Below are 57,671 nucleotides of genomic sequence, written 5' to 3'. Positions count from 1 at the left end.
ACATCGCCGAAGAAGTTCACGTAATTCACCGTCGTGATACGTTTAGAAGTGAGAAGATCTTATCTGACCGTTTGCTTGAAAAAGCGAAAAATGGCAATGTCGTTCTACACTTAAATCGCACTTTAGATGAAGTACTAGGTGATGAAATGGGTGTGACGGGCATTCGCATCAAAGACACGGACTCTGAAAACACAGAACAGTTAGATTTGGCTGGTGTGTTCATTGCTATCGGCCACAAACCAAACACTGATATGTTTGCAGGTCAGCTAGAGATGAAAGACGGCTACCTCGTTGTACAATCAGGTCTTAATGGTAATGCAACGCAGACTAGTGTAGAAGGTGTTTTCGCTGCAGGTGACGTATCGGACCATATCTACCGCCAAGCAATCACCTCAGCCGGCACAGGCTGTATGGCAGCTTTAGATGCTGAGCGTTACTTAGATAATCTGAAATAAACCAAAAAATGGGAGCCAATGCTCCCATTTTATTTATCACTGTTTTACGCTATTTTAGCTATATCAGAAGCCATTACGTCTTTATATGACACAACAACTATTCCATCTGAACCTACACGACACTTTTTTTCCGCCATGTAAATATGCATTAAAAGACCCTGACGGATTGTTAGCGATTGGCGGGTGTTTGAACATTGCACGATTAAAAGTAGCCTATGCCAATGGTATATTTCCTTGGTTCAATGAAAACGAACCCATCATGTGGTGGTCACCTAGCAACAGAGGGATCATAGAACTTGACGATTTTCACATCAGTCGTTCTTTGAGAAAGGCTCAGCGCCAATTAAATCCCGTTGTTACTGTTAATACTGCGTTTCGTGACGTTATCAACGCATGTCGGATGCAACGTATACACAAAGAAGGAACTTGGATAAACAGTGATATGTTGTTGGCCTATCAAAACGCTCACGAGCATGGGTTGGCGCATAGTTTGGAGCTTTGGCAAGGTAACCACCTTATTGGCGGCCTGTACGGTGTAATGCAATCTGGGGTGTTTTGTGGCGAGTCAATGTTCTTTCATCAGCCCAATGCGTCTAAATTAGCTATGTGGGCATTAACCAACTGGCTGAAAAGGCATGATGCCCATTTCATTGACTGCCAATTAGAAAACCCTTATTTAACAAGTTTAGGTGCAAAAGTTATATCCCGTGACGAATTCTTGACTAGACTTAACATAGCGGCACAATTTAACGTGCCAAAAACAATGTGGCTTGCTCAAACATTGGACGACATTTATGACTGAACACTTCCCCTCTAAAATTGGTTTAAGTCAGCAATTTAGTTGCAGTTACCTACCTCAACAAAACGAACAGTTATTAGTTATTCTCGATCCGAGCTGTTACACCCCAGCACGTTTTGAAGCGCTGTTAGAGTTGGGTTTTAGAAGAAGTGGTGATCAGATTTACCGCCCACATTGTCCAAAGTGTAGCGCGTGTCAGTCTGTTCGTATTCCAGCCAAACTTTTCACCCCTTCCAAATCACAAAAACGTAAATTTCGTAAGATAACTGGGGATTACTCATTTACGGTCAGTCATAAAGAACGGAATGAGTATTATCCGTTATATGAAAAATACATTTCACTTCGACATAATGATGGCAGTATGTACCCTCCTAACAAACTGCAATACGAGAGCTTCTTGTTCTGCCAATGGTTGCCTATTTCCTTCATTGAGCTTTGGCATCATGACTCGCTCATTGCTGTTGCAGTGACCGATACCATGCCAAACGCATTATCAGCCATTTACACATTTTTTGACCCTGAATATGAACGTTTTAGCCTGGGTAATATCATGATAATGGCGCAGATTGAACACGCCAAAAAATTAGACAAAGAATTTGTCTATTTGGGCTACCAAATCGATAGCTGTAAAAAAATGCGCTATAAGTCCCAATTTTTACCTGCTCAAAGATTTGTAAACGATGTGTGGGTTGACCAAGATTCGCCTTCATAATTGGACGAACTGTGCCTCATAAAGGCAAAAGAGCCTAAATTGGCTATTTAAATAACAAATTTTTGACCCTTACCTTTACTTATTGCCAGCTTTTGGGCAAAATCTCCAGCGTTTAATTATTCAAAGAGGTGTTACGCTACACATGGCGAAAGAAGACGTAATTGAAATGCAAGGCACAGTCCTTGATACTTTACCAAATACAATGTTCCGCGTTGAGTTAGAAAATGGTCACGTGGTGGTTGCTCATATTTCTGGTAAAATGCGCAAAAACTATATCCGTATTCTTACTGGTGACAAAGTTACGGTCGAAATGACACCGTACGACTTAACCAAAGGACGCATTGTCTTCCGCGCTCGTTAATCGAACCGTGTAGAAACCTGCCGTAAATAAGCCTACAACTTTAGGTTGTATACGTCGCTTGCATTTGCCTACTGCATTTAAATGACAAGTTACAGTGATTATCGGTGAGTATTCGATATATAACAAAAAGCCTAGCATTTGCTAGGCTTTTTGACACTTAACGTTCTGACACTATGCCGATACTAAGTTAGACTCATATCTAAAATCTAACTCACCACCTTTAACACCAACTTTGACACTACCGCCTTCACTCAACTTGCCAAACAAAATTTCGTTTGCCAATGGCTTCTTAAGCTTGTCCTGAATGACTCTTGCCATAGGCCTTGCTCCCATCGCTTTATCATAGCCAAGGTCACCAAGCCACTCACGTGCCGCAGAAGTAAGCTCCAAGTTCACAGACTTTTTATCAAGCTGTGCTTGTAGCTCTACTACAAACTTATCAACAACTTGCAAAATAACTTCTTTTTCAAGGTGATTAAACCAAATGATGTTATCTAATCGGTTTCTAAACTCGGGAGTAAACACCTTATTGATCTCAACCATCGCGTCATGCGAATGGTCTTGCTCTTGAAAACCGATTGATTTGCGAATGGTTTCTTGTACACCTGCATTAGTAGTCATTACCACAACCACATTTCTGAAATCAGCCTTACGGCCGTTATTGTCAGTTAATGTTCCGTGATCCATTACTTGAAGTAAGATATTGTAAATATCTGGATGCGCTTTCTCAATTTCATCCAAAAGCACCACAGAGTGCGGATGTTTGATCACTGCATCTGTCAACAAACCACCTTGTTCAAAGCCAACATAGCCAGGAGGAGCACCGATCAATCGACTAATCGCATGGCGTTCTGAGTATTCCGACATATCAAAGCGAATAAACTCAACACCCATACATTTGGCAAGCTGTTTTGTTACTTCAGTTTTACCAACACCTGTAGGACCAGCAAATAAGAATGAACCTATTGGTTTATCTTCATTGGCAAGACCTGAACGAGATAAACGTATCGCTGACGTTAGCGCATCGATAGATTGATCTTGACCAAACACGAGCATTTTCAAATTGCGATCTAAGTTCTTCAAAGTTTCTTTATCACTGTTAGAAACACTTTGCTGAGGAATTCTCGCTATTTTTGAAACAATCATCTCAATATCAGAAACACCGATTGTTTTCTTGCGTCTTGATGCTGGTTGCAACCGCTGATTAGCACCAGCTTCATCAATTACATCGATTGCTTTATCTGGTAAATGACGTTCATTGATATATTTCGCACTGAGCTCAGCAGCAGCTCTCAGTGCCTTTTGTGTATAGCGAATACCATGATGCTCTTCATAGCGCTCTTTAAGGCCATACAAAATTTTTGTGGTGTCCGCCACACTCGGCTCAACCACATCAATTTTCTGGAATCGGCGAACTAAAGCCCGATCTTTTTCGAAGATATTCTTGAATTCAGTATAGGTGGTCGAACCCATACAACGGAGCTGACCGCTAGACAGAAGTGGTTTGATTAGGTTTGATGCATCCATCACCCCACCAGACGCGGCTCCCGCACCTATGATAGTGTGTATCTCATCAATAAATAATATTGCTTGAGGTTTAGACTGTAACTCTTTGAGCAGCGCCTTGAAGCGTTTCTCAAAATCTCCTCGGTATTTAGTCCCAGCGAGCAAGGCACCCATATCAAGCGAATAAACAACCGCATCCTCGATTACTTCTGGAACTTGCTTGTTGATAATACGATATGCAAGCCCTTCAGCGATGGCGGTCTTCCCTACCCCAGCTTCACCAACAAGCAATGGGTTGTTTTTCTTACGACGACACAAAACTTGAACTGTACGTTCAACTTCATCATCACGGCCCACCAACGGATCTACTTGTCCCGCTTGCGCTAGTGCATTGAGATTGGTTGTAAAGTTCTCAAGTTTAGTTTTCTCTTCGTTTTGAACATCGTTCGAATCTTCATGAATGTCTTCATGATCATCGTGGTCCGATTCCTCATCAACTTTTGAAATGCCATGGGAAATAAAATTAACAATATCGAGACGGCTAATATCACTCTTTTTCAGCAAGTAAACTGCTTGACTTTCTTGCTCTGAAAAAATTGCTACCAGCACGTTCACACCGGTAACTTCGCTCCGGCCTGATGATTGTACGTGGAACACTGCACGCTGTAACACGCGCTGGAAACCTAACGTTGGCTGTGTTTCTCTATCTTCTTCTAAATCGGGAATAACCGGCGTTGTTTCGTCAATAAATTCTGACAATTCCCGTTTCAAATTTTCTATGTCCACTCCACAGGCGCCTAACGCTTCTCCTGCGGATGGGTTATCGATTAGCGCCAATAATAAATGTTCAACTGTCATGAATTCATGGCGACGCGTACGCGCCTCGCGAAAAGCGGCGTTTAAGGTAACTTCTAGATCTTTATTTAGCATTGGCAACCCCCAAACGAGAATTAATAAGGTTATTCATGCTCACAACTACAAAGCAACGGATGCTCATGGTCGCGAGCGTAACGATTGACCTGCTCAGCCTTGGTGTGGGCAATATCTGCAGGATATATACCACATACAGCTTTTCCCTCATGATGCACTTTCAGCATCACCTCAGTTGCTCTTTCGCTATCCATATTAAAAAAAGTCATTAAAACTTCAATCACAAATTCCATTGGCGTGTAATCGTCGTTATTCAAAATGACCTTGTACTTACGCGGCGGGCTTAGCTTTTGCTTCGCACTTTCGCGTACCGTGTCTATCACACCTGATTCTTTCGTCCCACTCATAATTAAATATAGTCTTGTCTTGGTAACTCAAGCAAACTTGAATTAAAAAATAAATAAAATGTTAAAAAATACGTTAAAAAACTTGACTGACTGCTCATATAAACTACAGTCCTATTAGATTGCTTAATCTATGGGCAGTCTAGCAAATTATAAAGTTTAGATTAACTAAATTAGTCAACTTATAGAAGGATGTAGAAGTATGGCTTGCGGAAAAGTCAAATGGTTCAACAATGCCAAAGGGTTTGGTTTCATCGTAGAAGACGGCAGTGAGGAAGATATCTTCGCCCATTACTCAACGATTGTAATGGATGGATACAAAACGCTTAAAGCTGGTCAGGATGTAACATTCGAGCTACAAGAAGGTCCTAAAGGTCTCCACGCTACCAACATCGCGCCACGCGATGAAGAGTTAGCTTAGTTGTAGTTTTGGCTATCAGAAGCGGGCTGCAATTGCTGCTCGCTTCATATTCCTTATAATTTTTATCCCTTCCCCTTTAAAATTTCTAATTAGCCCTCATCTATTTTGCTTGCTACAATAGCGCTCGTTGTCGTTAGGTAGGTTAGATATTTTTATTTACGTGCAAAGTGAAAATATCTAACAAACTTGCTATAACCTGTTGCCTTAGGCAACATAGCATTCCCTTTGCATTGTTGAATGGCGAAAAGCCACAAATCTAGGAATGATGATGACATCAAAAATTATTTATACTAAAACCGATGAAGCTCCGGCTCTTGCCACTTACTCATTGCTTCCGATCATTCAAGCTTACACCAATGCCGCTGGCGTAGAAGTAGAGACTCGTGATATTTCTCTTGCTGGACGTATTATTGCTAACTTCCCTGAGTTTTTAACCGAAGAGCAGCGTATCAACGATGCACTTGCAGAACTTGGTGAATTAGCGAAGACACCTGAGGCCAACATCATAAAGTTGCCTAATATCAGTGCTTCTATTCCTCAGCTACGTGCGACCATTAAAGAGTTACAAGAAAAAGGTTACGCACTACCTGACTACCCTGCTGAACCAAAAAATGACAAAGAAGCTGAAATTAAAGCGACCTATGACAAAATCAAAGGTAGTGCAGTAAACCCAGTATTACGTGAAGGTAACTCTGATCGTCGTGCCCCTGCTTCGGTTAAAGCATATGCCCGTAAAAATCCACATTCAATGGGTGCATGGTCAGCGGACTCAAAATCATATGTAGCAAGTATGACGGACGGAGACTTTTTTGGCTCTGAACAATCTACGACTGTTGCCGAAGCAACAGATGTTCGTATTGAACATGTTGCAACTAATGGTGATATCACAGTTCTAAAAGCGAACACTCCGTTACTAGCGGGTGAAATCATTGACGCTTCGCGTATGAGCATTTCAGCGTTACAAGAGTTTTTAGCTGGTGAAATCGCCTCTTCTAAAGATAAAGGTGTGCTATTTTCATTGCATATGAAAGCGACCATGATGAAAGTGTCTGACCCAATTATCTTTGGCCATGCTGTTAAGGTGTTTTATAAAGATGTATTTACCAAGCATGCTGCTCTTTTCACAGAGTTAGGTGTAGACGTAAACAATGGTTTGGGTGATGTTTACTCAAAAATTCAACAGCTTGATGATGCAAAACGCCAAGAAGTTGAAGCTGATATCGCAGCGGTTTACGAATCAAGCCCTAGCATTGCAATGGTAGACTCTGATCGTGGTATCACTAACCTACATGTACCAAGTGACGTGATCATCGATGCGTCGATGCCTGCTGCAATTCGTACTAGCGGTCAAATGTGGAATGCTGAAGGTAAGCAACAGGACACTTGCTTTGTGATCCCTGACCGTTGTTATTCAGGCGTATATCAAGCAACGATTGATTTCTGTAAGAAAAATGGCGCGTTTGACCCTCGTACCATGGGTACTATCCCTAACGTGGGCTTGATGGCTCAAAAAGCTGAAGAATACGGTTCGCACGACAAAACATTTGAAGCGCCTGCTGCCGGTGTTATCCGCGTTGTAGACAACAACGACAATGTGTTGCTTCAACATGATGTTGAACAAGGCGACATCTGGCGCATGTGTCAGGTTAAAGATGCCCCTATCAAAGATTGGGTAAAATTGGCTGTAAACCGCGCTCGTGCTACTGGTGTACCTGCGGTATTCTGGTTAGATGAAAACCGTGCACACGATGCACAGTTAATCAAAAAAGTTCAAGCATACTTACCAGAACACGACACTGACGGCCTTGAAATTTTGATCAAAGCACCTGTAGATGCGACGTTATACTCTCTTGAGCGTATGAAGAATGGTCAGGACACAATTTCAGTAACAGGTAACGTATTGCGTGACTACCTAACTGACCTATTCCCAATTCTAGAGCTGGGCACCAGTGCTAAGATGCTGTCTATCGTACCACTGATGAATGGCGGTGGTCTGTTTGAAACAGGTGCAGGTGGCTCAGCACCAAAACACGTGCAACAGTTTGAAAAAGAAAACCACCTGCGTTGGGACTCTCTGGGTGAATTCCTTGCATTAGCTGCGTCTTTAGAGCATTTGAGCCAAGCGACTGGTAACGCAAAAGCACAAGTACTCGCTGATACACTTGACCAAGCGACGGGTAAATTCCTCGATGAAAACAAGTCCCCATCACGTAAAGTGAACGAGTTAGACAACCGTGGCAGTCACTTCTATCTGTCTCTTTACTGGGCTCAAGCACTTGCGGCCCAAACGACAGACACGCAATTACAATCGCAGTTCCAAGAAATCGCGCGAGATCTAGAAGCACAAGAGGCAACTATCGTGGCTGAGCTTAACGGTGCACAAGGTAAAGCGATGGATGTGGGTGGCTACTACCAGCCAAATGACGAGCTAGCATTCGCAGCAATGCGTCCTAGCAACACATTCAACGAAATCTTAGCTAAGTTAGTATAAGTATACCGTTCAACAAAATAAAAAAGCCTGCTCGTGCAGGCTTTTTTATTATTTAGATATGTTAAAACTGATATCGGTAAGACAGTGACACGTTACGCCCTCTAGCTTGGTATTCTCCAAAAGGTTGATTGCTCTTTTCGCCAAATGGAATAATAGCACTAGTGCTGTAATTTGAATCTAATGCGTTGTTCACATCCAGTGATAATGACATGTTGTCATTAAGTTGGTAATTAACAGCAGCCGATACTACCGTACTTGAGTCTTTATCGGACAATACTTCTACCGCCCCCCTACCATTTACTGACACTGACACACTCAAGTTCTGATTCGGATAATACACAAGAGAAGTCATGCTATACGTTCTGGGAACGAGTAAGTGCGATGGTGTTGTTTGTTGCTCAGCCTCGATTCGGGTTTGATTGCTAAACAAATGAGTAATAAACCCTTTTAACTGTACTTTAGCAAATAGCCTTAATTGCCAGTCAATTTCCACTCCTCTGGCAGAGTTGCTAGCAATATTATCTAAAAACACATTATCGCCATCTACACGAAAATCTATCAGGTCATCGATGTCGTTTCTAAACACACTGGTACTAATAGAAAAATCCTCACCTACGTATTGATGTACCAGCTCTAATGCCTTAAGCGTTGTTGGCTGTAGGTTTTGATTTCCAAAAGTTAAGCCACTTTCTTCGTCGTACAAGTCACCTAGTGATGGAACCCGATATGCCTCACCATAAATTACTTTAAAGGTATGCTGGTCATTGGGCGCATAGATTAACGCGGCTCGAGGATTAGTTCTATTCGCCACATCATTGTATGAGTCTCTGCGTAGCCCTATTGTTGAGCGCCAATTCTCGTTCCATATCGACTCCCATTGGACATACGCCATTTTAATACGACGTTCCTTATCTAAAATAATTCGCTGCTGTGGCTCGGTGAGTTCTACAACGTCACCAAAGTATTCAAGATCGCCAAAGATATTGTAATTACTTCGTAAATATCCACCTGGCACCTGAGAGCGAACCAACTCAAGACCCGATGAAACTCTATGATCATCAAATAATTGGTAACTGAAATCAACATTCGCACGGTAAGAGTCGTGAGTAAAATTTTCACCAAATAGAAAGTCGGCTGGTACAAAGGGACCCGTTCCTTGAAGTTCAAGCGCTGTGAGAGATTTGCGCTTTGCTTTTGAATACTCAAAACCGGTCTTGAGCATCCAGTCTTCATTTTGACTATTTTGATACTCTAGTCGAGATAACCAATGTTTAGTTTCCAGCTCCGCCGTTCCATCTCTCAAACGACGAAATAGGTAATGATTTTTTCGCTTTGAATTTAAATAGTGGTTTCTGAGCGTAAAACCTGCGAAAGAGATAAAAGCTTCAACTTGATTGGCCTGATGCGCGTCATTGGTAGTTGTTTGTAAGTTAAACCTATCAAATACGTTGCCTAAAGTATCACCATCATCCTCATAAAGGCGCGCATCAATACCAAATGATAGCTTCTCACCATGATAGCGATAACCACCATTGATTTCTCGCCTGTCAAAAGAACCAAGTGCAACTTCAATGTTATTTTCAATCTTAGTTACGATGTTAATTACACCATTGAAAGCATTTGAACCATATAAGGTTGACCCTGGTCCACGAATGACCTCAACTTTCTCGACGTTGTGTAAACTCACAAACCTGTCTATATAATTTATGCCGCCTGTGTAATCTTCATTCAACCGTTGACCGTTGATCAATACTAGCAGCGTGTTAGCGTACTTTTGGGGGTGCCCCCTTGTGATCAAGTAGGACTGGTTCCCTTCAACTGAGTTATACATTGAATAAAATCCGGGAATATGTGCAAATAACTCGCTCAGTGTTTCAATACCTAACTGTTGAATTTGCTGCTTCGAGAAATAACTTACTGTAGACGGTGTGTATCTAAGTTGAGTATCCGTCTTGGTTGCGATAGTCACGGAAACGTTTTGTAACTCTTCAAGTGACAAACCATATATATCTTCTTCTGCAACACAGTTAAGTACCGTCAACACACTCAACACAGAGATAAAATGAACGGCAGATGCATTAGTCATAGTCACATATCAAATTACTTTAAATTCATGTTTATAAGTTAGTTACATTATATTCATTTGTCACGCTAAACATTGTATCAGCAGGTTCTTTGTTGCTATGGCGGGGAGTGTTACAATTCGTAGCGTTACAATCAATCGGTGAAGAAATGAATAAAGCCCGTAAACAGTTCGATAAGAGTAATAAAACTAAGCCTGGGAGCAAGCTTCACAGAAAGCGCCCTGTCAAACCAGCTATACCTCCAGAACAAGTGAAAGTGATTTTGTTCAACAAACCCTATGACGTGTTATGTCAATTCACTGATGATGCTAACCGAGCAACGCTGGCCAATTACATTCAGGAAAAAAATGTCTATGCGGCTGGTCGCTTAGACAGAGACAGTGAAGGTTTATTGCTATTGACCAACTGTGGGAAGCTACAGCATAAATTAACCAATCCAAATCAGAAAACCACTAAAACTTACTGGGTGCAGGTTGAAGGCGTCCCTTCATTTGAGGCCATAAAAGCTCTCACTGACGGAGTGGAACTCAAAGATGGCATGACTCGACCCGCAACCGTCAAAGTGATCGATGAACCTGATATTTGGCCAAGAACTCCGCCAATTCGCGAACGTGCCAATATTCCCACAACATGGTTGAGTATTAGCATCAGTGAAGGGAAAAACCGTCAAGTGCGAAGAATGACAGCCCATGTTGGTCATCCAACTTTGCGACTAATTAGAGCGAAAATCGGAAAATACTCTCTTGAGGGGTTAAAAAATGGAGAATATAAGGTGCTAAGCGAGTATTGATAGAGATCTCGACTTTTAGCAGCGGGCTTTTGCGTGCTATAATCACGGCCTTTCCACATCAGGTAGATTTACAGCAAAAATTATGAGCGATAATAGTCACATTAAAGTCATCGTTGGCATGTCCGGCGGTGTAGATTCTTCTGTTTCAGCATATCTATTAAAAGAGCAAGGCTATCAGGTTGAAGGCCTGTTCATGAAAAACTGGGAAGAAGATGATAATGATGAATATTGCGCCGCCGCTGAAGACCTAAAAGATGCGCAAGCTGTCTGTGACAAACTAGGCATTGAACTTCATACAGTAAACTTCGCTGCTGAATATTGGGATAATGTATTCGAATACTTCCTAGCGGAGTACAAAGCAGGCCGCACGCCAAACCCCGATATCATGTGTAACAAAGAGATCAAGTTCAAAGCGTTTTTGGAGTTCGCTGCACAAGCCTTGGGTGCCGACTACATCGCTACGGGTCATTACGTACGTAGAGAAGAACGTGATGGTCAATTCGTGATGTGTCGAGGCCTTGACGATAACAAAGATCAAAGCTACTTCTTGTACACATTAAGCCACGAACATATCGCACAAACACTCTTCCCTGTTGGTGATATTGCTAAACCTGAAGTACGCCGTATCGCAGAAGAGCAAGACTTAATCACTCACGACAAAAAAGACAGCACTGGAATTTGTTTTATTGGTGAGCGCAAATTTAAAGACTTCCTACAAAAGTTTCTACCCGCACAACCTGGCAAGATAGAAGATACAGAAGGCAACGAGGTAGGTGAGCATGAAGGCCTTATGTATCACACCCTTGGTCAGCGCAAAGGTCTACTAATTGGTGGCATGAAAGAAGGCAATGGCGAACCTTGGTATGTTGTTGATAAAGACATTGAGCGTAACGTATTAGTTGTTGGACAAGGTAAAGATCACCCTCGTCTATTCAGCAACGGTCTGAATGCTAACCAGCTTCATTGGGTTGACCGAATTGGCCCCAAAGGAACTACACGCTGCACCGTAAAAACTCGATACCGTCAAACTGATATTCCATGTACTTTACTTGTCGGTGAAGACGGCATGGCGCGAGTGCTGTTTGATGAACCACAAAAAGCAGTAACGCCTGGCCAATCTGCCGTCTTCTACGCGAATGAAGTTTGTTTGGGCGGCGGCATTATTGACTCGGTGATTAAGTAATGACAGCAAGTTATGTAATGCCGCTTGCGGCAATGTGTCAAATAACAAATCTGGTTCAAAAGACAGCAAAGTTTGGCCAATTTAATGATCGCGAAGTAGAAAGTTTCTTGCAAAGTATTGTTAATTTAAGCCCAGATAAAACAGAAGACGTTTACCCAGATCACTTTGCGCTAAAGTCTGGGTATCGCACCTTGATTGCACAACTAACCCCGCAGGGTGAAAAAGACGTAGAAATGGTGAAATATGTGGGTAGTTTAATGCAGTTGGAAAGAGCCTTATCCAGTAATAAAAAAGCGCTCGATATGCTTGCTAAACGCCTAAAAGATGTTGAGCGCCAGTTGCAACATTTTAGTCTATGTGACGACACTATCATTGCTGCATTTGCTGATATTTATAGTGAAGTGATTAGCCCTCTTGGACAAAAGATCCAAGTATTTGGTCAACCTGAATTGTTAAAGCAAACTGCGATTCAGCAAAGAGTTAGAGCGCTACTACTTGCGGGTATTCGTAGTGCAGTGCTTTGGCGCCAATTAGGTGGTAAACGCCGCCAATTTTTCTTTGGTAAGAAGAAAATTATCGCCCAAGCACAAAAAAGTATTTAAAAAATCGTTCAAAACCAATTAGTTTAGGAGAAATTATGGAGCTTTCAGCGTTAACCGCTATCTCTCCAGTGGATGGTCGCTACGGCAGTAAAACTACCGAATTACGTGGCATCTTCAGTGAGTTTGGCTTAATTAAGTACCGTGTCACTGTTGAAGTACGTTGGTTACAAGCACTCGCCCAAGCCCCAGGCATTGCTGAGGTACCTGCATTTAGCGATGAAGCTAACGCGTTATTAGACAGCATAGTTGATAACTTTAGTGAAGCCGACGCTGCACGGGTAAAAGAGATAGAACGCACTACAAACCATGATGTTAAGGCTGTTGAATACCTATTAAAAGAAAAGGTTGCTGACAATGCTGAACTCAATGCTATTAATGAGTTTATTCATTTCGCTTGTACGTCTGAGGACATTAATAACCTATCTCACGGTTTAATGCTAAGCGAAGCGCGTGATAAAGTATTATTACCTTATTGTGATGAGTTACTTGCGGCAATTAAAGCAAAAGCGTTTGAGTACCGCTCTGTAGCAATGATGACACGTACACATGGTCAACCTGCTTCTCCTTCAACTATGGGTAAAGAGTTTGCCAACGTGTATGTTCGTCTACAACGTCAGCGTGAACAAATTGCTCAAGTAGGTATTCTTGGTAAAATTAACGGTGCTGTTGGTAACTATAACGCACACCTAAGTGCTTACCCTGATTATGACTGGCACGCACACGCTGAACAATTTGTAACAAGCCTTGGCTTAACGTGGAATGCATTTACCACACAAATCGAGCCACATGATTACATTGCAGAATTATTTGATGCGATCGCTCGTTTCAACACCATCCTAATTGATTTTGATCGTGATGTTTGGGGTTATATTGCACTTAATCACTTCAAACAAAAAACCGTAGCTGGTGAGATTGGCTCATCCACTATGCCACATAAAGTGAACCCTATCGATTTTGAAAACTCAGAGGGTAACTTGGGTCTAGCAAATGCTATTTTTGCTCACCTCGCTCAGAAACTACCAGTTTCACGCTGGCAACGCGACTTGACAGATTCAACTGTTCTGCGCAATTTAGGTGTCGGTATGGGTTATGCTCTAATCGCTTATCAGGCCACCCTTAAAGGTGTCAGTAAACTTGAAGTCAACGCAGATAAGTTACTTGAAGAACTTGATCAAAACTGGGAACTCTTAGCTGAGCCAATTCAAACCGTAATGCGTAAATACGGTATTGAAAAGCCTTATGAAAAGCTTAAAGAACTGACTCGTGGTAAACGCGTAAATCAAACTATCATGGCTGAATTTATTGATGGTTTAGAACTACCTGAAGATGTAAAAGCTCAGATGAAACTAATGACTCCAGCGAACTATATTGGTCGTGCTGAAGCTTTTATTGACGAGCTAGTATAACTTATAAGCAAATTAAGCTATAAAGCGAAAGAAGCATTTCTTTCGCTTTTTTTATGGAAAAATTATGTACAAATTGAGTATTAATAACCTGACCACAGCGCAGTTTTTATCACAGTACTGGCAAAAGCAGCCTTTACTAATCAAATCTGGCTTCAGCAACTTTATTGACCCCATAGAGCCAGAAGAACTTGCTGGATTAGCGATGGAGGACAGCATTGAATCTCGTTTGATAACTAACCATAATGATGACTGGCAAGCACACCATGGACCCTTTGCTGACTTTGCTCTATTAACCCCTGAAAATAGTACTCTTTTAGTGCAAGCTGTTGATCACTGGCACCCTGAAGCAGCTCAGTTATTAACACCATTCAGATTTATCCCAAACTGGCGCATTGATGACTTAATGGTGAGTTATTCGACCCCAGGCGGAGGTGTTGGACCACATTTAGACCAGTATGATGTGTTCATTATTCAAGGCCAAGGGAAAAGGCACTGGCGAGTAGGCTTGCCTGATCAGAATTTAAAGCAGTTTGCTCAGAATAAATCTCTACTACAAGTAGAGCCTTTTGAAGCAGTTATTGACACCATATTAGAACCAGGTGACATCCTATACATTCCACCTGGCTGTCCTCATGAGGGATATGCGGTAGAAAATGCGCTAAACTACTCAGTTGGCTTCAGAGCGCCCGACCAAAAAGATTTGATATCGAGCTTTGCAGATTATCTTATCGATCATGAGCTAGGTAATACACGTTACAGTGACCCAGACTTACACATTGCAACGTCTATTGGCCAAATAAGCGAAACTGAAATTGCTAATATACGTCAACTCATGCAAAACGTCCTTTCTGATAATGATACTTTCAGACACTGGTTTGGAACCATGATTAGCCAACCTAAACATGACATGGACTTAGCCCCACTAGAGAACCCTTTGAACATAGATGACTTGAAAAACTACCTAGAAACTGGAGAAGTCATTGTCCGTGCTGGTGGCGTGCGTTCAATATATCAAGTTTTAAGTGACACTATATTACTAAGCGTTAATGGAGAGAGCCATACTTTACCACTGGAAGTTCTAGACAGTGTAAAGCTGTTAACCGATCTAGACGAATTTACAGTATCACAAATTAAAGATTCATTTAGTTGTTTGGAATTTATGAAAACCTTAACTAAACTGATTAGTGAGGGAACGTATTACTTACAAGAAGACGATGAGTTTGAATAGCTCTACTAGGGCGTTCGAACTGTGACTGTTGCCAAGTTGGTTTAGGTTTTTATTTATTACGTGCAACCACTCGCACTGTAGTTAAATAACAGCAAAAATAGGCACTTAATGACTTGGTAACCTGCGCAAATACATTGTGTATTCGGTGGAGGAATCATGAGTTACCACGTTGACAAGGTCAGTTGGCTTCAGAAAAAGGCGCTACTAAAGCAAATTCGTGAGCGAGTGTTTGTGTACGAGCTTCACATACCTAAGGAAGTTGAATTTGACTCTTTAGACGCATTATCAGAACACGTCATCATTCATAGTGAGGAGAATGAAGCGGTAGGCACAGGTCGGCTAAGCCCTGATGGTTTAATTAGTAGAATAGCCGTCATCCAATCTCATCGTAACAGAGAAGCATATACGTCACTTTTGAACTTTCTTGTTCTACTGGCAAGCGAGAAAGGTTTAGACACAATTTATGTTAACTGTATTCTTGATGAAGTGCCTAACTTTGTAGAAAGCGGCTTTTTAAAACAGGGTTGTGTGTTTATGGAGGCAGGGATCCCAAGACAAAAGCTCAGGTGCCCTATCTCCTCATTTAACACCGAACCATTTACGATGCTTCATTAGCCCAAAGTTGCTCTTTATCAGCGATTTCATATAATCCATGGGCTCTATCAACAAGTAGGTTAGCGAACTTCACTTGTGTTTGATCGTGGCTGCTGGTAGCCAAAATATCATCTGCTTTCAACTGCCAACGATATGAGAAGTACTTAATCGCTTCTCGAGCTGTCTTCGCTGCACTCGCTTCCATATGATCTGTGGGTAATCGACCGGTTATCACCCAATAGTTTTTTCCATTTTGCGCCTTCATTTTCCAAATTGCACAAAGTGGTGCTAAAAAGCGACTTTCAGTATCAAATACCGTACTCGGGATAATACCTTTCTCAGCTAAGTGCTTTTGCGCGTTTTGAAAACACTCTCTTTGCCATTGTCTTTCTAATTCTTCAATTTGCTGTGTCGTTAACTGTTGTTCGCTCATGACCTACTTCTTATCTAAGCTTCAATTGTGACTGTAATGTACGGGTTTACGAACTCGCTTGCAAGTATCAACAAAGTGAGCCGGACCATATCGCGAGCGCCATACTTACTAACACACTTGTTAGTTATTCCCCAGCACTTGTGCAGGATCGGTTTTAGTAGCCTGCCATGCAGGATAAACACTTGCGAGAATTGCCAACAGAAGCGTCACCGTCAGAGTAATAAATATATCTGACCAAATTAGCTTGGACGGCAAGAACTCGACAAAATACACGCCTGCGAGTGGGTTACTTTCAGGGCTGGAATAAATCGCATTAAACAAATCCGGCAGATTGATCGCCATTAGCACACCAAAAAGCGTGCCAATGAAAGCACCGATTGTGGCGTACGTCACACCTTGCAAAGCAAATGTTGCGAATATCGTACTGTCTTTTGCTCCCATGGTTTTCAAAATCGCGATATTAGCTTGCTTGTCTTTCACCTCCATCACCATAGATGAAACTATGTTAAAGCTCGCCACCGCAATAATTAGAAAAACAACTAAAAATACAATTGTTCTAACCATTTGAATATCTTGATATAAGCTACCTTGAGTTCTAAACCAACTGTTCACATATACTAGGTCTGGAATATTCTGTCCTGCATTCATCGCTATATCATGAGCATTGAATACATCATTCACTTTTGCACGAAGGCCGGTAACTTGGTCTTTATCCAAGCCTAATGTTTGCTGTAGTGCACTTATATGTGTCAGGGTCAGAGTTTCGTCAATAGGTCCCCCCATATTGATCGTCGCAACGACTTGTAGAGTCAATCTTTTTGGTGCTGCAAGCGGCTGCTCTGAGTGCTGATTGGCAATCAACAGCGTAACTTTATCACCGGGTTGAACATCTAACGAGCGCGCTATTTTGGCGCCCAAAATCACTTCATTGCTAGCTAATTGTGATATGGCTTTGCCCTGAATGTAACGCCCGACGTCGGAAACCTTATGATGTAAATGTGGCACCACTGCTTTGAGCTGTGATGCCTTGAGCTTCCCCTTATGCTGCACCATAGCCGTTAAATTGATCTCTGGTGTTGCTGCCACTATATTTGGATGCGCCTCTAGCGTCTCAATTTTCTTAGGCCAGTTTGATATTGGATCATATGGTGCTTGTAGCTAACATGTGGAACAACCGCAAGTAGACGCTCTTCTAACTGCTGCTCAAAACCATTAATTACCGACAGAGCAACTATCAAAACGGTCACGCCTAACATGACCCCTAATGTCGACGCTTTGCTCAATAAGCTGACGATTCCTGTTCGCCTTTTGGCTTGGCGAAAACGTTTACTCAAAAAAGCACTAAGCATGACTAACCTCTGCAATCACCCCATCATCAAGTTGAACGCTACGGCCTAGTTTTTCAGCTAGCTCTAAATCATGGGTGACTACCACAAAACTGGTATTCAGTTGCTGATTAAGCTCAGCAAGTAATTCATAAATGTTGATAGCATTATGCTTATCTAAATTACCAGTTGGTTCGTCGGCCAACACTAACGCAGGTTTGGTCACAAGTGCTCGTGCTATGGCCACACGCTGACGTTCACCGCCAGATAACTCTGATGGTTTATGAGATGCGCGCTTTTCAAGCCCAACACGTTGTAACATTGCATGCGCTTCTGGTTCTGCTTGTTTGGCACTCATCCCTCGAATAAGAAGCGGCATTGCGACATTTTCTAATGCTGTAAACTCCATCAAGAGATGATGAAACTGATAAATAAAGCCCATATGTTGGTTGCGAAACTCAGCCTGTTTTGCGCGAGATAACTTCGCAACTTCCACGCCTTTGATATTCACAGTTCCTGAAGAAGCGGTATCTAATGTACCTAGGATATGAAGCAAGGTACTTTTTCCAGAGCCTGAACTACCGACGATAGCGAGCATCTCACCCTGTTTAATTTTAAGATCAACGCCCTTTAACACTTCAACCTGTGTCTTTCCATCTTGGTAAGATTTACCCAACTTTTTACAATCAATAACTAAATCATTCATATCTTAATACCTCAGCAGGTAATACACTTGCTGCTTTCTTCGCAGGATAAAGCGTTGCAATAAAACTCAATGCGATACTTACCAACGTCATCATTAGCAAACCTGATGTTGAAAAAACAACTGGCAAACTGGCGCCCCCCAACAGAGAAAGCCCAGTAAATTCCAAAATCTCATTAATATTGTTGGCCACAACTAATCCGAAAAACACCCCAATTCCTGTGCCTATCAGGCCATTGTATAGACCTTGAATCATAAAAACTCGACCAATCATAGTCGGCGTAAAACCAAGAGTCTGTAAAATGGCCACCTCTCCTTGCTTTTCTCGAACCATCATTGAAAGTGCCGAGAGTATATTAAAAATAGCAACAATGACGATTAGACCGAGTAGTAGAGACATAATGCGCTTTTCCATCGCCACAGCGGCAAACAAAGTACCTTGTTGAGACTGCCAATCATCCACAACGTATTGCTTTTTGAGGTTAGGCATTTCCTCATAAAACTCTGACAGTGAAAATGCATCATGTAATGTGATACTCACATCATATTGAGTGCTGTCAGAACGGCGCATTAATCTAGCTAAGCTTTGCCCATCTGCGAACGCTAAACTTGTATCCGCTTCACTATTAGAGTCATAAATTGCGGCTACACGAAAAAGTCGCTGCATTGGTACACGACCAAGCGGGGTATAACTTGTTACATCTGGCATAATCACGCGGATCTCTTCCCCTACTCCAACAGAGAGTTTGCTCGCCAGATAACGGCTAATCATCAGTTGATACTTTTGGGAGACAAAACGTTCACTAGAACCATTATATATATAGTGTTCCACAGGATTTTCGTAGTTCTCAAAAACACCTTGAAGTCGCACGCCAACCAACTCTTTATTGGTCTGTAAAATGACATCAGAAGTTAGGTAAGGCTGAACACGTTTTACTTGTTGTTTTGTCTTCAATTCAGCCATTAGAGACTGGCTATGTAACTGTGAATTTGCCGTTTGCTTCACTTGAACATGGGGGATCAAATCAAGCATAGCGGTTTTCAAGGTTTGCTCAAAACCATTCATCACAGAGCTAACCGTGATCAATGACATTAATCCTAAAGAGATCCCTGCAATAGAAAAAAACGATATAAATGAAATAAATGCGTTACCTTTGGCAGCCGTAGCATACCTTAAGCCAACGAACAGGCTGACTGGCTGAAACATACTTTACTTTGATTATGTTTGAGGTTAATGCACCGCATACTACCACAAACTCATCGGCCTTTGGTACGTCACAAATTGTAAAAAAATATTGGATATCCAATAGTTAAACGAGCTTTTTAGTGTAAAATGCCTGAAATCTCACGGCATGGAAGTTTTATGTTGTCTTTATCTAGATTTAAGCACATGAATTTAAAAGGGGATTTATTCGGTGGTGTCACTACCGCGATTATATCCCTCCCATTAGCTCTCGCCTTTGGTGTGGCTTCCGGCGCTGGTGCCGAAGCAGGTATGTGGGGCGCAATACTCGTTGGCCTCTTCGCTGCTTTATTTGGTGGCTCTACCTCCCTGATCTCAGAACCAACAGGTCCGATGACGGTCATTATGACCGCAGTTTTAACTACCATGATGGCCAAATACCCTGAAACCGGGATGGCCATGGGCTTCACCGTTGTCATGATGGCGGGCGCCTTTCAAATCCTACTAGGTACACTAAAACTCGGTAAGTATGTCACACTGATGCCCTATAGCGTAATTTCCGGCTTTATGTCTGGAATTGGGGTAATCTTGATCATCCTACAAATTGCGCCACTGCTTGGTCATAAAGCGCCTCCTGGTGGCGTTATTGGCACGTTGTCAATGCTACCTGAGTTGATAATGAGCCTGCACTTTTCAGAGTTACTCTTAGGCGTGTTAACACTAGGAATACTATTCTATTTACCTGAAAAATACCGCCAATATGTCCCTGCCCAATTGGTTGCGCTAATCGCTGTCACTTTGTTTTCAATCATCTTTTTTGACACCGATAGCATTCGAAGAATAGGTGAAATCCCCAGTGGATTACCTGAAATTGTCTACCCCACCTTTGGTGCTGAAGTGTTTACCGAAATGGTCATTGATGCCTTAATTTTGGGCACATTAGGCTGTATCGACACACTCCTTACCGCCGTAATTGGTGATAGTTTAACCCGTACCGAGCACAATTCAGATAAAGAACTCAGAGGCCAAGGTATCGCAAATATGATATCCGGCTTATTTGGTGCGTTGCCTGGAGCAGGCGCTACAATGGGGACCGTAGTCAACATTCAAGTCGGTGCTCGCTCTCCAGCTGCTGGAATTATCAGAGCACTGATTTTAATGGCAGTCGTATTTGTTGCAGGTAGCCTGACTGAACCAATCCCAATGGCTGTTTTGGCGGGTATCGCCGTTTATGTTGGCTTTAATATTCTGGACTGGAGCTTTATTCAGCGTGCCCACAAACTAAGTCTGATGCAGATGGCCATCATGTATGGAGTCATGCTACTGACTGTATTCGTTGATTTGATGGTCGCAGTTGGATTGGGTGTATTTATCTCGAATATCATCGTGATAGAACGATTAAGTCAGGTGCAAGCTGAGCAAGTAAAAGCGATTAGTGATAGTGACGATGATGTTCCGATGAACAAACATGAGCGTGAACTCTTCAATCAAGCACAAGGTCAGTTGCTCTATTTTTACTTGTCCGGTCCTATGATTTTCAGTGTTTCAAAAGCCATTGCCAGACAACACCGAGATATTGCTAAATATAAAGCAATGGTACTCGATTTAAGTGATGTGCCAATGTTAGATGTCACGGTAAGTTTAGCCCTTGAAAACGCCATTATTGATGCCTTAGATGCACACTGTGAGGTATTTATCTATTCACCAAACCCACAAACCAGTGAGCAATTGCATCGTTTCAATATTAATGAGCGACTAGGTGGCAACGCCTTCTGTCGCAGTCGTGAAGAGGCGCTCAATTGTGCTCTTGCAACGATGCAGCCGATTGAGCAAACTGCTCAGCAAGATGGTCAAGTAACAAACGTAAACTCGTAGGCATATATTGTCTGGGCGGATATAGCGCCCAGACACCTTCTGGTTCAGGCCTAAAATGAGATAACACTTCCACCAGCTTTTGCTCGTTAACAGCTTCTTGAACGTAATAATGTGGCAACTGAACTAGCCCAATTCCCTTACATGCAGCATCAAGCAAAGACCAGCCACTGTTACATGTCAAATTACCATGAATAGTAATATTACGCTCTTTACCACCATCTAAAAAACGCCAAGTTCTGCTGTTCCCGATTAAACAATTGTGCTGAGTTAATTCACTTAGACTATTTGGCTGTCCATGGTTAGCGAGATAATCGGGCGCAGCACACACAAGGGTATTTCGCCATGAGAGTCTACGGGCTTTTAAGCTAGAGTCTTTTAAGTTACCCAGTCGAATAGCCACATCTATACCCATAGCGACTATGTCTAACTGCTCATTACTTAAAACCATTTCAACACTGACTTTAGGGTATTTGCGCATGAAGTCGCTGACCATGGGCATAATATAGTGCTCACCATACATAACTGGTGCAGTGAGTTTTAGTATGCCAGATGGCTGTTGGTCTCTTTGTCGTAATGCCAAGGTCGCATCATCATAGGCATGCTGTAGGTGCCTCGCATGAGTGAGAAATACTTTACCTTCTTGAGTCAGCGTAAGGGTTCGTGTAGTTCGAGTAAGGAGTTGGTGATTTAGCTGCTGCTCCAACTCTTTAACTCTTCGACTGATCTGTGCCACCGAAGTATTTAGTTTTTTCGCAGCCTGCGTGAAAGTACCTAATGTGGCGACAGCAACAAATTCATCAATACCGGTCCATCTATCCATTATTACAAATACGTAAAAGTGTTTTATATATATTGATATTATCAAAAATAATAAACTAATTATACTTAGGTATCTTTTACGGAAAATGAGAACGAAGAATGTCTGAATTTATTAAATCAAAAGCAGCAATTGCATGGGGTCCAGGTCAACCACTGAGTATCGAAGAAGTGGATGTAATGTTGCCAAAAGCAGGCGAAGTATTGGTTAAAATCACCGCAACCGGCGTTTGTCACACCGATGCGTTTACACTATCGGGTGATGACCCTGAAGGTGTATTCCCAGCGATCCTTGGCCATGAAGGTGCAGGGGTTGTCGAGGCTGTTGGTGAAGGTGTCACCAGTGTATCGGTGGGCGATCATGTTATACCTTTATATACGCCTGAGTGCGGTGAGTGTAAATTCTGTAAATCAGGCAAAACCAACTTATGTCAGAAAATTCGAGAAACTCAAGGTAAAGGTTTGATGCCGGATGGTACAACACGCTTTTACAAAAACGGAGAACCTATTTACCACTATATGGGCACATCAACTTTCTCTGAATACACAGTGCTACCGGAGATTTCTCTGGCGAAAGTTAACCCTGATGCACCGCTAGAAGAAATCTGTTTACTCGGCTGTGGTGTCACCACCGGTATGGGCGCGGTAATGAACACTGCAAAAGTACAAGCTGGTGACACAGTCGCTATCTTTGGTTTAGGCGGAATTGGTCTATCAGCCATCATTGGTGCCACTATGGCAGGTGCCAGTCGCATCATAGGAGTTGATATCAACGAAAGTAAGTTTGCGCTAGCAACCAAACTTGGCGCTACCGACGTGATTAATCCAAAAGATTATGATAAGCCCATCCAAGAGGTGATCGTTGAAATGACGGATGGCGGTGTAGATTTCTCTTTTGAATGTATAGGTAACGTAGATGTGATGCGCTCAGCACTGGAATGCTGTCACAAAGGCTGGGGAGAATCAGTCATCATCGGTGTCGCCGGAGCAGGTCAAGAGATCAGCACTCGCCCATTCCAACTCGTAACGGGACGCGTCTGGCGCGGAAGTGCTTTTGGTGGCGTGAAAGGTCGCTCTGAACTCCCTGAAATCGTCGAACGATACATGGCAGGTGAGTTTAAGCTAGATGACTTCATTACCCATACCATGACTTTGGAAAACATCAACGACGCATTTGACCTAATGCATCAAGGCAAGAGCATTCGCTCAGTTGTACATTATAAATAAGGACAGTTATATGGAATTAGTCGCCAGCAATAAAGTGGTTGGCGGCTGGCATAAACGATATCGCCATGCCAGCAAAACCACCCACTGTGACATGACGTTCGCTATTTTCCTGCCCGAAGCAGTCAACACAGGTACCAAAGTGCCCGTTTTATACTGGTTATCTGGGCTGACCTGTACCGATGAAAATTTCATGCAAAAAGCGGGCGCTTTTAAGCTTGCCAATGAGCTAGGAATCGCCATCGTCGCACCAGACACTAGCCCAAGAGGCGATGATGTGGCGGACGATTCTAAAGGCAGCTATGATTTTGGGCTCGGCGCTGGATTTTACGTCAATGCAACCATGCCGCCATACAAGGCGCATTATCAAATGTATGACTATATAACCCTTGAGCTCCCTGAACTTATTCGAGACCATTTCCCCGTCACAACACAGCAAGCCATCAGTGGTCACTCTATGGGGGGACATGGGGCATTGGTCATTGGGTTACGTAATTCGCAAAAGTATTCTAGTATCTCGGCATTTAGTCCAATCTGTCACCCGATACAGTGTCCTTGGGGCATTAAGGCATTCACGGGGTATCTAGGCATTGATACGAAACAATGGCAACAATATGATGCGACCGCTCTAATGTTAAATCAGCAATTTGATACGCAAATTCCGATACTCATTGACCAAGGAGATGGTGATAATTTTTTAGAAGAGCAGTTACAGCCTTGGCACCTACAAAAGGCAGCAGAGCAAATCAACTACCCGTTCACTTTAAATATGCGTGAAGGCTACGATCATAGCTACTTTTTCATTAGCAGCTTTATTGATGAACACTTACGGTTTCACGCTAAGCACTTTTAACCCATAAAGGGAGTAAAGATGATTTTTTTGCTCCCAATATCCGCAAGTATCAGAATAGATGCGAATACATTGTATCTGCACTTAAATGTGAATCCCTCCTGACTTATGATTGCAAATTAGCGTCTCGTCTCCCACAATAAGATTAATTTTCGTTTTATAACAAGGCAAGCCATGGAAGTTGAACATCAGGAAATTGCCAAGTTCTTGGAAGCTTACCCTCCCTTTTCCGATCTCCCCATCGACGCTTTAAACACGCTAGCAAGCAACGTTGAGGTTAGTTACTATCGTTCAGACAGCGAGATATTTAAATACGGCCAGCTCATCACTTACCTGTACGTTGTCAGATCAGGGGCGGTAGAATTATCACGTCGCTCAGGCGAGCTATATCACCGAATTTCCTCGGGAGGTATTTTCGGTCATAGAGGCTTGTTGATGAATCGCAAAGTTCGCTTTGATGCAAGTACGCTAGAAGACACTCTGTTGTATTGTATTCCCGTCGATATTTTTGATGAATTCTGTAATGAGTTCGAATTCTTTGCCGACTACTTTGAGGCCGACGACAACGCTCACTTGAAAATGACCGTCTCTAAACACGCAGACAGCAACGATATGACTACAGCGAAAGTCACAAAGCTCATCTTACGAGATGTCGTCTATGTTGAGCGCAACAGTACGGTACAACAGGCAGCGCAAATGATGGCTAAAGAGCAAGTATCTTCGCTATTGATCTATGATCCTGCGAAACCGCTAACGGAAGACCCCGAAGAAGATGATGGCCAAGTCGTGGGGTTGATAAGTGATAAGGACTTGCGTAATCAGGTCGTCGCACAAGGCTTGCCCTACGATACACCAGTGAGTGACATCATGACCACGGATGTGGTGATTATTGACTCAAATGCCTATGTTTTCGAAGCCATGATGTTGATGCTTAGAGACAGCGTGCATCATTTACCGATAGTTCACAAGCGTAAACCTATTGGTATGCTGACACTCTCTGACATTTTACGTTATGAATCACAAAGTAGTTTATTGTTTGTGCAAGGACTGATGGAACAGCAAAGTGTAGAAGATCTTGCAAACTACTCTAAGCACCTAAGCGCCATATTTACTCGCATGGTTAACGAGGATGCTAACTCACATATGATAGGTTCTGCCATGTCGGTGATAGGGAAAACATTCAAGCATAAACTGCTAGAGTTAGCTGAAATTAAACTCGGCCCTCCACCTATTCCCTATTGTTTTATTGCTTTAGGTTCTATGGCCAGAGATGAGCAACTTATCGTTACCGATCAAGATAATGCTCTAATATTGGACAACAGCTATAAACCAGATCAACACAGCGCCTACTTTGAGAAACTCGCCAAATTTGTCTGTGATGGGCTCGCTAATTGTGGCTACAAATATTGTGATGGCGGGATCATGGCGAGTAATCCCGCTTGGCGATTGACCTATGACCAATGGCAAAGCCAGTTTAATGATTGGATAGAAAATCCAAAACCAGAGGCGCTACTCAACAGCTCCATATTCTTTGACCTTGAAGGTGTTTGGGGTGAGCTTAAATGGGCCGAAAAACTTACGGCATTTATCAGCAAAAAAGCACAAAATACGCCAAATTTTTTAGCCGCTATGGCCTATAACGCACTGAGGAGAACCCCGCCCTTGGGATTCTTTAATGGTTTCGTACTCGAACAAGATGGTCAGCATAAGCGTTCAATGAATATCAAGCGTCGCGGAACAGCACCACTATCTGACTTGGTACGAGTACACGCTTTGGCTGTTGGCTCAAGAAAACAAAACTCATTTGAAAGATTAGATGACATTAACGAGGCAAACATCCTACCTAAAGGAAAAGTACAAGATCTACGGGCCGCCTTGGAATACATTGCAATTATGCGAATTAGACACCAATCATGGCAAATTGAGCAAGGTGAAAAGCCCGACAATAGTCTTCCCCCAGAAACACTCTCTGAGTTTGAACAACGTAACCTTAAAGAAGCTTTTGGTGTATTAGACAAAGCGCAAAGCTTTTTAAAGTTTAGATATCAAAATAAAGCCAAGATGAAATAAAACGGTACTGAATGATAGGAAACAGATGAGTTAATTATGCAAGGAAAAATTATATCATGGCAAAGCCGTTTTCAGCGCTTGGCTGACATTTCCAAAGATCCTCGACTTAGCAATTTTTACCGCCAAGGTGTGCCAGACCCATTTGGTACACTCGAAGAGTGTGAGCTTGTCGCTCTTGACTTTGAGACCACGGGATTAGATCCCAACAAAGACGACATCGTGAGTGTCGGTATTGTACCATTTGATCTGAGACGAATTCGTTGCGCACAAGCCAAACATTGGCTGGTAAAACCATGCAGCCCCTTAGCTGAAGAGTCCGTAATATTACATCGCATTACCCACTCTCAAATTGAGCAAGCTCCCGATTTGAATGAAGTTTTGGAAGATATATTAGCTGCACTGCAAGGTAAAATCATTGTGGTGCATTATCAATTCATAGAAAAAAACTTTTTCTATGCCGCGTTAATGGCTAGGTTAGGAGAAGGGATAGAATTTCCGGTTATTGATACCATGAATATCGAAAAGGCTGCCATTAACAAACATCGGAGTTGGCTGGATAGATTGACCTCTAAGCCGATTCCTTCCCTGCGTTTAGCTGATTGCAGAAAGCGCTATGGGCTCCCCTACTACCAGCCTCATCATGCTTTGTCTGATGCTTTAGCCACAGCTGAGTTATTACAAGCGCAATCACAGTATTGTCTAGCACCAACGAAAATGATCAAAGATCTATGGAGCTAACCCCATCCACCTGACGATAAAAAGGCGAAACCTCCGTTTCGCCTTTTTATTACTTTTAAAACGAATCAATAACTGCCTTTAGGCTCTGTTCTTAATCCTAAGAGCAAGCTCACACACATTAGCAGCAGCACAAAGGTAAATGGCAAACCAGTGGACACAGCCCCCGCTTGCAACGCTTCGATTGCTTCTGTACCACCAATCCAAAGCAATGCTGCCGCTATTGCGCCTTCTAAACTGGCCCAAAAGATGCGCTGTGGTACAGGCGCGTCTATTTTACCGCCCGCAGTAATGCTATCGATAACTAGTGAGCCAGAGTCAGAAGAGGTAATGAAAAACACCAACACCAACACGATGGCAATGACTGACAACACATTACTTAAAGGTAAATTTTCAAACATTTGAAACATGGCTAACGGTACTTTTGTGAGCCCTTCGGTGCCCAATGCACCAATGCCATTTTTAACCTGATCAATCGCAATGCCACCATAAATAGACATCCAAATTACAGTCACCAAAGTTGGTATAAAGAGCACTGCCGTAATGAATTCTCGGATTGTACGGCCTTCTGATACCCGCGCAATGAACATGCCCACAAACGGTGACCAAGAGATCCACCACGCCCAATAAAACACAGTCCAACCTTGTAGCCAGGCTTCATCTTCACGACCATGAGGGTTACTTAGAGGAATGATATTCTCTACATATGCCATCAATGTAGTGGGAATATTACCCAACGCTATCGCAAAACCAATGATGCCAACAAAAGCAAGCAATACAAAGGCAATAACCATGTTGGTGTTACTGAGTACTTTAACGCCCCCATCAATACCTCGCACCACCGAAATAATCGCCAGCAAGGTAACACCAACAATCACACCAATTTCTAAACCTAAGCCAACTTCTAAACCGAATACGTGCTCAATGCCCGCCCCCGCTTGTTGGGCACCTAATCCAAGTGAAGTTGCCAACCCAAACAACGTCGCCAACACCGCAAGAATATCAATTATATGGCCTGGCCAACCCCAAGCTCGGTCCCCTAAAATTGGATAGAAAATTGAACGAATAGAAAGTGGAAGACCCTTATTGTATGCAAAAAATGCTAGTGATAAGGCGACAACTGCATAGATTGCCCACGGGTGTAATCCCCAATGGTACATAGTGGCTCCCATGGCCATTCTGGCGGCTTCGGGTGTATTGGCAGTAACATTAAGAGGCGTCTCATACCAACCCGTGTAATAAGCGACAGGTTCGGCTACGCCCCAAAACATCAAACCAATCCCCATTCCCGCCGCAAACAACATGGCCAGCCAAGAGAGCCTTGAGTAACTTGGCTTAGCATTCGCGCCGCCAAGGCGTATTCTACCAAATGGGGAGACAACCAATGCGAAACAGAAAATTACAAACAAGTTACCCGACCACATAAACAGTGCGTCAAAGGTGCCAATAATATTCCATTTAACGCCGTCTAAGGTGGACTTAGCTACGTCAGAATCGACCAGTAAAACGGCGATTAAGAATGCTAGAATCAACCCTGCACTGACGCCAAAAACAGGATTATGCACGTCAAATCCCCACTTTTGGACATTATCCTGTCCAACCGTGTAGTCGGTATTATCAATGCTATACTTATCGTGGTGATTACCCATGATACCCTCTTGATTTTCATCTTGATACGACACCAAGCTCGGTGATGTTTAACGCATCTCACAACTTCTATATAAAGTAATTATGAGTTTCGTCAGCTCTCTAAGAAGCCGTAAGTAGTTCAGTTGCACCCTATAAATGAAGTTAATTCTGATAAAATATCAGGACCTAACCGCTAGGGTTTGTACAAAATACCAGACACCTATGTAAGCTTAGCCCAATCTTTCATCTGCGGGTCTAACAAGTACATGCCGCTGCGCTCAAAAAGATGGCCTACTATCATTTCTGTATGGCGTTCTGAACTAAGTGGTATATGATGGGTTTATGTTAGTTACAGCGACAATATAATGCCTTGAATATTGTAATTAAGATAAACCAACCAAACTGTCTATAAATCTGTTTGTTATTTCAGCTTGATAATCAGTCAATACAACTTGCAACCACTCTTCTTACAGACCCCTTTTAGTTTAGGGCTTCATACACAAAAGTAAATGGCACCTGAATTTTTATTTGAAAATCAGCGCTTTCACAGCTGTAAACAAGCCAAGGTTATGCCCTTACTGCCCAAATCGTATCCAAAAGTGACTCACTAAAGATCTTTGGAGAAGATGTGGCTCCTCAGTATGATTTTTAGATCTGATAGCCATCAAGGTGATATTTTTAGTATAAAAAATAGAGGGGAAATAGAAAGGAAAGCTAAGTAAGAATGTGTTTTTAACACAATTAACACATAATAAAACCTTGACGAAAAGTGCTAAATCTTAACCTAATAAAAACTTTATATTTGAAAATAAACAGAAAGAAAAAGAAGAGATAAGCGCTAAAACACTTCTCTCTTTTAAGACTATGACATCCTGTCAATCTGGCTCACAAAATGCAGTCCACAAGCTTGTACCGTTTAAACTTGCACCAGCAATATTATGAGTCATTTCTTTTGGCAGTTGTTTTTCTTTTGTAGATAAAGATTTTACCGCCTTCTTTTTAAGTTGTAATTTCATGGTATTTCCTTTTTTAACAAAACCAAGGTAAAAATAATTTAAATTACCCGTACAATCCACCTGTAATAACTAACAGTAAATAAAAAAGAAATTATTAGAAACAATAAAAGGTTCAGCGTAACAACAATGAACAACCCCCACCAAGATGCAGGTTATATCGAAATAGACTTTCACGTAAATATACGATGTTTCCACACCCATAAAGCATCAAGCCTTGTAAAGTTTATTGCGTTATCATATTGGCCGCCATTAACACCAGTAATCCAGCAAAGATTTTTTTTAATATCGGAATCGGTAAATAATGTGTCGATTTAGCTCCCAAAGGGGCAGTAAACCAAGAAGTGCAAACAATACCAAATAAAGCAGGTAAATATACAAACCCTGCAAAACCGTCTTTTAAAGTGTAATAGGCGCTACCTGAGGTGATATATCCTACCGAGCCAAATAGCGCAATGACAATGCCACATGCCGATGCACAGCCGATGGCTTTTTTCATATCAACAGAGAAAAACGTCAATAGTGGCACCAACAGCGCTCCGCCACCAATACCTATCATGGCTGACAGCCCGCCAGTGAGCGAGGTAAAAATCGTTAAGATACCTTTATTTGGAATTTTTCGCTCTGTCGAAGGTTCACTTTTACTGCTTGAAAACATCTTGATCGCAATCGCCACCACACTAATAGCAAACACTAGGCGAACAATATTTTCAGGCAATAATGCCGCCAAAAAACCACTGATCAGGGCCCCAACGGCAACACCAGCCATAATCCAAGGGGCTATATTCCATGGTATATTGCCATTTTTGTGATGCGCGATAGCCGAAGATGTAGAGGTAAACAAAATGGATGCTAAGGATGTGGCAATAGCAGCAATGACCACTTGTTCAGCGGGTACAACAGCGAAATGGAGTAAAATACCACTCAATACTGGTACAATAACCAACCCCCCTCCAATACCTAACAACCCAGCTAAAAAACCTACACCACTGCCGAGGATTGCGCAGTAAAAGATCAAGACTATTAATTCACTCATCCCATTTATCTCTTATTATTGGTTAGCACCTATCAACCTCACACTATAAGCGAGCCTAAAGCCAATTATTGAAACTGCTAACTATCGTTCTTTTTTTACATGGCTGGCGAGTATATCAACATAACTGATAACGATTGACACTTTGATCCAATATAACCCCTGAATAATTCTCATGATTTAAATGAAACAAACTCAACTTGGACACATAGACATCTAGAAACCTAGATTTCCAATGTAATAATTATTCCCTTTCTATGTTCTGTAAGCAAAGTCCGTTGATCGTTCCGCTAAATCATGAATGTGATTCAAGTTTTATGTGAAATAAAACCGTTTTTCTTCATTCAACAATCCACGTATAAATTTCCCATCTCCTAACACTGAATACGATTACGGCTTCTGTGAACAAAGATTAGGAATAGCTCAAACAACGCGACAATGACTGATTGAGATAACTGAACGAACATTGGATAACAGCGAATCATGAATAACGATTTTACATTTACGATTAAAAGTATCTGTCTGGATGAGAACTATCACCCTTCTGACAATACCCGTATCACAACTAACTTTGCCAATTTAGCCCGTGGTGAGAGCCGGCAACAAAACCTGCGCAACGCTTTAAAGATGATTGATAATCGCTTTAACGCATTAGCGAATTGGGACAACCCCAAAGGTGATCGCTACTCTATTGAGCTCGAAATTATTTCCGTCGATTTAGACATTGTAGGCAGTGGTGAAACATTCCCATCAATTGAAGTATTGAAAACCAACATTATTGATCATAAGACCAACGAACGTATTGAAGGGATTGTAGGTAATAATTTTTCTTCCTATGTACGTGATTATGATTTTAGCGTGTTACTGCTTGAGCACAATAAAGGTAAACCACAGTTTAGTGTACCTGAGAACTTTGGTGACTTGCATGGAAAGATTTTCAAATCTTTCATAAATTCATCAACATATAAAAATCACTTTGGAAAGCTTCCGGTAATATGTCTAAGTGTGTCTGACAATAAAATTTATCATCGCAGCGAAAATCAACACCCCGTGTTGGGTTTCGAGTATCAGCCAAATGATTCATCTCTGACTGAACAGTATTTTAAAAAAATGGGCTTACAAGTGCGTTACTTTATGCCACCCAATAGCGTTGCACCTTTGGCCTTTTACTTCTTTGGTGATCTACTCAATGACTACACAAACCTTGAGTTGATCAGCACTATTGCCACGATGGAAACATTTCAAAAAATATATCGACCTGAAATATATAATGCTAATGCGGTTGCAGGAAAACACTATCAACCTAACTTAGCAAATTCGGATCATTCCATCACGCAAATTGTGTATGACCGAGCTGAACGCAGCAGATTGGCTGTTGAACAAGGTAAATTTACGCAAGAATTTTTTATTAAACCTTATCAAAATGTCCTTGAGCAGTTTTCTGCTAATTGTGCTTTATAATCAACGGGAATGTACCAGATTTCATTATGAAAATACTTTTACCTACATCAACAGCAGGCAGTTTGCCCAAACCTGCTTGGCTTGCAGAGCCAGAAACGCTTTGGTCACCTTGGAAGCTCAAAGGCAACGAACTCATTGATGGAAAACACGATGCGTTGCGAGTCGCATTGCAAGAACAACAACTGGCAGGCATTGATATTGTCAGTGATGGTGAACAGACACGTCAGCACTTTGTAACCACGTTTATCGAACACCTTGACGGTGTTGATTTTGCAACCCGCAAAACCGTTACAATCCGTGATCGTTATGAAGCCAGTGTACCCACTGTGATTGGCCCCGTATCCCGTCAAAAGCCTGTTTTTGTTGAAGATGCTAAGTTCTTGCGGAAACAGACTTCTCAGCCAATTAAATGGGCATTACCTGGCCCAATGACTATGGTCGATACCTTGTATGATGCTCACTACAAAAGTCGCGAAAAACTTGCTTGGGAGTTTGCAAAAATTCTCAATCAAGAAGCCAAAGAATTGGAGGCCGCTGGTGTCGATATCATCCAGTTTGACGAACCCGCTTTTAATGTGTTCTTTGATGAAGTAAATGACTGGGGGATTGCTGCACTAGAGCGTGCCATCGAGGGACTCACATGTGAAACCGCAGTACATATTTGTTATGGCTATGGGATCAAAGCTAATACTGATTGGAAAAAGACTTTAGGGTCTGAGTGGCGACAATATGAAGAGGTATTTCCAAAACTAAAAAAATCAAACATCGATATTATTTCGCTGGAATGCCATAACTCCCAAGTACCAATCGAGCTACTTGAACTTATTCGTGGCAAAAAAGTGATGGTCGGTGCCATTGATGTGGCAAGTGATACGATTGAGACTGCAGATGAAGTCGCCAACACGCTTAGGAAAGCGCTTGAATTTGTTGACGCTGACAAACTATACCCTTGCACTAACTGTGGTATGGCGCCTTTGCCCCGTGCAGTTGCCAGTGCCAAGCTCAACGCATTAAGTGAAGGGGCCAACATTGTCCGTCAAGAGCTTTTGGTGCGCGAAGCGTCAAAGGTTAGCAATCTTTGATTGGTATCCATAAAAAGTAATTGATCAGTAAAACAAAAAGGCGCTCTTCCGATGAGCGCCCTACTTTGCTTAACAATGCTTTTCTAGCTTAAATCCGTATATTGGTTAATCTCCGTCAAAGAGATTGTTTGCTCAAAACCTGGGATAGTGAGCGAATCTTTGCTGATCAGTAAACCTGACTCATCAATTTGCCCCTCTCCAAAACGATAGATAAGTTCATATTGACCCAAATCAGCGGCGTGTTGATACTGTGCTTGCGCTTGTTTTGTGTTGCTGAGTTTGTTCTGATATTCAGTAAATACACCCTCAGAGTAACGCTTCTCTAAAAGGCGCATGGTTTGCTTTGGCGAAAAAACGGTTGCCGTAGCATTGTTACCACCAAAACCTTTAGAATTAATAAATGCGATGTCCATATCGTCACATTCATAATGCTCAGTACGGATATCCAAGTGGTCGCTGTACACATCATCTGCCACTTTATCAATGGTGGTTATGCCGGGCATGATATTGTGACTAAACACACCAAGAGCCATAGCAAGTTGATCACCACTAGCTGGCGCGATGGTATGACCCACATACGCCTTAGGAGCCGCAACTTTCCATCCATTGATTGAAAATGCTTGTGCAACTTTATGATAAATTAAAGACTCGGTAACACGGTTTTGCGGTGTACTAGAGCCATGGGCCAAGATAAAACTGCGAGTTTGCAGCGCTTCACGACCCGCGATCTGCTCCGCCAAGGCGACAGACTTTGCCATGGTAATGTAATTGCCCGGACCTGGTGCTGTAATTGATTTCTTAATGCCATCGGCATTAACGAACACATCGACCACAGAACCCATGATTTCTGCGCCAAGAGACAGAGCGAGTTCGTCGTCCATAAGAATCGCGACTTGCGCCCCTTCACCTATGGTAAAGCCACAGTTCTCACCAAATGGTCGACTGGTACGCCGATAATCAACCTGCTCAGTGTTATCGAGTTTTTTCAGTCCATCTTCATTGGCAAGTGCCCCCATCGTACCAAAGCCTTCAATAACTTCTGGAGTCAAGGCACATTCGACACTGGCCACGATTGCAATTCGCGTCCTACCTGCCTGAATATCATTTACGGCGGCGCGCAAGTTATACAAGAACGTTGCGCAAGCACCCGATGCGGTAAAAGTGGTACCCACGTTGCCCGTTACATAAGCATTAATGAAGTCAGTAGACATCGTGTTTAGGCCTAAAGCTAATTGCTTAGTACTTACACGCTCGCCCTTCATACGGGCTCGAACGAGGCCGCCAAATCCTTCATCATTCATTTGTCCAGCGATTGAGGCTGAGTACGTACCAATTTGGTCTGGTCTAACACTGTTCATAACCTGATGCCAATCCAGCCCAGTTGAACGCACTGCATCTGTGGCAGCAAATATCGTCGCCTGTAATCCTCTTGGTTGGTAGCGGCTGTTATACATCTTCGCAGGCTCAAAGCCTGTTGGGAACTGCCCCGCAGCTTTAATTGGATTATCTCGGTAACTGTCGTGTTTAACATCCAGTTGATCTGGAACCTGCACCGACACCGTTTTGCTGTCTAATTCTTCTACTGTCCAACTTGAGGGCACGGGTGATGGCAAGTCTCTTTTGCGGCATGTGAATTTAAAACCTTCTGCATCATGGCCTTTTATTGTAAGTTTTTGCTGCCAATGCGTTGCGTCAACGTCGAAATGGTTGCTTTCTATCTTACGAATTAAAGTACCTGCTTTGATTTGTTCACCAAGTAACGCCTCTATTTGATCAGCTGAGATCACACTGCCATCAGCTTGTAACACCAGAGTGCCATCTTTATAAGACACTAGATTCATCAGTGTAGCTAAGCCTAAAAATGTTTCCTGTCGCGCCTTTTGAGTCAACTTATCCAAAACGATACGACGAAATCCTTGATGGAATGAGGTGCGCCCCGCGGCGTTAATCCCCCCCATCCCAACAATCAAAGGTAATGCTGTCATGTGATTCATTCTATAAAACTATTAATATCATCGATTTTAGTTGGAAGTTTAAAACTTAATAATGCAATATTAGCCAAATAACATAACTTTTTAGCCAAAAAACAATGGTCAGACCAGATGAACCAAGCCATTAGTATTGCTTTTACCCTATATGAACACATGCTGTTAACCAGTGTCACCATGCCTGCAGAGATGTTACGTGCAGGAGAAGCTTACGCAAAGAGGCACTTAGGTGCTGCTTTTCGTCCTTTAAAACTGTCTTGGCTAAGCGAACAAAGTACCCCGCATGCAAATGAACTTGGTATGCAAGTAATCCCCAATGGAGATTTAACCCAGATTGCCCAACAAGACTATGTCATAGTGCCAAGTATCTGGCGTAATCCAAGACCTGTGATACGCAAAACCCCCAAATTGGCCTATGAGTTAAAGGCAAGTTGGAGTAATGGAGCAACCATTATTGGCGTAGGAACCGGCGTTTGCTTTTTAGCAGAGTCTGGTTTGCTAGATGGTCACCCTGCGACCACACACTGGCATTATGCCAAACAATTTGAGCGTAATTACCCAAAAGTGCGCCTGAAACCCGATTTTTTTATTACACAATCTGAACGTATTTACACCGTCGCCAGTTTAAATGCACTGGCGGATGTCATAGTCCATTTAATTTCACTGCTGTACGGCAGAGCCGCTGCCCATCACGTACAGCAAAACTTTTCTCACGAAATACGCAAGCCATACGAGGAACAGCGCTATATGGAAGGCGCTGTCGATAAGCATCCTGATGAACAAATTGCAGCGATTCAATTTTGGCTAAAAAATAACTACAGCAATGAGCTTTCTCTGGCACAGGTCGCTCAACAATTCGATTTGAGCCAGCGTACATTTAATAGGCGTTTTCGAGCAGCCACTGGACAAACCGCAACAGACTACCTGCAATCTCTGCGTCTTGAAGGTGCCAAAGAGTTGCTTGCCAGTAGCAATTTATCGATTCAAGACATCGCACTATCCGTGGGCTTTAATTCTCAAGGTTTGTTAACTCGAGTATTTAAGACTCGTCTTAACCAAACTCCGAGCGAGTACCGTAAAGTGGTAAGAAGAAAACTGTTCTCTTAGCCTCAATGTCAGCTATCGGTAAAACGCAAATAGCCTTTTATTTCTACTACCACTTAGCTTAAAATGGCATTATTAACATATCTATTCGGCCTTGACGCTTTGTTTAAAAAGAATGTAAATGGCGCAATTACTCCCATTAATCAGAGAGCTAGAACAAGCAATTTCAAGCGTTATTAAGCATAAAAGTTTGAATATAAAAAGAGACATTCATATGTCTCTTTTATTGCAAGATAATTAACTATTAATCTGGCTCGCCATATGAGCGACAAACTCTCCACTCTGTCGGCCACCAACCGCCGCCCGCAACTTTCTTAGTTGCATCGTTAGGAAGTTGATTATCGTTATTGAAAAGAGATTTCATCGGTTTCTTTTTAAGTTTTAAATTCATTTTATTTCCTTTTAGTTTGTTTAGTGCCGCAAAGATAATAACAATTAAAAATTTATAAACGACCTGTCAAAATTATCAGTATCGATAATCACCACTTTAGTTAACAAAAAATACTAGATAAATTTAAATAACCAACCCTTTTAAAGCCAACTCGTTATAACAAGGTTTAAATAATATTTCTTATAGAAAAAAATAAGAACTAAACGTATTTCTACTAAATACGTTCCAATTCAGCAGATAGAGTAGCTGTAGTACCCTTTAGCATAGCGAGACTAAACTTGAAATGGTGACACGAGCGTGTCCATCGATTTCTTCGATTTCATCCATTTGCTAAGTACGTTTGTTAATCTTGAATGGCAGGTGTAAGAAATCATCTAACTGTTGAAAGTCCAAACGAAGAAGCATTTACATGCTTCCAGTTCACGAAACGATGATTAATCAGGCTCGCCATATGACGGCCAAGATATACTTCCACCAGCAATCTGTTTAGTTGCATCAATTGGCAGTTTATTATCACTATTAGATAGTGACTTTATTGGTTTCTTTTTTAGCTTTAAGTTCATTGAATTTCCTTTTTACATTTAGAGATTGCGTATTAATCACTGTGGCAACAACATCCTGTAGAACAAATAGATGGAACTTGATGCCGTGAAAATGAGCATATGTACCCATTCGCTCAAGTTTGTTTCTTAATCTTGAATGACAAACGTGAAATCATTTGACTGCTTGAGTATGAAACAAAGAAGCACTAACGTGCTTCTTCTCGTTGGGGTCTAGCTAGGATTAATCAGGCTCGCCACACATCCAGTAGTCTGTAGGCCATCTGATAAGAGAGGCTCCACCACCGATTTGTTTAGTTGCATCACGTGGAAGCTGCTTGTCGTCTTTTGATAGAGACTTAATGAGTTTCTTTTTAAGTTTTAAGTTCATTGTAATTTCCTTTTGTTTTGTGTTCAAAGGGATAATAACAAGTAATTTAAGGTGTACACCCCGCTAAATTTTACAGTTTATTTTCAATGTATTTTCCTTTATGCAACACAGCGTGGATTGTTTGGGTATTAATGATATTTTCTATTGGCGAATGATTAAGAATAACAACACTAGATTGCGCCCCCACTTCTAAGCCAGGGGGTTTACCTAGGAACCGTCTGGGTTCACTCGTTGCACTGGCTAGTGCCTGCCATGGCGTTAACCCGGCGGCTGCGAACTTCAATAATTCTCGATGCAAACTAAAACCTTGTAGGGTTCCATAATTTCCCGCATCCGTGCCTGTTAGTAACACCACATCTGCTGCTATTAAGTTTTTGATTGACTGATAGTATTTCAATGTTCTCTGCTGAGCTTTGTGTTTTTGTTCACTTGTCATTTGAGCAGCTTGGTGTCGATAACCTTCAATAACCCTAGGTGCAGTCAGTTTTTTCACTAAGTTTGAATCAAGTACGTCCGAAAACAAGAACTCATATTCATCTGTATCACAGGCAAGAGTTGGGATCACAATAACACCATGCTTTGATAACCTTTGCGCCAAGCTCTTGGAGACAACGCCGTCATCAGGTAGATGTGTTATAGCATCAGCTTTTGCAGCGATAGCACTTTCTACATCCGCAAGCGTGTGAACATGAACAATGACTTTAAGACGATACTTATGGGCCTGAGCAACGGAAAACTTCAATAACTGTGGAGAAAGTGAAGGTAATCTTCCCCCCAAGGTACTGACAAGTTTTATAACGTCAGCCTGCTTTTGGGCTAACTCAGAGATGTGCTTTGCCGCTTCTTCCTCATTAGCGATGGTGCGTGTTTCCCCAAACTGGGAGCAGTGTCCACCTGGTGCAGTCAAACAAGATAAGCTGGTATAAATGTCTGCACCACCTATGAGCCCTTGCTGTTGTAACCGTCGATGCTCAAATAATGTTTGCTCATTACCAAACAAATCCACTAGGCCCGTGACCCCCGCATGCTGTACAACTTGCGCTGTGGTACTCGGCCCCATATTTTCTGTATTCGTGTTTGGCGCACGATTGCCAAATGTGTGAGTGTGCATGTCTATCAGACCGGGGATCACATATTTGTTACTGATATCTACTCGCTTACCGCTAAAGTCTTCTGGGATAACATCAAAACGACCGATGATCTGGTCATTGTCCATCAATAAATGTTGCTTGCGCGCACTTTGGTTATTTGGGTCTAACAGCACCCCATTGGTTAATAATATTTGCTGAGCGATGACAGGTTGCGAGGTCATCCACATCCCTAATGCTAAAGTGATCGATGTGACTAGCCTTTTTGACATTATATATTCTCCTTTAAAACCAGCTTAGTCGCACAAGTTTGCGCAAAGGTTTAAAAGGAATTTTATATAGTTGTTCAAGTAGATAGACTCAGATACTGTCAACGTCCTTAATCATCTGATTTCTGGGGCACCAAAAGCCTTGCTGTAAAACCCTGAGGTATCAAAGCAACACACTCTCTTTTTCCCTTCACTTAACATACTGCACGCATCATTGACTCGCTTAAGCCGCGTCTTCGCTTGTTTGGCAGTCGTGATCCGATGTATCCAGTCAACACGTGCAATAGTCGTCGTAGCTTGCCAAGTTTCTAGCGCAGGCGGGTCCTGCTCTAGGGCTTTAAGCAAGTCATACGGCACGTCAGGTTCTGGTTCTTTATCTATGCCCCGTATCTCAAAACGCGCAAGTTCTGCAAAGTGCGTATTGGCTTTTTTGTCCGTCTGGCTCAAGTAACTGTTGAAATGGCTGCTCATTGGTCTTCCCTACCACCGTTGTACGCCCTCGACGAGGTAAACAGGCGCTCGCATCATGAGGCAGAACAACGAACGCCCAATCATCTCCATCTTCTATATCTTTTGGACGTAATAACTTAGCGGTAAATTGATAACTCGTGGCTTGTTGTGCCATATCACTCTCCTTAGTTAATGTGCTTCTACATTTATTTATTCTAGGGAAGCATGCATTGTCAACGCAATAAAATATACGCCCTCATTTCCTGAGCTAACACTCAATAGAGTTCTCGTTATACTCTTTCTCATTGGTTTCATACAAGCCATAGTGTGTTGGGTTTTAATAGATAGGTCATGTTAAATAATAATCGGCACCGGTTTAGGTTACCTATAATACGTGTATACGTAACACAAAGCAGTTGTCACACACAGTCCACTTAATGCGAATTTTGTGGGTCTAAAGTGCCAATGTTGACGATGACCAAAATATAATAATAAACCGACAGTCAGCGCAATCATTGGCTCAAAGAATAGTCTCACAGGAAGTGATAACGGCATTAGCAATATGCCATAAATTAAGCGTCCTAAACCTGGAGGAAGTAGCATTATGGTTGCAAGTACAACATAGCTAGTATGCTGCATTAGGTGTTTTCTATTAACAAGGGCTAACAGCATAAAAATAACAAATGAAGGCAATAAGAATAAATCTAGTAAATAAACGAGACGAAATATCGCTCCTTGATTAACTCTGGTTTCAAACGTGCTGATAAACAGAGTGAAAGTAGAAATGAGCATAAGCGCCCCAACACACACTAAAAACCAACCGAAAGCCTTGTGTATAGTGCCCAATCTATGAACTACTAATACGGGCTGTGCATTTAGGCCTACTAACCATATAAATGAGAGCAGCGCATGAAAATGATGCATTAGTGTCAGTGATTGGTATTGTAAAATATAGCTCGGAACAAAACCCAGCAATATTATGATAGATAGAGCATGAATATAATTTTTATAGAAATTCATGTTGAAAATCGCTTTAAAGTTACCACCGCACGACGCCCATCTTGCTTTCATCCGCAAAGAAAACCCCGTGAGATATGCTATAAAATATCCAAAATCTCAAAGCTGTATGTCTGACTTCCTACTTGGTATTCACATTCATCACCAATCATTTTGCTGAACATCACTTGTCCTATTGGCGCCGATTGGGTTATCACCAATACAGTTTGTTTTTGCACTGTTACTTTCAGGCCTCCCTCACTTGGAGCGAAGTAAAACCAGTGTGTTTCATCATCTAAGTCGATGGCTTTGATCAAACTCCCTACGGTCACTTTATCGGCGTTTTGTAAATCATAGCTTTGCTCAAACAGGGTAATTGATCTGTGCGCTTCATTTACACGTTCGCTTTGGCCTTGAGCCAAATATCCCGATTCTATACTTAACGAGTCATATTGGGTTTCAGCAGCGCTTTGTTCGTGCGTGGCATCGATGCGCGCACTGTCTGCTGCTTGCTTGGCTTCTGCAAGCTTAGCCTCTAGGGCAAATCTGATGTGCTCTATGACATGGGCTTTATTCATTTATTGTCTCTGTGGTTATTGAGTGATGTATAAAGGAAACACTTTAGACATGGAATTATCGTTGCTACTTTCTAACTCAATGGTTAAACGCCACTGCATTAGTTCGTTACTACATAGACCCACCATCGCCTTTGCTCTGTAACGCGTCGCTGATAAGGGCGTAAAAAGTACTGGAATGTAGCCCATGTTCATGTTCTCTCCGGACAACATCGCCGAATTTACGTGAATATGTGGTTCTACTTCCAGCGTTACCTCAAATTCCTGTTCCCCCTCAAGCACTGCTTGGCTATACCAGACCCTAACGCCCTCTGCGTCAATACAAGGCTTAGCTTCAATACAGTTTGTTAAATGTGAGGAACTTTCACTTTTTTCTGAACTTTCATGTATAATGGTCGAAGGGTCTGAGCATGCGCTCAATACACTCACAGCAACAAGTGCGTAAAAAAACCAAAACTTGGTCATTATTTATCCTAATGGGTCTGTGCAGAACTGCGCAATGGTAATGCAGAATTTGTAGAGAATCCACATTGGTGAATAGTTGAGCAATTTATTGCCGAAAATTTGATTGATGTCATAATTTTAGGTGTTTGAGGTATCTTTTCTTTTGCAAAAAAATTATCATTTCCTTGCAAAAATAAGGGTTTCTCAAGTTGGTTTGAAATAAATTTGCTTAATCAGATTTATTTTTAAACGAACTTGTTGAAATAATAAGCAGGGCCTGTTTATGCAGGTAATTCATTTCTAATCGCATTAATTGCAGCGGAATCCAGAAAATGAGCCAAACAGTAGCATCACAAACTGAGTACAACTATAAGGTTGTACGCCAATTCGCTATCATGACAGTGATTTGGGGCATCGTTGGCATGGGTGTTGGTGTTCTTATTGCTGCCCAACTAGCTTGGCCAGCTTTGAACTTTGACACACCATGGTTGACTTACTCTCGACTTCGTCCGTTACATACGAACGCAGTAATCTTTGCATTTGGTACAAGTGCACTCTTTGCAACATCTTACTATGTTGTTCAGCGTACTTGTCAAACGCGCCTTTTCTCAGACAAATTAGCCGCTTTCACCTTTTGGGGTTGGCAAGCTATCATTGTTTCAGCAGCCATCACATTGCCGCTAGGTATTACTTCTTCTAAAGAGTATGCAGAGCTAGAGTGGCCTATCGATATCGCAATAGCGGTAGTTTGGGTATCTTATGCAGTGGTATTCTTTGGCACGCTAATCAAGCGCAAAGTGTCTCATATCTATGTAGCAAACTGGTTCTATGCTGGTTTCATTATTACTGTTGCGATTCTTCATATCGTAAACAGCATGGCTGTGCCAGTATCATTAACTAAATCATACTCTATCTACGCGGGTGCTGTAGATGCGATGGTTCAGTGGTGGTATGGCCACAATGCGGTAGGCTTCCTTCTTACTGCTGGTTTCTTGGGTATGATGTACTACTTCGTACCTAAACAAGCAGGTCGTCCAGTTTACTCTTACCGTTTATCGGTTGTTCACTTCTGGGCGCTTGTTTCTTTATATATTTGGGCAGGTCCTCACCACTTACACTACACAGCGCTACCTGACTGGACTCAGTCTTTAGGTATGGTTATGTCTGTGATTCTATTCGTTCCATCTTGGGGTGGTATGATCAACGGTATCATGACGCTATCAGGTGCATGGCATAAGCTACGTACTGACCCAGTACTTCGTTTCTTAGTTGTGTCGTTGTCTTTCTATGGTATGTCTACCTTCGAAGGACCAATGATGGCAATTAAATCAGTAAACGCGCTTTCTCATTACACTGATTGGACTGTGGGCCACGTACACTCTGGTGCCCTAGGCTGGGTTGCTATGATCTCAATCGGTGCCATCTACCACTTAATTCCAGCACTATTTGGTCACGGTAACATGTACAGCGTTAAGCTGGTTAACACCCACTTCTGGTTACATACCGTAGGTGTTGTATTGTATATCGTTGCAATGTGGATCTCTGGTGTTATGCAAGGCCTGATGTGGCGTGCAGTAAACGCAGACGGTACGTTAATGTACAGCTTCGTTCAATCTCTTGAAGCGTCTAAACCTTTCTACATCATGCGCTTCCTTGGCGGTGTGTTCATCGTTGTGGGTATGCTGGTAATGGCATACAACGTGCTGCGCACAGTAACTGCAAAAAGTGGTTCACTTGCCACTGACGCAAACGCGCAAATGGCTTAAGAGGTGTAGATTATGAGCAATAATAATTCAGCCAATAAACACGAAATCGTAGAAAAGAACGTTGGCCTAATGGCTATTCTGACTGTATTTGCGATTAGCTTTGGTGCACTGGTAGAAATCACACCACTGATGTTCCAAAAAGATACAACTCAGCCAGTTGATGGGCTACGTCCATTAACTGCGCTTGAGATGGAAGGTCGTGACATTTATGTTCGTGAAGGTTGTTACAACTGTCACTCACAGATGATCCGCCCATTCCGTGACGAGGTAGAGCGCTATGGCCACTACTCTGTTGCTGGTGAGTCAGTATGGGATCACCCATTCCAGTGGGGTTCTAAGCGTACTGGTCCTGACTTAGCACGTGTAGGTCAACGTTACTCTGATGACTGGCACTATGCACACTTAATGGACCCACGTTCAGTGGTGCCTGAGTCGAACATGCCAGGCTATCCTTGGTTAGATGAAAATGTACTAGACGGTAAGTTAACCGCCAAAAAACTTGAAGTCTTCAAAGGCTTTGGTGTGCCATACACCGAAGAAGATATTCAAGGTGCAGAAGCAGCAGTTAAGGGCAAAACAGAGATGCAAGCCCTCATTGCTTACCTTCAGCAACTTGGCACACACTTGAAGTAATTATTATGGATTACGGCACATACAGAGGCATTTTGACTCTGGTAATTTTGGTACTATTTATTGTGATTGTTGCTTGGGCATATAGCAAAAGCACTAAGCGTCGTTTTGACGATGCAGCTAATGCCATTTTTGAAGATGAAAAAGAGCATAAAAAAACAATCTCTAACGAGGAAAAGGAGTCTGAAAAATGACTAGCTTTTGGAGTATTTGGGTCATTGTACTGACCCTTGCGTGTCTTGCTCTGATCTTAGGCTTATTGCTTTGGAACCTAAAAAACTATGTAGGTGTTAAAGAAGGCGAAAGCTGTGGTCACGAGTTTGACGGAATTGAAGAAATCAATAACCCACTACCAAAGTGGTGGACTTATATGTTCTTCGCAACATTTGTTTGGGCTGTGTACTATTTAGCAGCGTACCCAGGTCTTGGTAACTGGCAAGGTCTAGCAAAGTGGACCAGCTCAAACCAAGGTGTAACGTCACTTGCTGAGTCAAAAAAAGCAACTGAAGAGGCGCTAGCTAACGGTGAAAAAGTACAGTTAGACCAAGAGATCATTGCCGCTGAAGAGCGTTTTGGTCCTATCTTCGAGGCCTATGCTAAGCAAGACATCGAAACACTAGCAAAAGACGAAAAAGCTCTTGAAATTGGTCAACGCTTATTCGCTCAAAACTGTGCTCAGTGTCACGGCTCAGACGCTCGTGGTGGTACAGGTTTCCCTAACTTGACAGATGACGACTGGTTATACGGTGGTACACCTGACAAGATCAAAGAAACACTACTACAAGGTCGTGTTGCAGCTATGCCACCTTGGAAAGATGCATTGGGTGAGCAAGGCGTTAAAGAAATGACCGCTTACGTGTTAAGTCTTTCTGGCCGTAAAGTTAACCAAAAAGATGCAGAAGCTGGTAAGGCTAAGTTTGCTATGTGTGCTGCGTGTCACGGTATGGACGGTAAAGGTTCTGTTGCTCATAACCTACCATTTGGCGCACCTAACCTAACAGATAACATCTGGTTGTATGGTGGTTCTCAACGTGCCGTTGAAGAAACACTTAACCATGGCCGTGCTGGTGTAATGCCTGCTTGGAAAGATATTCTAGGTGAAGACAAAGTACACTTATTGACTGCGTATGTTTATAGCTTATCGCAAAATAAACAATAACAACGCCATTGTTAATTAAGATCAAAAAAGCCTCCATTTGGAGGCTTTTTTTTAGGTATTTAACGACAAATAAGATAAAATATCGCCACACTTTTCAAGCATTAGAGTCGTTATGAACCCTACTCCGTGGTATAAGAATTTTTGGCCTTGGTTTTTAATGTTTTTCCCGCTTGCAACCATCGTTGCATGTGTGGTTTTAGTCTTCGTTGCCGTCGGTAATGGTCCTGACATGGTGGTTGATGACTATTACAAAAAAGGTAAAGCAATCAACTTAGAACTGACCAAGTTCAACAAAGCGAAGGCTCTTTACCTACACGGTGACTTGCAAGTAGACAACGACTACATAAAATTTGTGTTTACCAAAGGTGATCACAGCAAAGTTAAAGCCCTAAAAGCTTCTTTTTATCATAGAACTATCAAAGCTCATGACTTCAATGTCAATTTGTTGCCCAATGCAAATGGCGAGTTTACCGCGATTCTTGAGCAGATCCAGCAAGGCGCGTATACGGTATTTATTGAGCCTATGGATGGCAGTTGGAAGTTAAAAGAAAACATCCAACTTCCGAGTCAGGAAATTTTGAAAATATCTCCAGAATATAAGTAATTAACATGGCACAAGCTTGTTTTCATTGTCTTGAACCCATTCCACAAGGTTACACCGGTGAAGTGGTTTATCAAAGTCAAGCTCAACCCGTTTGCTGTATTGGTTGCCAAACTGTCGCACAAACAATCCTTAGTCAGGGAATGAGCGACTACTACAAGTTTAGAACCAAAACCGCGGGTAAAATTGATGAGTTGGTTCCTGAACAACTGAGTCTCATTAAAAGTTATGACAATCATGATGTTCAACAAGATTTTGTCACCCACTCTGGGGAGTTGAGTGAAGTATTACTCAGTGTTGAGGGCATAAGCTGTGCAGCCTGCGCTTGGCTGATTGAAAAGCAACTATTGGCACTAAAGGGGGTGGCAAGAGTCGATGTTAACACCTCGACTCACCGCGCCATGATTTTGTGGAATGCCAAACAGATACTGTTAAGCGACATCATCCAATCACTGATGCAAATCGGCTATAAAGCCTACCCATTTCAAGCCGATGATGAAGCTACTCAAAAACAAGCCGCTGCCAAGGCCTATATCCGCCGTTTAGGTGTAGCCGGTATCATGACTATGCAGGTCATGATGTTCGCCTTTGCTATGTACTTTGGTATGTTTTCAGGCATGGAAGACGACTTTGAACAGTATTTTCGCTGGATAAGTCTAGTACTCGCCTCTCCTGTGATCCTGTATTCTGCACTGCCCTTTTTAACCAATGCCATCAAAGGGCTAAAAGCTAAACAACTCAATATGGACTTGCCCGTTTCACTGGCTATCTTTGGCGCTTATGGAGCCAGTTGTTACGCCACGGTTATGGAAGTGGGTGAAGTCTATTTTGAATCTATCTGTATGTTCACATTCTTATTGCTGTTGGGTAAATATCTAGAGTTTAGAGCCCGTTTAAAAGCCAGTGAATTTACAGCTAACTTACAGAAATTATTGCCATTAACCGCTCGAAAAATCACTGCTGGCGATGACGAACAAATCATCGCGGCCAAAAACCTAAAGTTGGCGGACAAAATTTTAGTTAAACCGGGCGAAACCATTCCGGCCGATGGCCTGATTTTACACGGTAAAACAAGTGTAGATGAGTCAATGATGACGGGGGAGCATTTACCTGTAAGTAAGTATGAGGGTAATCAGGTTTTTGCGGGCACTATCAATCATGATGGTGTGATCAGCATTGAAATTAACAAAATTGGGCAAAACACACTACTCAATCAAATCATTCGCTTACAACACTCTGCATTAAGTAAGCGCCCCAAGTTAGTTGAGATCACAGATAAGGTCGCGCAATGGTTTGTTGCTTGCTTACTTGTATTTGCTTCTTTGACGGCTATTGGTTGGTACTCCGTCTCCCCTGAACAAGCCTTTTGGGTAACCATTTCTGTCTTAGTAGCAACCTGCCCTTGTGCACTCAGTTTGGCAATACCGACCGCTCTTACCTGTGCTGTCGCCAACTTAACGAAGCAAGGCGTTTTAATAAAAGAAGGTCATGTGTTGGAAACGCTGACCAAACTTACTCGCGTTGCATTTGATAAGACCGGTACTTTAACTGAAGGTCGATTCTCCATCCAGCAGGTAAACATTCTAGATAGTCAATATTGCGAACAACAAGTTTTAGCGCTAGCAGCCAGTTTAGAACGCTATTCAGAGCACCCTATCGCAGAGGCGTTTTCGCAACACCTTAGCATTCATCACGATATGCAAGACGTTGTTGTTCACCCGGGTATTGGGATCAGTGCTAAGCTGGAAACTGATGAAATTGCTATTGGCAAAAGTGATTGGTTTGGTGAACAAAAAGGCCAATCACAAGCCACCTTGTTTATCAATCAAAAGGCTGTGGCAGAGTTTCTACTCAATGACAAAGTGCGCGACAACGCTCACTCGGTTATTAAAGCGCTGCAAAGAAATGGTTTATCCTGTCATATGCTGACAGGGGACAGCAGTATCGCGGGTGCACAACTTGCTCAACAGCTTGGCTTAGATTCGCAACTCAGTAATTGTTCACCACAAGATAAACTAAACGCGGTAGATTCGTGGTCAGCCCAAGGTGAAGTTGTTGCGATGATAGGTGATGGCGTAAATGACAGCCCAGTGTTCAATAGCGCACATCTATCGATAGCCATGGAAACTGGTGCTGATATTTCAAAAAATGTAGCCGATGTTGTGTTACTTAAGAGTAATCTAAACGCCATTATACAGTTACAACAAGTTGCTAAACATACCCGCCGAGTGGTTAAGCAAAACTTAACAATTTCATTGCTCTATAACGCTTCAATCTTACCATTAGCCGCGCTTGGTATGGTACCACCCTGGGTGGCCGTTATAGGTATGTCAGCAAGTTCTATAATAGTGATAGGTAATTCACTTAGGTTGTTAAAGATATGAGTATCATTTATGTGTTAATCCCAATCGCTATTCTATTCGTGATTATCGCCATTGGGATATTTTTTTGGGCAGTTAAAAGCGAGCAGTTTTCCGACTTAGAAAAACAAGGCCACAGTATATTATTCGAAGACGACAAAGAGCAGCATAAAAACGCCAATGAACGAGATTAGCTTGCTTAGTGCTTTCATTATGGGTTTGGTTGGCAGCGGACATTGTCTTGTGATGTGTGGTGGTATTGCATCTAGCTTACAGTTGGCGTCCTCGACGCTAAATACGTGGCGGGTAAGTTTGCTCTACAATGCAGGGCGAATTGCTAGTTATATGTTTGCAGGGGCTTTGGTGGCAACATTGGGCGGGGCTTTTGCAAAACAAAACACAACATTTGCACTGAGCTTAAAGATGCTGAGCGGCGTCTTCATGTTGCTAGTGGGTATTTATGTCATGCGCCTAGCCAGTACCTTGCAATGGCTAGAGGCTGGCGCAAAAACCGTCATATGGCAGCACTTAGTCAAGTTGAATAAATTTTTGTTACCAGTTACAAGCTACTCTCGGGTTTTTGCGTATGGCATGTTATGGGGTTGGTTACCATGTGGTCTTGTGTATTCTGCGCTGACATGGACACTCCAAGCGGACTCTGCAAGTTACGGCGCTCTAATCATGTTAAGCTTCGCACTGGGTACCTTGCCTGCGATGCTCGCAGTGGGCCATTCAGCCCAAAAACTGAGCCGTTTTTTGAACCATACTCTGATCAGAGTTGCATTGGGCAGTATTTTCATTTGGTATGGTATTTATCTACTAATCATTGCAACCGATAGATTAGTACATTAACCTAGGTAAGAAGTCTTAGAGAATGGATTTATTATGGATTTAAACAATCAAAATCGTGCTAAAAGCCAATGTACGATAAGCTGTAATAACTGTAGTATCAGCCAGTTGTGTTTACCATTCACCCTAAATGGGAATGAAATGGACAAACTTGATGAAATCATTGAGCGAAAAAAGCCGCTACACAAAGGCGACTACTTGTTTGAGTCTGGTTCTCCACTGAATTCTATCTTTGCGGTCCGTTCAGGGTCATTTAAGTCATATACCCTATCTGAGCAAGGCGATGAGCAAATCACTGGCTTTCATTTAGCGGGGGATTTGGTAGGTTTTGATGCCATTAACAAAATGCAGCACCAAAGCTTTGCACAAGCACTAGAAACATCGATGGTGTGTGAAATCCCATTTGACACATTAGACGAACTTGCGGGTAAGCTTCCTAAGTTACGTCAGCAAATAATGCGTCTGATGAGTAGCGAGATCAACTACGATCAAGAGATGTTGCTACTGCTAAATAAAAAAACCGCTGAAGAACGTCTGGCGACGTTTATTTTTAATCTATCAAATCGCTTTGGTGAGCGTGGCTTCTCTCGCAAAGAGTTTCGCTTTACCATGACCCGAGGTGAGATAGGTAACTATTTAGGACTCACCGTAGAGACCATTAGTCGCCTACTTAGTCGCTTCCAAAAGTCTGAGATTATTAAGGTTGAAGGTAAATTTATTACTATTTTAGATATTCCTGCACTGGCACGAACTGCTGCCATTTCGATTTGATCTAACGCAACGAATTACTGGTAAATTCTTTAACCTTGCGCTAAATCAGTTACACTTAAATTTAACTGATTTAGCTAACAAAGCACGTTAAGGAACTTGCGATGGACAAAATTAAACGCATTTTAGCCGTTATAGACCCAACCAAAGCGCAACAAGACAGCTTACAGCGCTCTATTACCCTCGCCAAGAAAACTGGTGCTGAGGTAACCGCATTCCTATCTATCTATGATTTTTCGTATGAAATGACCACCATGCTTTCGAAGGACGAACGCGAAGCAATGCGTGACGCAGTGGTAAAAGATAGAGAAGCTTGGATAGATGAGATTTTAAAAAATGTAGAGGGGATCAACATTCATAGCCAGGTGCTTTGGCATAACCGCCCCTATGAAGCAATCATTAAAACCGTTATCAAAGATGACTATGATCTCGTAGTCAAAGGTACTCATCAACATGATACCTTAAAGTCTGTGATCTTTACCCCTACCGATTGGCACCTCATCCGTAAGTGTCCTGCGCCAGTGTTGTTGGTTAAAGATCAAGACTGCCAGCTCACGGCCATATACTTGCAGCCGTTAATGCGGTAAGCGACAACGAGCAACATTTGGAGCTCAATCGTCGTATCATTAGTGATGCGCAGTTTATTTGCCAACTTGCTAATGCAAAACTCAGTTTGGTGAACACCTACCCTGCTACACCGGTTAATATTGCCATTGAAATCCCTGAGTTTAATCCTACGCAGTATAACGAGGCAGTCAAAAAACATCACGAGGAAGAGACCTTTGCACTGGCAGCGTCCTTCTCCATTGCCCAAAGTGATTGCATAGTTAGAGAGGGTTTACCTGAAGATGTCATTCCTATGGTGGCGAAAGATAAAAAGTCTGAGTTGGTGGTTATTGGTACGGTTGGACGCACTGGACTTAGCGCCGCGCTTATCGGTAACACCGCAGAACATGTAATCGATAGTCTTGACTGCGACGTACTCGCACTGAAACCAGACGGCTACAAAAGTCCACTAGAGGATTAATTATCAACAAAAAGCCCCTCGAATGAGGGGCTTTTTATCAAGGGATGGTTAGATATTGGTGACATCTATGAACAACGATTCATCAATGTTAGTCGATGAGACTACCGCTTCAGAAAATTCATATTCCTGACGTTCTTCGCTTCTGTCTAAAGGTAAATTCTCAAAATCAAACAATTCTTTGTCAGCAAGTTGACTTGGGCTGACATTCTGCATTGCTTTGAATATATTTTCTACGCGCCCTGGTGTTTTCTTGTCCCATTCAACCAACATAGCTTTGATATTTTGCCGTTGCAAATTTTCCTGAGAACCACACAAGTTACACGGAATAATCGGAAACTCTTTTTGCTCGGCATAGCTTATTAAATCATTTTCACGACAATAGGTAAGTGGACGGATCACCACATTACGCCCGTCATCTGAACGTAACTTAGGAGGCATTCCTTTGAGGCGTGCACCATGAAACATGTTCAAAAATAGTGTTTCAACCATATCATCCATATGATGACCCAATGCAATTTTAGTTGCACCAATCTTTTCCGCAAAAGAATACAAGGTGCCGCGACGCAATCGCGAGCACAAGCCACAGGTTGTCTTTCCCTCTGGGATCTTCTGCTTTACTACCGAGTAGGTATCCTTATCAACGATATAATATGGAATGTTCAGCGATTCAAAGTACTCAGGTAAGATGTGCTCAGGAAATCCAGGTTGCTTTTGGTCTAAGTTGACCGCTACAACTTCAAAAGAAATAGGCGCGACTTTTTGTAACTGTAATAGAATATCAAGCATTGCGAAGGAGTCTTTACCACCACTAATACAGGCCATTACTACATCATTTTCTTCAATCATGCCGTAATCGGTAATGGCGTTACCGACGTTTCTTCTCAGTCGTTTTTGTAGCTTGTTAAATTCAAAAGCTTCTTTTCGCGTATCTGTTTGACTCATCTACCTACCCACATAGTCAGTGGCGCTGACTAAATTTGCAATGGAAATTCAAGGGCGGCAATTATACGGATTTTTTGCTTAACGAACTAGTTTAATCTCTCTTATCTTAGAGAAATTATCACGACCTAAAAAAAGTAGAGCGGGTTTGCCCAACACAGATGCGAGTATCTAACTACTCCTTGAATTAATATAAGCTTTGACTATTGTTTCAGCACGACGAAAATCAGACTCTCTCAAGCAGTTATTAATACTGCCAACTAATTCTTTTGGGAGAAATTTATCCACTTTATTGAGGGCTTTTTCAACTTCATCTGGGTCTTCATTCCTGAGTGTGATCTTCCCTCAAACAACTAGACATCTTTTATCAATAACCGATACGATTTCATCACGCCGTTCAACACGCACTATCTCTTTGCCATTGTCCGCGAATCCGATGTACCTTAACTGTAGAATATCTGGGTGATTCTCAATATAGCCTTTGAATATAATCTCTAGTCTAGATATCCATTGCGCTTCAACTGTGCCGTCAAGCGGGTCTATACCGTTGTTGCTCACTGCACGCATGATTCCCTTTACAGGCGGTGTAGCGTGTAGAAATCGAATCTCCTTTTTCTTGTCATTCAATTTACTCAAGAGCAGGTTATATCGCAGAGAAAGTTGGTCACTTATTTTGCTGTGAATATCTTGTTTTACTTCTAATTTAGTGTGTTGGTCTAAGAAAAAAATCACTGTAGCGCCAAGCAACACCACACTCATCACAAACACAGTAAACGTACGATTTTTAAGTAACCTTTTATAAATCTACTCATATGTTCTAGAAAACCAAACATAGCAGGGCCGTCCTTTGAATTATCAGCCTGTAATAGGTGTAGCAGATAGAGCCATGCCTTGCCATTGATTAGCAAAGATAAAATGATTTGGCAAAAGTTAAGAACTAAAAGAAAATGGCTGGCTCAACGAGCATTGAGCCAGATTGGGAAGTCGATACTATTTACTGATCCAAGGCGTTACTTGTTCAATGTTAATATTTGCATTACTTGTATTAAGCTTCTGCGAATTGTCTTGCCATGTGTCACTTACTTCAAAAGTACAGCTCATTTGAGCACATTGCACTTGTTCATCGGCAAAGGAAACAGGGTGCGTAAAGGTGATTTTAATGCCCTTTTGTTCAGGCAATAAAAAACTCATCAACTTACTGACAAAAAAACCAGATAAATCAGATAGCAACTCATCAAACTCCATATGCAGCTGATAGATATCCGCTTTATTCAAATTCTGCACACCAAAGTGTTCTGTTTCTATTTGAAACTTTAGTTGGCAATCATGGTTTGGGTTTTCTGGCTCGATAACAACAACCGCTTTATCTTTATCAAGTTGTTTATCGTAGGGTAACAGTAACTGAGCCTGACTCGTATAGGTAAGTGGCGAGGATGAGCGCTCAGTTACTATTTCGCCTTTTTTAATTTTACAAGGCTCAAGTGTTGCGATGTCTACAATATAAAAATTAACGCGAGCAAACTCAAAGTTGCCTTTCTCTACGACTTTTAAACGGTCATAAAAGCCATCATAAGACACCACAAATTCCTTGGCATTCACAGTCTTACTGATAAAGGCGAGTACAGCCACCAGAAACACAATGTAGCTATTCTTCATCAAAGTAATCCTTGTTATGGCGGATCATGTCATTAAGTTCTTCTACATACGCATCACCGCGCTCAGAATAAGCAATGAGTCCTTGAGTCAACAAGGTGGCTTCGATAGGTAATTTATTTGCTCTAAGCTCGGCGCGTTTTTCGCGTAATTGGCGATAGGCGTCGTGAGTATTGATATTTCTAAAGTATGATTTCACAGCCGCGCGTACCGATTGAAACGCAGCAACTTCATGGGCAGCTTCATTATCTCTGTGCCTTGGCACCATGCCACACCCTTTTTTGTAACACCATTGACCAAAAAAGTTTAAACCGATTCTTGCAAAACGTGACGTTCCCCAAGCTGACTCATTCGCAGCCTGCATTAGTGCTAACTCTCTTGGAATAATATCAACATGTGTTAGTGCTTCTTGTACACTTTCTACCGTGAATTGCGCGTCGTCTAAACGATAGTATGTAAAAATAGTTTTGAGTTTCTTGGTTTGCGCCTCGGTTAACGCCTGCCCTGCTTGCAGCATCATTAATGCAATTTCTAAAGTCGCTCGTTGTTGTCTGATTTTCGTGTTCTCGGCGATAACATGGGGCTTTATGAAATCAAAGAAGCGCTGCTTTTTCTCTTTTACATCAGTGATACTTCCAAAATCTGGCAGCTTTACATTGTGCAATGGTTTTTCCACAATCTTTGGCGCCACTGGTCTTTTGGGCTTAGTTTTTTGCTCTGAGGTCAGTGGCGATGTGGTTTCATACAAAAACGGATAGCTCAATGCCCAAACCGACACTAAAAATATAACTATTTGAATTACTCTGACTTGCATGTCTTTCCTCTGTGTTAGTGTGCCAGTCATATCCATGCGTTAGACTGTAAGTTTTAGAACTAGCTTGCTAGTATCGGTATACAAGCACACAACTCATTATTTTTTACGTATAAATTGGCCTCGCATTATACTTAAAGTAACAATTAAACGCGAATTACAGTTCGCCTGTTGACTTTAAGTATAGCAGCCGACTATTTATTGTACGGAGCAACCATGCAAACAGTTTGGCAGCAAAGATTGTCAGAGCAACATAAACATCGTCCTAATGACAATCGGTCACCCTGGCAGGTCGATCGGTCGAGAATCATTCACGCAGCCGCATTTAGACGCTTGCAAGCTAAAACTCAAATTATGAGTATCGGGGTAAATGATTTTTATCGAACACGTCTGACGCACTCTTTGGAAGTTTCGCAAATTGGTAGTGGTTTATTGCGGCATCTGAAAATTGCTAACCCTGAGTTTGAACACTTTCCATCAACCAGCTTGATAGAAACGCTTTGTCTTGCACACGACATTGGCCACCCACCATTTGGTCATGGCGGAGAAACAGCTTTGAACTACCTAATGAAAGACCATGGTGGTTTTGAAGGAAATGCGCAAACACTTAGAATTGTGTCTAAATTAGAACCTTACAGCAAAGGGTATGGCATGAACCTAACACGTAGGACATTGCTAGGATTTGTAAAATACCCTGCGATCATAGATCAATTATGGTTCAACAAGCCAAGCCATGACCCCAGCCAACGCTTCATTAAAGCTAACGATTGGTTGCCAGCCAAAGGGATTTACCAATGTGACAGCGATGTATTCAATTGGATCATCGCGCCATTTACCGAGTCAGATAAAACATTGCTGCAACAGCATCAGGTTATTGACCAGTATCGCTGTAAAACACAGTTCAAATCTTTAGATTGTGCGATTATGGAGTTGGCGGATGATATTGCTTATGCGGTGCACGATCTCGAAGACGCGATTGCAACTGATACCTTGACGTTAGCTGATTGGACTCTTTACGCCGAACCAAAACTAACAGCCCTCTGTTCACCATGGTTAAAGCAAAATTTGACGCGACTAACACAACGTCTGTTTTCTAGAGATGAAGCTTATCGTAAAGACGCTATCGGTGAGCTGGTGAACTTATTTATCGTCAACAGTGCTTTGAGCGTTCAAAATCCTGATTTTGAATCACCGTTACTTAAATATAATGTAACCTTGGATAGTGAATTTGCTGATATTCTTAGTATTCTAAAAGTATTTGTCTTTGAGCGGCTGATCAGGGAACCTAAAATGCAGCAAATAGAATTTAGTGGACAAAATCTTCTCATTGATTTGTTTCGAGCGCTCGCTAGCGATCCTATGCGTTTGTTGCCCTATACCACCCAAGAACAATACCAAGTCGCGAACTCGACCAGCGAACAAATGAGAGTTTTAGCTGATTATTTGAGTGGCATGACCGATGAGTACGCTCGTAGAACCCATAAACGACTATTCGCAAGTGAATAAAAAAACGCCAGGAAAAACCTGGCGTTTTCTTGCAATTCTGTCAACGTCAGATAGATAACCTGACCGTTTTTCAACACATCAACGTGCTATCTTAGATAGCAACTTTGCCATATTGCTTAACAAACTCTTTAACTGGTAAGTTGTTACAACGTAGGCTGCGCGCTTTGTGGCCATGTACAGCGATGCTAGCAACGCCATCTTTAGCAGCCTTAATACAAAGCTCCGTTTCTGCAGATGCTGTTTTAGCCACAAGTGCTACCGCTTTATCTTGCGTCTGTGCTTGAGCGAAATCAGCTTGTTTCGCGATGTTACGAATGTCTTCACCGTTACACTCTAGAGTTTTAGAGAAACGAGAAATATTGATACCGTATTTTTGTGCTTCCGTACGTGCGGCACTAAGTCCTTGTTGGGCTGCAATCACACAAACTTTTGATTCTGGTGACGCATTGGCTGCTGAATATTCAACCTGCGCAGACACAGATGTAATAGTAGAAAGAGCAACAACTAGTGATAATGATTTAAACATAATATACCCAATATGAACGAATTTGCGCGCATTATATAGCCAATAATATTCTTGTAAATGATATATGATTCCTTTTTTGGTCATTTAATAGACTATTTACATCTAGGCAAAACGTTCCACTCGTCACGCTAACAACTGTTCATATTTTTACAAGCTCTGCCTAACTATTAACCTTTATACATCACGACCTATTGCAACTTCTTTTGTACCGTTTTTAAGTATAGCTTCGGAATTTTTCACGACTAAATACCCTGTGGTTACACACCAATTATGTTCGTAAAGTACATCAACTTTATTTTTAAACAACGACGCCTTGCCGTTTCTCATTAGAATTTACTTTTTAGCTACAAATACTTGCATTGCACTAAACGGGAGCTATTTTTAATTTGTAGCAGCAAAAAATTGCTATCAACTCTTTGCAAATCAAATAAGGAACGCACTATGTTACTGTCCACTAAAAATATGACGTGGAAAGTTGTTCTTGCTGTATCCACGCTCAGCTTTTTCTACTTGTCTAAAGCATCCGCTGAGGTATCCATCATCGTTCATCCGAGCAATGCCTCAACGTTTGATCAGGAAACCATCAAAAAAATATTTCTGGGTAAAACCAAATCTTTCTCCAACGGTCGCTCTGCAATCTTGATAAGTGCCAGCTCTAGTGACCCTGCAAGTGATGAGTTCAATACCAAAGTTATTGGTAAATCGAGTAGCCAAGTAAAGGCTTACTGGTCAAAAATTTTATTCACGGGTAAAGGGACCCCTCCTCAAGAAATGGACTCCAACAATGATGTGATCGCCGCCGTGTCTTCAAACCCTGATGCTATAGGCTATGTCGACGCAAGTGCTGCAACCGACGCGGTCAAAGTTGTCGCAACATTTTAAGTAGGAGTAAACATATGAAAACTTTATTGGCTGTTACTTCGGGTATGACAATGCTGATATCAGCATCGGCGCTAGCCGATATGCGCATCAGTGGCTATGGCTCAATCATCGCGGGTAAGACTTTAGGAACAGTAAACGATCCGCTAAATCCTGGACAAACAAGAGACGAAATACTCACAGCAGATTTCTATGATGTTGGTCAGTATGATAACGACATCACTATTAAAGCTGAGTCTATCTTTGCTGTTCAAGCGGTCATGGACCTAGCAGAGAATTTTTCTGTAACGGCACAGCTTGTGGCCAAAGGTGTTGATGATTTTGAACCTGAGTTCGATTGGTACTACCTGACTTACAAAGCAACCGAAAATCTTACGCTAATGGCTGGACGTCGTAATATTCCAATGTATTACTTTTCGGAATTTTCTGAAGTTGGGTATGCCTACCCTTGGATGAGACCGCCTTCAAATCTGTACTGGTGGCAAGTTACCCAGTTTAACGGTGTACACGCCATGTACGATTTTGAAATGGGTGGTTATTCAAATACCTTAACTTTCTTTTACGGTAACGAATACTCTGATGACAACGTTGAAATGCTTTATTACGACAAGTTGTATGGCGGCA

At 42.1% G+C, this 57,671-nt stretch carries 57 protein-coding genes and 2 pseudogenes (2 of these 59 running past the window's edge); 33 read left to right on the top strand and 26 right to left on the bottom strand.

All coding sequences use genetic code 11. The annotated features are described in order from the left end of the window. From trxB to infA, 4 genes are all read left to right on the top strand, one after another. Positions 1 to 455, top strand: the 3' portion of a protein-coding gene (trxB, locus tag C2M32_RS09060) for a thioredoxin-disulfide reductase (RefSeq protein WP_105168124.1). It extends 499 nt beyond the left edge of the window; 455 of the gene's 954 nt are visible here — the last part of the coding sequence; its start codon lies off the left edge, out of view; the stop codon is at positions 453 to 455. 85 nt (positions 456 to 540) lie between these two features. After that, positions 541 to 1,257, top strand: a complete 717-nt coding sequence (gene aat / locus C2M32_RS09055; RefSeq protein ID WP_105168123.1) for a leucyl/phenylalanyl-tRNA--protein transferase — start codon at positions 541 to 543, stop codon at positions 1,255 to 1,257. Beyond that, a complete protein-coding gene (locus tag C2M32_RS09050; RefSeq protein WP_105168122.1) occupies positions 1,250 to 1,966 on the top strand; it encodes an arginyltransferase in 717 nt (238 codons plus the stop codon). The genes aat and C2M32_RS09050 overlap by 8 nt, the downstream gene beginning before the upstream one ends. Positions 1,967 to 2,108: 142 nt before the next feature. Next, positions 2,109 to 2,327, top strand: coding sequence for a translation initiation factor IF-1 (gene infA, locus C2M32_RS09045; protein WP_058029687.1), 219 nt, complete (start codon positions 2,109 to 2,111; stop codon positions 2,325 to 2,327). A 171-nt stretch (positions 2,328 to 2,498) separates the two neighbouring features. Here the strand turns inward: infA and clpA are convergent, their stop codons facing one another. Continuing rightward, positions 2,499 to 4,763 (bottom strand): ATP-dependent Clp protease ATP-binding subunit ClpA, encoded by a 2,265-nt coding sequence (gene clpA / locus C2M32_RS09040; protein ID WP_105168121.1) that lies wholly within the window; start codon positions 4,761 to 4,763, stop codon positions 2,499 to 2,501. A gap of 29 nt (positions 4,764 to 4,792) precedes the next feature. After that, entirely contained in the window at positions 4,793 to 5,110 is a 318-nt protein-coding gene (clpS, locus tag C2M32_RS09035) for an ATP-dependent Clp protease adapter ClpS (RefSeq protein ID WP_105168120.1), read from the bottom strand. A 199-nt stretch (positions 5,111 to 5,309) separates the two neighbouring features. Here clpS and cspD point away from each other — a divergent pair, with 199 nt between their 5' ends. Next, a complete protein-coding gene (gene cspD, locus C2M32_RS09030) occupies positions 5,310 to 5,528 on the top strand; it encodes a cold shock domain-containing protein CspD (RefSeq protein ID WP_070987032.1) in 219 nt (72 codons plus the stop codon). Positions 5,529 to 5,796: 268 nt separating this feature from the next. Beyond that, complete coding sequence (locus C2M32_RS09025; protein ID WP_105168119.1) at positions 5,797 to 8,019, top strand: NADP-dependent isocitrate dehydrogenase; 2,223 nt, start codon at positions 5,797 to 5,799, stop codon at positions 8,017 to 8,019. Positions 8,020 to 8,080: 61 nt separating this feature from the next. On the opposite strand, the gene C2M32_RS09020 is transcribed toward C2M32_RS09025, so the two are convergent. Further along, positions 8,081 to 10,105 carry a TonB-dependent receptor plug domain-containing protein gene (locus C2M32_RS09020; RefSeq protein WP_105168118.1) on the bottom strand — a complete coding sequence of 675 codons (2,025 nt, stop codon included), beginning with the start codon at positions 10,103 to 10,105 and terminating at the stop codon, positions 8,081 to 8,083. 146 nt (positions 10,106 to 10,251) lie between these two features. Between C2M32_RS09020 and C2M32_RS09015 the strand changes: the two genes are divergently transcribed. From C2M32_RS09015 to C2M32_RS08990, 6 genes are all read left to right on the top strand, one after another. Further along, positions 10,252 to 10,893 (top strand): pseudouridine synthase, encoded by a 642-nt coding sequence (locus C2M32_RS09015; protein ID WP_105169265.1) that lies wholly within the window; start codon positions 10,252 to 10,254, stop codon positions 10,891 to 10,893. 82 nt (positions 10,894 to 10,975) lie between these two features. Continuing rightward, positions 10,976 to 12,076: a tRNA 2-thiouridine(34) synthase MnmA gene (mnmA, locus tag C2M32_RS09010; RefSeq protein ID WP_105168117.1), complete on the top strand. Its 1,101-nt coding sequence runs from the start codon at positions 10,976 to 10,978 to the stop codon at positions 12,074 to 12,076. Continuing rightward, entirely contained in the window at positions 12,076 to 12,678 is a 603-nt protein-coding gene (gene hflD / locus C2M32_RS09005; RefSeq protein WP_105168116.1) for a high frequency lysogenization protein HflD, read from the top strand. Before mnmA ends, hflD begins: the two co-directional genes overlap by 1 nt. A 35-nt stretch (positions 12,679 to 12,713) precedes the next feature. Continuing rightward, on the top strand, positions 12,714 to 14,084 hold the full coding sequence (gene purB, locus C2M32_RS09000) for an adenylosuccinate lyase (protein ID WP_105168115.1): 1,371 nt from the start codon (positions 12,714 to 12,716) through the stop codon (positions 14,082 to 14,084). 64 nt (positions 14,085 to 14,148) lie between these two features. After that, a complete protein-coding gene (locus C2M32_RS08995) occupies positions 14,149 to 15,312 on the top strand; it encodes a ribosomal protein uL16 3-hydroxylase (protein WP_105168114.1) in 1,164 nt (387 codons plus the stop codon). A gap of 156 nt (positions 15,313 to 15,468) precedes the next feature. Then, complete coding sequence (locus C2M32_RS08990; protein ID WP_105168113.1) at positions 15,469 to 15,927, top strand: GNAT family N-acetyltransferase; 459 nt, start codon at positions 15,469 to 15,471, stop codon at positions 15,925 to 15,927. Here C2M32_RS08990 and C2M32_RS08985 read toward each other — a convergent pair. The 4 genes and pseudogenes from C2M32_RS08985 to C2M32_RS08970 form a co-directional block, all read right to left on the bottom strand. Beyond that, a complete protein-coding gene (locus tag C2M32_RS08985; RefSeq protein WP_105168112.1) occupies positions 15,911 to 16,339 on the bottom strand; it encodes a DUF4826 family protein in 429 nt (142 codons plus the stop codon). The genes C2M32_RS08990 and C2M32_RS08985 overlap by 17 nt on opposite strands. 120 nt (positions 16,340 to 16,459) lie before the next feature. Further along, positions 16,460 to 17,688 (bottom strand): annotated as a pseudogene (locus C2M32_RS08980) (lipoprotein-releasing ABC transporter permease subunit). Further along, positions 17,681 to 18,370, bottom strand: a complete 690-nt coding sequence (lolD, locus tag C2M32_RS08975; protein ID WP_105168111.1) for a lipoprotein-releasing ABC transporter ATP-binding protein LolD — start codon at positions 18,368 to 18,370, stop codon at positions 17,681 to 17,683. Before lolD ends, C2M32_RS08980 begins: the two are co-directional and overlap by 8 nt. Further along, a complete protein-coding gene (locus tag C2M32_RS08970) occupies positions 18,363 to 19,574 on the bottom strand; it encodes a lipoprotein-releasing ABC transporter permease subunit (protein WP_105168110.1) in 1,212 nt (403 codons plus the stop codon). Before C2M32_RS08970 ends, lolD begins: the two co-directional genes overlap by 8 nt. A gap of 156 nt (positions 19,575 to 19,730) precedes the next feature. Between C2M32_RS08970 and C2M32_RS08965 the strand changes: the two genes are divergently transcribed. Continuing rightward, positions 19,731 to 21,425 carry a SulP family inorganic anion transporter gene (locus C2M32_RS08965; protein ID WP_105168109.1) on the top strand — a complete coding sequence of 565 codons (1,695 nt, stop codon included), beginning with the start codon at positions 19,731 to 19,733 and terminating at the stop codon, positions 21,423 to 21,425. Here C2M32_RS08965 and C2M32_RS08960 read toward each other — a convergent pair. Continuing rightward, positions 21,346 to 22,245 (bottom strand): LysR substrate-binding domain-containing protein, encoded by a 900-nt coding sequence (locus C2M32_RS08960; RefSeq protein WP_105168108.1) that lies wholly within the window; start codon positions 22,243 to 22,245, stop codon positions 21,346 to 21,348. The genes C2M32_RS08965 and C2M32_RS08960 overlap by 80 nt on opposite strands. 98 nt (positions 22,246 to 22,343) lie before the next feature. Here C2M32_RS08960 and C2M32_RS08955 point away from each other — a divergent pair, with 98 nt between their 5' ends. The 4 genes from C2M32_RS08955 (at position 22,344) to C2M32_RS08940 (ending at position 27,123) form a co-directional block, all read left to right on the top strand. Continuing rightward, positions 22,344 to 23,468 carry an S-(hydroxymethyl)glutathione dehydrogenase/class III alcohol dehydrogenase gene (locus C2M32_RS08955; protein ID WP_105168107.1) on the top strand — a complete coding sequence of 375 codons (1,125 nt, stop codon included), beginning with the start codon at positions 22,344 to 22,346 and terminating at the stop codon, positions 23,466 to 23,468. 10 nt (positions 23,469 to 23,478) lie between these two features. After that, positions 23,479 to 24,318, top strand: a complete 840-nt coding sequence (gene fghA / locus C2M32_RS08950) for an S-formylglutathione hydrolase (RefSeq protein ID WP_105168106.1) — start codon at positions 23,479 to 23,481, stop codon at positions 24,316 to 24,318. A 171-nt stretch (positions 24,319 to 24,489) separates the two neighbouring features. After that, the gene (locus C2M32_RS08945) at positions 24,490 to 26,385 is read left to right on the top strand and encodes a DUF294 nucleotidyltransferase-like domain-containing protein (RefSeq protein ID WP_105168105.1); all 1,896 of its coding nucleotides are present in this window, start codon (positions 24,490 to 24,492) and stop codon (positions 26,383 to 26,385) included. 36 nt (positions 26,386 to 26,421) lie between these two features. After that, on the top strand, positions 26,422 to 27,123 hold the full coding sequence (locus C2M32_RS08940) for a 3'-5' exonuclease (protein WP_105168104.1): 702 nt from the start codon (positions 26,422 to 26,424) through the stop codon (positions 27,121 to 27,123). Between the two features lie 65 nt (positions 27,124 to 27,188). On the opposite strand, the gene C2M32_RS08935 is transcribed toward C2M32_RS08940, so the two are convergent. From C2M32_RS08935 to C2M32_RS08930, 3 genes are all read right to left on the bottom strand, one after another. Beyond that, positions 27,189 to 28,769, bottom strand: coding sequence for a BCCT family transporter (locus C2M32_RS08935; RefSeq protein WP_105168103.1), 1,581 nt, complete (start codon positions 28,767 to 28,769; stop codon positions 27,189 to 27,191). Positions 28,770 to 29,624: 855 nt separating this feature from the next. Beyond that, positions 29,625 to 29,765, bottom strand: coding sequence for a hypothetical protein (locus tag C2M32_RS20510; RefSeq protein ID WP_158678184.1), 141 nt, complete (start codon positions 29,763 to 29,765; stop codon positions 29,625 to 29,627). 223 nt (positions 29,766 to 29,988) lie between these two features. Then, positions 29,989 to 30,798: a sulfite exporter TauE/SafE family protein gene (locus C2M32_RS08930; protein WP_105168102.1), complete on the bottom strand. Its 810-nt coding sequence runs from the start codon at positions 30,796 to 30,798 to the stop codon at positions 29,989 to 29,991. Positions 30,799 to 31,278: 480 nt separating this feature from the next. On the opposite strand from C2M32_RS08930, the gene C2M32_RS08925 reads away from it, so the two are divergent. Both C2M32_RS08925 and C2M32_RS08920 read left to right on the top strand, forming a co-directional pair. Beyond that, positions 31,279 to 32,256, top strand: coding sequence for a DUF1852 domain-containing protein (locus C2M32_RS08925; RefSeq protein WP_105168101.1), 978 nt, complete (start codon positions 31,279 to 31,281; stop codon positions 32,254 to 32,256). A 26-nt stretch (positions 32,257 to 32,282) separates the two neighbouring features. Then, positions 32,283 to 33,338, top strand: a complete 1,056-nt coding sequence (locus tag C2M32_RS08920; RefSeq protein WP_105168100.1) for a methionine synthase — start codon at positions 32,283 to 32,285, stop codon at positions 33,336 to 33,338. Positions 33,339 to 33,421: 83 nt separating this feature from the next. Here C2M32_RS08920 and C2M32_RS08915 read toward each other — a convergent pair whose 3' ends face one another. Then, on the bottom strand, positions 33,422 to 35,323 hold the full coding sequence (locus C2M32_RS08915; protein ID WP_105168099.1) for a beta-ketoacyl synthase: 1,902 nt from the start codon (positions 35,321 to 35,323) through the stop codon (positions 33,422 to 33,424). A 117-nt stretch (positions 35,324 to 35,440) separates the two neighbouring features. On the opposite strand from C2M32_RS08915, the gene C2M32_RS08910 reads away from it, so the two are divergent. Beyond that, positions 35,441 to 36,433, top strand: a complete 993-nt coding sequence (locus C2M32_RS08910; RefSeq protein ID WP_105168098.1) for a GlxA family transcriptional regulator — start codon at positions 35,441 to 35,443, stop codon at positions 36,431 to 36,433. 241 nt (positions 36,434 to 36,674) lie between these two features. Here C2M32_RS08910 and C2M32_RS20505 read toward each other — a convergent pair whose 3' ends face one another. From C2M32_RS20505 to C2M32_RS08885, 8 genes are all read right to left on the bottom strand, one after another. Beyond that, positions 36,675 to 36,821: a hypothetical protein gene (locus C2M32_RS20505; protein WP_158678183.1), complete on the bottom strand. Its 147-nt coding sequence runs from the start codon at positions 36,819 to 36,821 to the stop codon at positions 36,675 to 36,677. 434 nt (positions 36,822 to 37,255) lie between these two features. Continuing rightward, positions 37,256 to 37,384 carry a hypothetical protein gene (locus C2M32_RS21005; protein WP_267894525.1) on the bottom strand — a complete coding sequence of 43 codons (129 nt, stop codon included), beginning with the start codon at positions 37,382 to 37,384 and terminating at the stop codon, positions 37,256 to 37,258. Positions 37,385 to 37,604: 220 nt separating this feature from the next. Next, positions 37,605 to 37,751, bottom strand: coding sequence for a hypothetical protein (locus C2M32_RS20500; RefSeq protein ID WP_158678182.1), 147 nt, complete (start codon positions 37,749 to 37,751; stop codon positions 37,605 to 37,607). A 70-nt stretch (positions 37,752 to 37,821) separates the two neighbouring features. After that, positions 37,822 to 39,111 carry an amidohydrolase family protein gene (locus tag C2M32_RS08905; RefSeq protein ID WP_105168097.1) on the bottom strand — a complete coding sequence of 430 codons (1,290 nt, stop codon included), beginning with the start codon at positions 39,109 to 39,111 and terminating at the stop codon, positions 37,822 to 37,824. 111 nt (positions 39,112 to 39,222) lie between these two features. Then, the gene (locus C2M32_RS08900) at positions 39,223 to 39,579 is read right to left on the bottom strand and encodes a YdeI/OmpD-associated family protein (protein ID WP_234401266.1); all 357 of its coding nucleotides are present in this window, start codon (positions 39,577 to 39,579) and stop codon (positions 39,223 to 39,225) included. Further along, the gene (locus tag C2M32_RS20790) at positions 39,500 to 39,733 is read right to left on the bottom strand and encodes a DUF1905 domain-containing protein (RefSeq protein WP_234401265.1); all 234 of its coding nucleotides are present in this window, start codon (positions 39,731 to 39,733) and stop codon (positions 39,500 to 39,502) included. The genes C2M32_RS08900 and C2M32_RS20790 overlap by 80 nt, the downstream gene beginning before the upstream one ends. 922 nt (positions 39,734 to 40,655) lie before the next feature. After that, the gene (locus tag C2M32_RS08890) at positions 40,656 to 41,132 is read right to left on the bottom strand and encodes a GreA/GreB family elongation factor (protein ID WP_105168095.1); all 477 of its coding nucleotides are present in this window, start codon (positions 41,130 to 41,132) and stop codon (positions 40,656 to 40,658) included. A 15-nt stretch (positions 41,133 to 41,147) separates the two neighbouring features. Next, positions 41,148 to 41,594, bottom strand: coding sequence for a hypothetical protein (locus tag C2M32_RS08885; RefSeq protein ID WP_105168094.1), 447 nt, complete (start codon positions 41,592 to 41,594; stop codon positions 41,148 to 41,150). Between the two features lie 311 nt (positions 41,595 to 41,905). On the opposite strand from C2M32_RS08885, the gene ccoN reads away from it, so the two are divergent. The 10 genes and pseudogenes from ccoN (at position 41,906) to uspE (ending at position 50,733) form a co-directional block, all read left to right on the top strand. Continuing rightward, positions 41,906 to 43,339 (top strand): cytochrome-c oxidase, cbb3-type subunit I, encoded by a 1,434-nt coding sequence (gene ccoN, locus C2M32_RS08880; protein ID WP_105168093.1) that lies wholly within the window; start codon positions 41,906 to 41,908, stop codon positions 43,337 to 43,339. Positions 43,340 to 43,351: 12 nt separating this feature from the next. Next, positions 43,352 to 43,972, top strand: a complete 621-nt coding sequence (ccoO, locus tag C2M32_RS08875; protein WP_105168092.1) for a cytochrome-c oxidase, cbb3-type subunit II — start codon at positions 43,352 to 43,354, stop codon at positions 43,970 to 43,972. Between the two features lie 5 nt (positions 43,973 to 43,977). Beyond that, the gene (locus tag C2M32_RS08870) at positions 43,978 to 44,163 is read left to right on the top strand and encodes a cbb3-type cytochrome oxidase subunit 3 (protein ID WP_105168091.1); all 186 of its coding nucleotides are present in this window, start codon (positions 43,978 to 43,980) and stop codon (positions 44,161 to 44,163) included. Beyond that, entirely contained in the window at positions 44,160 to 45,128 is a 969-nt protein-coding gene (ccoP, locus tag C2M32_RS08865; RefSeq protein WP_105168090.1) for a cytochrome-c oxidase, cbb3-type subunit III, read from the top strand. Before C2M32_RS08870 ends, ccoP begins: the two co-directional genes overlap by 4 nt. Before the next feature lie 112 nt (positions 45,129 to 45,240). After that, positions 45,241 to 45,732: a FixH family protein gene (locus C2M32_RS08860; protein WP_105168089.1), complete on the top strand. Its 492-nt coding sequence runs from the start codon at positions 45,241 to 45,243 to the stop codon at positions 45,730 to 45,732. Between the two features lie 5 nt (positions 45,733 to 45,737). Continuing rightward, the gene (locus C2M32_RS08855) at positions 45,738 to 48,113 is read left to right on the top strand and encodes a heavy metal translocating P-type ATPase (RefSeq protein WP_105168088.1); all 2,376 of its coding nucleotides are present in this window, start codon (positions 45,738 to 45,740) and stop codon (positions 48,111 to 48,113) included. Beyond that, the gene (ccoS, locus tag C2M32_RS08850) at positions 48,110 to 48,283 is read left to right on the top strand and encodes a cbb3-type cytochrome oxidase assembly protein CcoS (RefSeq protein ID WP_070987092.1); all 174 of its coding nucleotides are present in this window, start codon (positions 48,110 to 48,112) and stop codon (positions 48,281 to 48,283) included. Before C2M32_RS08855 ends, ccoS begins: the two co-directional genes overlap by 4 nt. Then, entirely contained in the window at positions 48,270 to 48,941 is a 672-nt protein-coding gene (locus tag C2M32_RS08845) for a sulfite exporter TauE/SafE family protein (RefSeq protein WP_105168087.1), read from the top strand. Before ccoS ends, C2M32_RS08845 begins: the two co-directional genes overlap by 14 nt. A 33-nt stretch (positions 48,942 to 48,974) precedes the next feature. Continuing rightward, a complete protein-coding gene (locus C2M32_RS08840; RefSeq protein ID WP_105168086.1) occupies positions 48,975 to 49,709 on the top strand; it encodes an FNR family transcription factor in 735 nt (244 codons plus the stop codon). Between the two features lie 101 nt (positions 49,710 to 49,810). Next, positions 49,811 to 50,733 (top strand): annotated as a pseudogene (gene uspE / locus C2M32_RS08835) (universal stress protein UspE). A gap of 48 nt (positions 50,734 to 50,781) precedes the next feature. Here the strand turns inward: uspE and ttcA are convergent. The 4 genes from ttcA to C2M32_RS08815 all read right to left on the bottom strand — a co-directional run bounded on the left by ttcA (position 50,782) and on the right by C2M32_RS08815 (position 54,139). After that, positions 50,782 to 51,675 carry a tRNA 2-thiocytidine(32) synthetase TtcA gene (gene ttcA / locus C2M32_RS08830; protein ID WP_105168085.1) on the bottom strand — a complete coding sequence of 298 codons (894 nt, stop codon included), beginning with the start codon at positions 51,673 to 51,675 and terminating at the stop codon, positions 50,782 to 50,784. A gap of 342 nt (positions 51,676 to 52,017) precedes the next feature. Next, entirely contained in the window at positions 52,018 to 52,440 is a 423-nt protein-coding gene (locus tag C2M32_RS08825; RefSeq protein ID WP_234401264.1) for a hypothetical protein, read from the bottom strand. A 222-nt stretch (positions 52,441 to 52,662) separates the two neighbouring features. Continuing rightward, positions 52,663 to 53,328, bottom strand: a complete 666-nt coding sequence (locus C2M32_RS08820; RefSeq protein WP_105168083.1) for a DUF2987 domain-containing protein — start codon at positions 53,326 to 53,328, stop codon at positions 52,663 to 52,665. After that, positions 53,318 to 54,139: a glucosaminidase domain-containing protein gene (locus tag C2M32_RS08815; protein ID WP_105168082.1), complete on the bottom strand. Its 822-nt coding sequence runs from the start codon at positions 54,137 to 54,139 to the stop codon at positions 53,318 to 53,320. The genes C2M32_RS08820 and C2M32_RS08815 overlap by 11 nt, the downstream gene beginning before the upstream one ends. Positions 54,140 to 54,352: 213 nt before the next feature. Here C2M32_RS08815 and C2M32_RS08810 point away from each other — a divergent pair, with 213 nt between their 5' ends. Beyond that, positions 54,353 to 55,642, top strand: coding sequence for an anti-phage deoxyguanosine triphosphatase (locus C2M32_RS08810; protein WP_105168081.1), 1,290 nt, complete (start codon positions 54,353 to 54,355; stop codon positions 55,640 to 55,642). 91 nt (positions 55,643 to 55,733) lie between these two features. On the opposite strand, the gene C2M32_RS08805 is transcribed toward C2M32_RS08810, so the two are convergent. Both C2M32_RS08805 and C2M32_RS20495 read right to left on the bottom strand, forming a co-directional pair. Next, on the bottom strand, positions 55,734 to 56,168 hold the full coding sequence (locus C2M32_RS08805) for an exonuclease III (protein WP_234401263.1): 435 nt from the start codon (positions 56,166 to 56,168) through the stop codon (positions 55,734 to 55,736). A 174-nt stretch (positions 56,169 to 56,342) separates the two neighbouring features. After that, on the bottom strand, positions 56,343 to 56,495 hold the full coding sequence (locus tag C2M32_RS20495; RefSeq protein WP_158678180.1) for a hypothetical protein: 153 nt from the start codon (positions 56,493 to 56,495) through the stop codon (positions 56,343 to 56,345). Between the two features lie 114 nt (positions 56,496 to 56,609). On the opposite strand from C2M32_RS20495, the gene C2M32_RS08800 reads away from it, so the two are divergent. Further along, entirely contained in the window at positions 56,610 to 57,050 is a 441-nt protein-coding gene (locus C2M32_RS08800) for a phosphate ABC transporter substrate-binding protein (protein ID WP_105168079.1), read from the top strand. A 14-nt stretch (positions 57,051 to 57,064) separates the two neighbouring features. Then, positions 57,065 to 57,671 carry the 5' portion of a porin gene (locus tag C2M32_RS08795; RefSeq protein WP_105168078.1) on the top strand. The gene runs 530 nt beyond the window's last position, so the window shows 607 of its 1,137 coding nt (coding positions 1-607); it begins with the start codon at positions 57,065 to 57,067; its stop codon lies beyond the right edge, outside the window.

The sequence above is a fragment of the Pseudoalteromonas sp. T1lg23B genome (genome assembly GCF_002964665.1).
In the GTDB taxonomy this organism is placed as follows: Bacteria; Pseudomonadota; Gammaproteobacteria; order Enterobacterales; family Alteromonadaceae; genus Pseudoalteromonas.
This window is presented reverse-complemented; position numbering and strand designations above follow the sequence as displayed.

Excerpts from the sequence above, each read along its gene's own strand:
- C2M32_RS08890 (WP_105168095.1), bottom strand. The coding sequence starts at position 41,132 with ATGAATAAAGCCCATGTCATAGAGCACATCAGATTTGCCCTAGAGGCT.
- C2M32_RS08965 (WP_105168109.1), top strand. The coding sequence starts at position 19,731 with ATGTTGTCTTTATCTAGATTTAAGCACATGAATTTAAAAGGGGATTTA.
- C2M32_RS08815 (WP_105168082.1), bottom strand. The coding sequence starts at position 54,139 with ATGCAAGTCAGAGTAATTCAAATAGTTATATTTTTAGTGTCGGTTTGG.
- purB (WP_105168115.1), top strand. The coding sequence starts at position 12,714 with ATGGAGCTTTCAGCGTTAACCGCTATCTCTCCAGTGGATGGTCGCTAC.
- C2M32_RS09050 (WP_105168122.1), top strand. The coding sequence starts at position 1,250 with ATGACTGAACACTTCCCCTCTAAAATTGGTTTAAGTCAGCAATTTAGT.
- ttcA (WP_105168085.1), bottom strand. The coding sequence starts at position 51,675 with ATGAGTCAAACAGATACGCGAAAAGAAGCTTTTGAATTTAACAAGCTA.
- C2M32_RS08845 (WP_105168087.1), top strand. The coding sequence starts at position 48,270 with ATGAACGAGATTAGCTTGCTTAGTGCTTTCATTATGGGTTTGGTTGGC.
- C2M32_RS08870 (WP_105168091.1), top strand. The coding sequence starts at position 43,978 with ATGGATTACGGCACATACAGAGGCATTTTGACTCTGGTAATTTTGGTA.
- C2M32_RS08910 (WP_105168098.1), top strand. The coding sequence starts at position 35,441 with ATGAACCAAGCCATTAGTATTGCTTTTACCCTATATGAACACATGCTG.
- ccoO (WP_105168092.1), top strand. The coding sequence starts at position 43,352 with ATGAGCAATAATAATTCAGCCAATAAACACGAAATCGTAGAAAAGAAC.
- clpS (WP_105168120.1), bottom strand. The coding sequence starts at position 5,110 with ATGAGTGGGACGAAAGAATCAGGTGTGATAGACACGGTACGCGAAAGT.
- C2M32_RS21005 (WP_267894525.1), bottom strand. The coding sequence starts at position 37,384 with ATGAACTTAAAGCTAAAAAAGAAACCAATAAAGTCACTATCTAATAGT.
- C2M32_RS08920 (WP_105168100.1), top strand. The coding sequence starts at position 32,283 with ATGAAAATACTTTTACCTACATCAACAGCAGGCAGTTTGCCCAAACCT.
- fghA (WP_105168106.1), top strand. The coding sequence starts at position 23,479 with ATGGAATTAGTCGCCAGCAATAAAGTGGTTGGCGGCTGGCATAAACGA.
- C2M32_RS08860 (WP_105168089.1), top strand. The coding sequence starts at position 45,241 with ATGAACCCTACTCCGTGGTATAAGAATTTTTGGCCTTGGTTTTTAATG.
- C2M32_RS08915 (WP_105168099.1), bottom strand. The coding sequence starts at position 35,323 with ATGACAGCATTACCTTTGATTGTTGGGATGGGGGGGATTAACGCCGCG.
- C2M32_RS20510 (WP_158678184.1), bottom strand. The coding sequence starts at position 29,765 with ATGAAATTACAACTTAAAAAGAAGGCGGTAAAATCTTTATCTACAAAA.
- C2M32_RS20790 (WP_234401265.1), bottom strand. The coding sequence starts at position 39,733 with ATGGCACAACAAGCCACGAGTTATCAATTTACCGCTAAGTTATTACGT.
- ccoN (WP_105168093.1), top strand. The coding sequence starts at position 41,906 with ATGAGCCAAACAGTAGCATCACAAACTGAGTACAACTATAAGGTTGTA.
- ccoS (WP_070987092.1), top strand. The coding sequence starts at position 48,110 with ATGAGTATCATTTATGTGTTAATCCCAATCGCTATTCTATTCGTGATT.
- C2M32_RS08855 (WP_105168088.1), top strand. The coding sequence starts at position 45,738 with ATGGCACAAGCTTGTTTTCATTGTCTTGAACCCATTCCACAAGGTTAC.
- C2M32_RS20505 (WP_158678183.1), bottom strand. The coding sequence starts at position 36,821 with ATGAATTTAAAACTTAAAAAGAAACCGATGAAATCTCTTTTCAATAAC.
- C2M32_RS08945 (WP_105168105.1), top strand. The coding sequence starts at position 24,490 with ATGGAAGTTGAACATCAGGAAATTGCCAAGTTCTTGGAAGCTTACCCT.
- clpA (WP_105168121.1), bottom strand. The coding sequence starts at position 4,763 with ATGCTAAATAAAGATCTAGAAGTTACCTTAAACGCCGCTTTTCGCGAG.
- C2M32_RS08905 (WP_105168097.1), bottom strand. The coding sequence starts at position 39,111 with ATGTCAAAAAGGCTAGTCACATCGATCACTTTAGCATTAGGGATGTGG.
- ccoP (WP_105168090.1), top strand. The coding sequence starts at position 44,160 with ATGACTAGCTTTTGGAGTATTTGGGTCATTGTACTGACCCTTGCGTGT.
- C2M32_RS08990 (WP_105168113.1), top strand. The coding sequence starts at position 15,469 with ATGAGTTACCACGTTGACAAGGTCAGTTGGCTTCAGAAAAAGGCGCTA.
- C2M32_RS08940 (WP_105168104.1), top strand. The coding sequence starts at position 26,422 with ATGCAAGGAAAAATTATATCATGGCAAAGCCGTTTTCAGCGCTTGGCT.
- mnmA (WP_105168117.1), top strand. The coding sequence starts at position 10,976 with ATGAGCGATAATAGTCACATTAAAGTCATCGTTGGCATGTCCGGCGGT.
- C2M32_RS20500 (WP_158678182.1), bottom strand. The coding sequence starts at position 37,751 with ATGAACTTAAAACTTAAAAAGAAACTCATTAAGTCTCTATCAAAAGAC.
- C2M32_RS08925 (WP_105168101.1), top strand. The coding sequence starts at position 31,279 with ATGAATAACGATTTTACATTTACGATTAAAAGTATCTGTCTGGATGAG.
- C2M32_RS08800 (WP_105168079.1), top strand. The coding sequence starts at position 56,610 with ATGTTACTGTCCACTAAAAATATGACGTGGAAAGTTGTTCTTGCTGTA.
- C2M32_RS08810 (WP_105168081.1), top strand. The coding sequence starts at position 54,353 with ATGCAAACAGTTTGGCAGCAAAGATTGTCAGAGCAACATAAACATCGT.
- C2M32_RS09015 (WP_105169265.1), top strand. The coding sequence starts at position 10,252 with ATGAATAAAGCCCGTAAACAGTTCGATAAGAGTAATAAAACTAAGCCT.
- C2M32_RS08970 (WP_105168110.1), bottom strand. The coding sequence starts at position 19,574 with ATGTTTCAGCCAGTCAGCCTGTTCGTTGGCTTAAGGTATGCTACGGCT.
- C2M32_RS09020 (WP_105168118.1), bottom strand. The coding sequence starts at position 10,105 with ATGACTAATGCATCTGCCGTTCATTTTATCTCTGTGTTGAGTGTGTTG.
- C2M32_RS08935 (WP_105168103.1), bottom strand. The coding sequence starts at position 28,769 with ATGGGTAATCACCACGATAAGTATAGCATTGATAATACCGACTACACG.
- C2M32_RS20495 (WP_158678180.1), bottom strand. The coding sequence starts at position 56,495 with ATGAGAAACGGCAAGGCGTCGTTGTTTAAAAATAAAGTTGATGTACTT.
- aat (WP_105168123.1), top strand. The coding sequence starts at position 541 with ATGACACAACAACTATTCCATCTGAACCTACACGACACTTTTTTTCCG.
- C2M32_RS08930 (WP_105168102.1), bottom strand. The coding sequence starts at position 30,798 with ATGAGTGAATTAATAGTCTTGATCTTTTACTGCGCAATCCTCGGCAGT.
- cspD (WP_070987032.1), top strand. The coding sequence starts at position 5,310 with ATGGCTTGCGGAAAAGTCAAATGGTTCAACAATGCCAAAGGGTTTGGT.
- hflD (WP_105168116.1), top strand. The coding sequence starts at position 12,076 with ATGACAGCAAGTTATGTAATGCCGCTTGCGGCAATGTGTCAAATAACA.
- C2M32_RS08955 (WP_105168107.1), top strand. The coding sequence starts at position 22,344 with ATGTCTGAATTTATTAAATCAAAAGCAGCAATTGCATGGGGTCCAGGT.
- C2M32_RS09025 (WP_105168119.1), top strand. The coding sequence starts at position 5,797 with ATGACATCAAAAATTATTTATACTAAAACCGATGAAGCTCCGGCTCTT.
- infA (WP_058029687.1), top strand. The coding sequence starts at position 2,109 with ATGGCGAAAGAAGACGTAATTGAAATGCAAGGCACAGTCCTTGATACT.
- C2M32_RS08960 (WP_105168108.1), bottom strand. The coding sequence starts at position 22,245 with ATGGATAGATGGACCGGTATTGATGAATTTGTTGCTGTCGCCACATTA.
- C2M32_RS08985 (WP_105168112.1), bottom strand. The coding sequence starts at position 16,339 with ATGAGCGAACAACAGTTAACGACACAGCAAATTGAAGAATTAGAAAGA.
- C2M32_RS08820 (WP_105168083.1), bottom strand. The coding sequence starts at position 53,328 with ATGAAGAATAGCTACATTGTGTTTCTGGTGGCTGTACTCGCCTTTATC.
- C2M32_RS08840 (WP_105168086.1), top strand. The coding sequence starts at position 48,975 with ATGGATTTAAACAATCAAAATCGTGCTAAAAGCCAATGTACGATAAGC.
- C2M32_RS08900 (WP_234401266.1), bottom strand. The coding sequence starts at position 39,579 with ATGAGCAGCCATTTCAACAGTTACTTGAGCCAGACGGACAAAAAAGCC.
- C2M32_RS08995 (WP_105168114.1), top strand. The coding sequence starts at position 14,149 with ATGTACAAATTGAGTATTAATAACCTGACCACAGCGCAGTTTTTATCA.
- C2M32_RS08805 (WP_234401263.1), bottom strand. The coding sequence starts at position 56,168 with ATGTTTAAATCATTATCACTAGTTGTTGCTCTTTCTACTATTACATCT.
- lolD (WP_105168111.1), bottom strand. The coding sequence starts at position 18,370 with ATGAATGATTTAGTTATTGATTGTAAAAAGTTGGGTAAATCTTACCAA.
- C2M32_RS08885 (WP_105168094.1), bottom strand. The coding sequence starts at position 41,594 with ATGACCAAGTTTTGGTTTTTTTACGCACTTGTTGCTGTGAGTGTATTG.